General features: G+C 43.3%; 51 protein-coding genes and 1 other RNA gene (1 of these 52 only partly in view). 25 read left to right on the top strand and 27 right to left on the bottom strand.

The window, feature by feature from the left end:
* The first annotated feature begins 280 nt into the window (after nt 1–280).
* Entirely contained in the window at nt 281–517 is a 237-nt protein-coding gene (gene sra, locus ABLA76_RS06015; RefSeq protein WP_072059792.1) for a stationary-phase-induced ribosome-associated protein, read from the top strand.
* A 136-nt stretch (nt 518–653) separates the two neighbouring features.
* On the opposite strand, the gene cysS is transcribed toward sra, so the two are convergent.
* Entirely contained in the window at nt 654–2,036 is a 1,383-nt protein-coding gene (gene cysS, locus ABLA76_RS06010; protein WP_348987241.1) for a cysteine--tRNA ligase, read from the bottom strand.
* A gap of 270 nt (nt 2,037–2,306) precedes the next feature.
* Between cysS and ppiB the strand changes: the two genes are divergently transcribed.
* The 5 genes from ppiB to ABLA76_RS05985 all read left to right on the top strand — a co-directional run bounded on the left by ppiB (nt 2,307) and on the right by ABLA76_RS05985 (nt 7,108).
* Nucleotides 2,307–2,801, top strand: coding sequence for a peptidylprolyl isomerase B (gene ppiB / locus ABLA76_RS06005; RefSeq protein ID WP_348987240.1), 495 nt, complete (start codon nt 2,307–2,309; stop codon nt 2,799–2,801).
* A 24-nt stretch (nt 2,802–2,825) separates the two neighbouring features.
* Entirely contained in the window at nt 2,826–3,548 is a 723-nt protein-coding gene (locus ABLA76_RS06000) for a UDP-2,3-diacylglucosamine diphosphatase (protein WP_047770617.1), read from the top strand.
* Between the two features lie 177 nt (nt 3,549–3,725).
* Entirely contained in the window at nt 3,726–4,250 is a 525-nt protein-coding gene (purE, locus tag ABLA76_RS05995) for a 5-(carboxyamino)imidazole ribonucleotide mutase (protein WP_348987260.1), read from the top strand.
* Nucleotides 4,247–5,320 carry a 5-(carboxyamino)imidazole ribonucleotide synthase gene (gene purK, locus ABLA76_RS05990; RefSeq protein WP_348987239.1) on the top strand — a complete coding sequence of 358 codons (1,074 nt, stop codon included), beginning with the start codon at nt 4,247–4,249 and terminating at the stop codon, nt 5,318–5,320. The genes purE and purK overlap by 4 nt, the downstream gene beginning before the upstream one ends.
* A gap of 510 nt (nt 5,321–5,830) precedes the next feature.
* Nucleotides 5,831–7,108 carry an MFS transporter gene (locus ABLA76_RS05985; protein ID WP_047766765.1) on the top strand — a complete coding sequence of 426 codons (1,278 nt, stop codon included), beginning with the start codon at nt 5,831–5,833 and terminating at the stop codon, nt 7,106–7,108.
* Between the two features lie 123 nt (nt 7,109–7,231).
* On the opposite strand, the gene ybbP is transcribed toward ABLA76_RS05985, so the two are convergent.
* Both ybbP and ybbA read right to left on the bottom strand, forming a co-directional pair.
* On the bottom strand, nt 7,232–9,664 hold the full coding sequence (gene ybbP / locus ABLA76_RS05980; protein WP_348987238.1) for a putative ABC transporter permease subunit YbbP: 2,433 nt from the start codon (nt 9,662–9,664) through the stop codon (nt 7,232–7,234).
* Nucleotides 9,661–10,347: a putative ABC transporter ATP-binding protein YbbA gene (ybbA, locus tag ABLA76_RS05975; protein WP_348987237.1), complete on the bottom strand. Its 687-nt coding sequence runs from the start codon at nt 10,345–10,347 to the stop codon at nt 9,661–9,663. The genes ybbP and ybbA overlap by 4 nt, the downstream gene beginning before the upstream one ends.
* Here ybbA and tesA point away from each other — a divergent pair.
* The 5 genes from tesA (at nt 10,318) to ABLA76_RS05950 (ending at nt 14,205) form a co-directional block, all read left to right on the top strand.
* The gene (gene tesA, locus ABLA76_RS05970) at nt 10,318–10,950 is read left to right on the top strand and encodes a multifunctional acyl-CoA thioesterase I/protease I/lysophospholipase L1 (protein ID WP_348987259.1); all 633 of its coding nucleotides are present in this window, start codon (nt 10,318–10,320) and stop codon (nt 10,948–10,950) included. The genes ybbA and tesA overlap by 30 nt on opposite strands.
* Before the next feature lie 67 nt (nt 10,951–11,017).
* Nucleotides 11,018–11,797, top strand: coding sequence for an SDR family oxidoreductase (locus tag ABLA76_RS05965; protein ID WP_348987236.1), 780 nt, complete (start codon nt 11,018–11,020; stop codon nt 11,795–11,797).
* Nucleotides 11,798–11,868: 71 nt separating this feature from the next.
* On the top strand, nt 11,869–12,747 hold the full coding sequence (locus ABLA76_RS05960; protein WP_348987235.1) for a tetratricopeptide repeat protein: 879 nt from the start codon (nt 11,869–11,871) through the stop codon (nt 12,745–12,747).
* Nucleotides 12,748–12,795: 48 nt separating this feature from the next.
* Nucleotides 12,796–13,725, top strand: coding sequence for an SPFH domain-containing protein (locus tag ABLA76_RS05955; protein WP_285809866.1), 930 nt, complete (start codon nt 12,796–12,798; stop codon nt 13,723–13,725).
* Nucleotides 13,726–13,743: 18 nt separating this feature from the next.
* Nucleotides 13,744–14,205, top strand: a complete 462-nt coding sequence (locus ABLA76_RS05950; RefSeq protein ID WP_348987234.1) for an NfeD family protein — start codon at nt 13,744–13,746, stop codon at nt 14,203–14,205.
* On the opposite strand, the gene cueR is transcribed toward ABLA76_RS05950, so the two are convergent.
* A complete protein-coding gene (gene cueR, locus ABLA76_RS05945) occupies nt 14,196–14,600 on the bottom strand; it encodes a Cu(I)-responsive transcriptional regulator (RefSeq protein ID WP_348987233.1) in 405 nt (134 codons plus the stop codon). The two genes, ABLA76_RS05950 and cueR, sit on opposite strands and share 10 nt — an antisense overlap.
* Before the next feature lie 79 nt (nt 14,601–14,679).
* Between cueR and copA the strand changes: the two genes are divergently transcribed.
* The 3 genes from copA (at nt 14,680) to ybaK (ending at nt 18,933) form a co-directional block, all read left to right on the top strand.
* Complete coding sequence (gene copA, locus ABLA76_RS05940; RefSeq protein ID WP_348987232.1) at nt 14,680–17,427, top strand: copper-exporting P-type ATPase CopA; 2,748 nt, start codon at nt 14,680–14,682, stop codon at nt 17,425–17,427.
* A 141-nt stretch (nt 17,428–17,568) separates the two neighbouring features.
* A complete protein-coding gene (locus ABLA76_RS05935) occupies nt 17,569–18,381 on the top strand; it encodes a TraB/GumN family protein (RefSeq protein ID WP_348987231.1) in 813 nt (270 codons plus the stop codon).
* Between the two features lie 75 nt (nt 18,382–18,456).
* On the top strand, nt 18,457–18,933 hold the full coding sequence (ybaK, locus tag ABLA76_RS05930; RefSeq protein ID WP_348987230.1) for a Cys-tRNA(Pro)/Cys-tRNA(Cys) deacylase YbaK: 477 nt from the start codon (nt 18,457–18,459) through the stop codon (nt 18,931–18,933).
* 366 nt (nt 18,934–19,299) lie between these two features.
* Here ybaK and ushA read toward each other — a convergent pair whose 3' ends face one another.
* On the bottom strand, nt 19,300–20,967 hold the full coding sequence (gene ushA / locus ABLA76_RS05925) for a bifunctional UDP-sugar hydrolase/5'-nucleotidase UshA (protein ID WP_348987229.1): 1,668 nt from the start codon (nt 20,965–20,967) through the stop codon (nt 19,300–19,302).
* A gap of 240 nt (nt 20,968–21,207) precedes the next feature.
* Between ushA and ABLA76_RS05920 the strand changes: the two genes are divergently transcribed.
* Together ABLA76_RS05920 and ybaL are read left to right on the top strand one after the other, a co-directional pair.
* Nucleotides 21,208–22,425: an MFS transporter gene (locus tag ABLA76_RS05920; protein WP_348987228.1), complete on the top strand. Its 1,218-nt coding sequence runs from the start codon at nt 21,208–21,210 to the stop codon at nt 22,423–22,425.
* A gap of 238 nt (nt 22,426–22,663) precedes the next feature.
* Nucleotides 22,664–24,376 (top strand): YbaL family putative K(+) efflux transporter, encoded by a 1,713-nt coding sequence (ybaL, locus tag ABLA76_RS05915; protein WP_348987227.1) that lies wholly within the window; start codon nt 22,664–22,666, stop codon nt 24,374–24,376.
* A 78-nt stretch (nt 24,377–24,454) separates the two neighbouring features.
* On the opposite strand, the gene ABLA76_RS05910 is transcribed toward ybaL, so the two are convergent.
* From ABLA76_RS05910 to apt, 9 genes are all read right to left on the bottom strand, one after another.
* Complete coding sequence (locus ABLA76_RS05910) at nt 24,455–25,765, bottom strand: inosine/guanosine kinase (RefSeq protein ID WP_348987226.1); 1,311 nt, start codon at nt 25,763–25,765, stop codon at nt 24,455–24,457.
* 172 nt (nt 25,766–25,937) lie between these two features.
* Nucleotides 25,938–27,050, bottom strand: coding sequence for an LPS O-antigen length regulator Wzz(fepE) (gene wzz(fepE) / locus ABLA76_RS05905; protein WP_348987225.1), 1,113 nt, complete (start codon nt 27,048–27,050; stop codon nt 25,938–25,940).
* A 164-nt stretch (nt 27,051–27,214) separates the two neighbouring features.
* The gene (gene hemH, locus ABLA76_RS05900; protein WP_348987224.1) at nt 27,215–28,180 is read right to left on the bottom strand and encodes a ferrochelatase; all 966 of its coding nucleotides are present in this window, start codon (nt 28,178–28,180) and stop codon (nt 27,215–27,217) included.
* A 263-nt stretch (nt 28,181–28,443) separates the two neighbouring features.
* Nucleotides 28,444–29,091: an adenylate kinase gene (adk, locus tag ABLA76_RS05895; RefSeq protein WP_348987223.1), complete on the bottom strand. Its 648-nt coding sequence runs from the start codon at nt 29,089–29,091 to the stop codon at nt 28,444–28,446.
* Between the two features lie 172 nt (nt 29,092–29,263).
* The gene (gene htpG, locus ABLA76_RS05890) at nt 29,264–31,153 is read right to left on the bottom strand and encodes a molecular chaperone HtpG (protein WP_348987258.1); all 1,890 of its coding nucleotides are present in this window, start codon (nt 31,151–31,153) and stop codon (nt 29,264–29,266) included.
* Between the two features lie 200 nt (nt 31,154–31,353).
* Nucleotides 31,354–31,962 (bottom strand): recombination mediator RecR, encoded by a 609-nt coding sequence (gene recR / locus ABLA76_RS05885; protein ID WP_348987222.1) that lies wholly within the window; start codon nt 31,960–31,962, stop codon nt 31,354–31,356.
* Nucleotides 31,962–32,291, bottom strand: coding sequence for a YbaB/EbfC family nucleoid-associated protein (locus tag ABLA76_RS05880; protein WP_348987221.1), 330 nt, complete (start codon nt 32,289–32,291; stop codon nt 31,962–31,964). Before ABLA76_RS05880 ends, recR begins: the two co-directional genes overlap by 1 nt.
* Nucleotides 32,292–32,338: 47 nt before the next feature.
* Nucleotides 32,339–34,312, bottom strand: coding sequence for a DNA polymerase III subunit gamma/tau (gene dnaX / locus ABLA76_RS05875; RefSeq protein WP_348987220.1), 1,974 nt, complete (start codon nt 34,310–34,312; stop codon nt 32,339–32,341).
* Between the two features lie 98 nt (nt 34,313–34,410).
* Nucleotides 34,411–34,962: an adenine phosphoribosyltransferase gene (gene apt / locus ABLA76_RS05870; RefSeq protein ID WP_047766786.1), complete on the bottom strand. Its 552-nt coding sequence runs from the start codon at nt 34,960–34,962 to the stop codon at nt 34,411–34,413.
* Nucleotides 34,963–35,123: 161 nt separating this feature from the next.
* On the opposite strand from apt, the gene ABLA76_RS05865 reads away from it, so the two are divergent.
* Entirely contained in the window at nt 35,124–35,666 is a 543-nt protein-coding gene (locus ABLA76_RS05865; RefSeq protein WP_047766787.1) for a primosomal replication protein, read from the top strand.
* Nucleotides 35,667–35,686: 20 nt separating this feature from the next.
* Nucleotides 35,687–35,851: a pleiotropic regulatory protein RsmS gene (gene rsmS, locus ABLA76_RS05860; RefSeq protein WP_072059730.1), complete on the top strand. Its 165-nt coding sequence runs from the start codon at nt 35,687–35,689 to the stop codon at nt 35,849–35,851.
* Between the two features lie 114 nt (nt 35,852–35,965).
* Here rsmS and ABLA76_RS05855 read toward each other — a convergent pair whose 3' ends face one another.
* Both ABLA76_RS05855 and acrR read right to left on the bottom strand, forming a co-directional pair.
* Nucleotides 35,966–36,133 carry a hypothetical protein gene (locus ABLA76_RS05855; RefSeq protein WP_348987219.1) on the bottom strand — a complete coding sequence of 56 codons (168 nt, stop codon included), beginning with the start codon at nt 36,131–36,133 and terminating at the stop codon, nt 35,966–35,968.
* Entirely contained in the window at nt 36,130–36,780 is a 651-nt protein-coding gene (acrR, locus tag ABLA76_RS05850) for a multidrug efflux transporter transcriptional repressor AcrR (protein ID WP_348987218.1), read from the bottom strand. Before acrR ends, ABLA76_RS05855 begins: the two co-directional genes overlap by 4 nt.
* 142 nt (nt 36,781–36,922) lie before the next feature.
* Between acrR and ABLA76_RS05845 the strand changes: the two genes are divergently transcribed.
* From ABLA76_RS05845 to ABLA76_RS05830, 4 genes are all read left to right on the top strand, one after another.
* Complete coding sequence (locus ABLA76_RS05845) at nt 36,923–38,122, top strand: efflux RND transporter periplasmic adaptor subunit (protein WP_047766789.1); 1,200 nt, start codon at nt 36,923–36,925, stop codon at nt 38,120–38,122.
* 14 nt (nt 38,123–38,136) lie between these two features.
* The gene (locus tag ABLA76_RS05840; protein WP_348987217.1) at nt 38,137–41,286 is read left to right on the top strand and encodes an efflux RND transporter permease subunit; all 3,150 of its coding nucleotides are present in this window, start codon (nt 38,137–38,139) and stop codon (nt 41,284–41,286) included.
* A 636-nt stretch (nt 41,287–41,922) separates the two neighbouring features.
* Nucleotides 41,923–42,291: an Hha toxicity modulator TomB gene (gene tomB / locus ABLA76_RS05835; protein ID WP_047766792.1), complete on the top strand. Its 369-nt coding sequence runs from the start codon at nt 41,923–41,925 to the stop codon at nt 42,289–42,291.
* Between the two features lie 47 nt (nt 42,292–42,338).
* Nucleotides 42,339–42,542 (top strand): HHA domain-containing protein, encoded by a 204-nt coding sequence (locus ABLA76_RS05830; RefSeq protein ID WP_047766794.1) that lies wholly within the window; start codon nt 42,339–42,341, stop codon nt 42,540–42,542.
* Between the two features lie 89 nt (nt 42,543–42,631).
* Here the strand turns inward: ABLA76_RS05830 and ffs are convergent.
* An RNA gene (ffs, locus tag ABLA76_RS05825) (signal recognition particle sRNA small type) lies at nt 42,632–42,728 on the bottom strand.
* 543 nt (nt 42,729–43,271) lie between these two features.
* Here ffs and tesB point away from each other — a divergent pair.
* On the top strand, nt 43,272–44,126 hold the full coding sequence (gene tesB / locus ABLA76_RS05820; protein WP_348987216.1) for an acyl-CoA thioesterase II: 855 nt from the start codon (nt 43,272–43,274) through the stop codon (nt 44,124–44,126).
* 74 nt (nt 44,127–44,200) lie between these two features.
* Here the strand turns inward: tesB and amtB are convergent, their stop codons facing one another.
* From amtB to ABLA76_RS05795, 5 genes are all read right to left on the bottom strand, one after another.
* Nucleotides 44,201–45,481 carry an ammonium transporter AmtB gene (gene amtB, locus ABLA76_RS05815; RefSeq protein WP_348987215.1) on the bottom strand — a complete coding sequence of 427 codons (1,281 nt, stop codon included), beginning with the start codon at nt 45,479–45,481 and terminating at the stop codon, nt 44,201–44,203.
* A gap of 14 nt (nt 45,482–45,495) precedes the next feature.
* Nucleotides 45,496–45,834: a P-II family nitrogen regulator gene (gene glnK / locus ABLA76_RS05810; RefSeq protein WP_047766799.1), complete on the bottom strand. Its 339-nt coding sequence runs from the start codon at nt 45,832–45,834 to the stop codon at nt 45,496–45,498.
* Nucleotides 45,835–46,002: 168 nt separating this feature from the next.
* Entirely contained in the window at nt 46,003–47,772 is a 1,770-nt protein-coding gene (locus ABLA76_RS05805; RefSeq protein ID WP_348987214.1) for a SmdB family multidrug efflux ABC transporter permease/ATP-binding protein, read from the bottom strand.
* On the bottom strand, nt 47,765–49,513 hold the full coding sequence (locus ABLA76_RS05800) for a SmdA family multidrug ABC transporter permease/ATP-binding protein (protein ID WP_348987213.1): 1,749 nt from the start codon (nt 49,511–49,513) through the stop codon (nt 47,765–47,767). Before ABLA76_RS05800 ends, ABLA76_RS05805 begins: the two co-directional genes overlap by 8 nt.
* A 56-nt stretch (nt 49,514–49,569) precedes the next feature.
* Nucleotides 49,570–50,043 carry an Lrp/AsnC family transcriptional regulator gene (locus ABLA76_RS05795; protein ID WP_348987212.1) on the bottom strand — a complete coding sequence of 158 codons (474 nt, stop codon included), beginning with the start codon at nt 50,041–50,043 and terminating at the stop codon, nt 49,570–49,572.
* A 122-nt stretch (nt 50,044–50,165) separates the two neighbouring features.
* Between ABLA76_RS05795 and ABLA76_RS05790 the strand changes: the two genes are divergently transcribed.
* The gene (locus ABLA76_RS05790; RefSeq protein ID WP_348987211.1) at nt 50,166–51,218 is read left to right on the top strand and encodes a PLP-dependent cysteine synthase family protein; all 1,053 of its coding nucleotides are present in this window, start codon (nt 50,166–50,168) and stop codon (nt 51,216–51,218) included.
* A 32-nt stretch (nt 51,219–51,250) separates the two neighbouring features.
* Nucleotides 51,251–51,949 carry a 7-cyano-7-deazaguanine synthase QueC gene (gene queC / locus ABLA76_RS05785; protein WP_348987210.1) on the top strand — a complete coding sequence of 233 codons (699 nt, stop codon included), beginning with the start codon at nt 51,251–51,253 and terminating at the stop codon, nt 51,947–51,949.
* A gap of 71 nt (nt 51,950–52,020) precedes the next feature.
* Here the strand turns inward: queC and ABLA76_RS05780 are convergent, their stop codons facing one another.
* The 5 genes from ABLA76_RS05780 to lon form a co-directional block, all read right to left on the bottom strand.
* Complete coding sequence (locus ABLA76_RS05780) at nt 52,021–52,428, bottom strand: YbgC/FadM family acyl-CoA thioesterase (RefSeq protein WP_047766808.1); 408 nt, start codon at nt 52,426–52,428, stop codon at nt 52,021–52,023.
* 149 nt (nt 52,429–52,577) lie between these two features.
* Nucleotides 52,578–52,970 (bottom strand): ComEA family DNA-binding protein, encoded by a 393-nt coding sequence (locus tag ABLA76_RS05775; RefSeq protein WP_348987257.1) that lies wholly within the window; start codon nt 52,968–52,970, stop codon nt 52,578–52,580.
* A gap of 148 nt (nt 52,971–53,118) precedes the next feature.
* Nucleotides 53,119–54,999 carry a peptidylprolyl isomerase gene (ppiD, locus tag ABLA76_RS05770; protein WP_348987209.1) on the bottom strand — a complete coding sequence of 627 codons (1,881 nt, stop codon included), beginning with the start codon at nt 54,997–54,999 and terminating at the stop codon, nt 53,119–53,121.
* Nucleotides 55,000–55,173: 174 nt separating this feature from the next.
* Entirely contained in the window at nt 55,174–55,458 is a 285-nt protein-coding gene (hupB, locus tag ABLA76_RS05765; RefSeq protein WP_285811832.1) for a nucleoid-associated protein HU-beta, read from the bottom strand.
* 234 nt (nt 55,459–55,692) lie between these two features.
* Nucleotides 55,693–57,671 carry the 3' portion of an endopeptidase La gene (lon, locus tag ABLA76_RS05760; protein ID WP_348987208.1) on the bottom strand. 376 nt of this gene lie beyond the right edge of the window, so 1,979 of the gene's 2,355 nt are visible here — the last part of the coding sequence; its start codon lies off the right edge, out of view; it ends in the stop codon at nt 55,693–55,695.

The following is a 57,671-nucleotide window of genomic DNA, read 5'->3' as shown; positions in this document are numbered from 1 at the left end:
CCTCGCGTCGTCTTGCGGATTGCAACTTGAAGTTTATCGAGTATAAATAGAAATTAATTATTTTATATAAACCAGTATAAGGTGATATATAAATATTAAATAATATGATGTCAATCATAACACCAATATTATTGGTGGATATTGTTTTTGCTGATTACAGATTTATCTGTTTTTATTCGCAAAATATGTGACGCTGACGATATATTGACAAACAATCATATCAATCTTCTAATAAGTCGCTATACTGAGAAGCTTATGTACAACTGAAACGGAGTTAATTATGTTAAGTAATAGAGCTGCAAGAAGGTTGTTAGGTTTGCCTTATAAATTAAGTAATTCTAAACGTAGAGTAAAAATTTCTCTTCTTCATCCTGCTTCCCGTGATGACACCCATCAAATACCAGAGCCTCTGAGTCATTCTTCTTTCGTTGCCATGAAACGGGATGCGGTTTCTGGAAAAATCACGTATCACGCTGGAAATGCTTTCTATCCTGAGCACTTAAGTAGTCATCAATAAATCTGTCGGTTTTTATTCCGCTCATTTATACCACTAAGTACTACAACTAAAAAAATCTCGCTATCAAAGCGCAAAGACATGAAAGACTGAACCGCCCATTTAAGGGCGGTTCTGGTGTTCGATAAAGCAAAATCGATTATTTACGACGCCATGTTGTTCCTTGCGGGCCATCTTCCAGCTCAATTCCCATTTCATTTAACTGGTTGCGCGCCGCATCCGCCAATGCCCACTCTTTATTTTTACGGGCATCGTTACGCTGTTTGATGAGTGCTTCGATGCGGGCAACATCGTCGTCCGCCTGTGTTCCGCCTTGCAAAAAGTGTTCTGGATCTTGTTCCAAAAGACCAAGAATCCCGGCCAATTTACGTAACCTTGCCGCCAGACCATTAGCCGCAACCATGTCTTCTGCCTTCAGACGATTAAGCTCACGCGCCATATCAAACAAGGCTGAATACGCTTCTGGTGTATTGAAATCATCGTCCATTGCTTCAACGAAACGGACTTCAAATGTTTCTCCACCCGCAGGTTGAACGGATTTATCTGTACCACGCAGGGAAGTATACAAACGTTCAAGGGAAGTGCGCGCCTGTTTCAGGTTCTCTTCCGTATAATTCAACTGGCTGCGATAATGACCGGATAATAAGAAATAACGTACGGTTTCAGCATCGTAATAGGCCAATACATCACGGATGGTAAAGAAGTTATTCAACGATTTGGACATCTTCTCTTTATCCACCATGACCATGCCTGAATGCATCCAATAATTGACGTAAGGACCATCATGGGCACAAGTTGATTGGGCAATTTCATTTTCATGGTGCGGGAACATCAAATCAGAACCGCCACCGTGGATATCAAAGTGATGACCCAGTGTCTTGCCGTTCATGGCGGAACATTCAATATGCCAGCCTGGACGGCCAGCCCCCCACGGAGATTCCCAACTCGGCTCACCCGGTTTGGACATTTTCCATAATACAAAATCCATTGGGTTACGTTTTACATCTGCCACTTCAACACGGGCGCCAGCCTGCAATTGTTCCAAATCCTGGCGGGAAAGCAGGCCATAATTAGGGTTGGTGTCGATGGAGAACATAACGTCACCATTAGCGGCAACATAAGCGTGCTCACGTTTAATCAGCGCTTCCGTGATTGCAATGATCTCTGGGATATGTTGCGTTGCACGAGGTTCTAAATCCGGGCGCAGGATATTCAATGCATCAAAATCGCTGTGCATTTCTGCCAACATACGTGCGGTCAAATCGTCACAACTTTCATTGTTTTCGATGGCGCGTTTAATAATTTTATCATCCACGTCAGTGACGTTACGGACATAGGTCAGATCATATCCCAGATAACGCAGGTAACGAGAAATCACATCAAATGCCACAAATGTTCGGCCATGACCAATATGACACAAGTCATAAATGGTGATGCCACACACGTACATGCCCACTTTCCCTTCGTGAATCGGCCTAAATTCTTCTTTTTGACGGCTGAGAGTATTGAAAATTTTTAGCATCAGTGGGTTTCCGTAAAAATTATGTACGTGTAATAAAATCAAATAAATTGACTGATTATAGGCTTCTTTATCAGCAAGATAAATAAATGAGAATAGAGAGAAGCCAGATCAGACATTTCACCTTGATATGCAATGCTTTGCAAGCGTCATAAACCGTCTTGTTCTGATACTTTCCCTGAGTACTGACTCAAAATCTGAGATATGATATAACAGCGGTTGTTCAAAACCCCCTATATAGGGTCAATCAAAACTATTACTAGGATTTTTATTATGGTGACTTTCCACACCAATTTTGGCGATATCGTAATCAAAACATTCGCTGATAAAGCACCTGTAACCGTTGAAAACTTCTTGAGTTATTGCTCGGAAGGTTTTTATGATAACACTATTTTTCACCGTGTTATCAATGGCTTCATGATTCAAGGTGGTGGCTTTGAACCTGGCATGACGCAGAAAACAGCTAAAGCGCCTGTCAAGAACGAAGCCAACAATGGCCTGAAAAACAGCCGTGGCACCCTCGCTATGGCACGCACCAATGATCCACACTCTGCAACTGCCCAGTTCTTCATTAACGTTGTCGATAACGATTTCCTGAACTTCCGTTCAGAGCGCCCGGATGGATGGGGTTATTGCGTATTTGCCGAAGTGGTTGAAGGCATGGATGTAGTTGATAAGATCAAAGGTGTTTCTACTGGCCGCAGCGGTATGCACCAAGATGTACCACATGAAGATGTGATCATTGAACGTGTCACTGTCAGCGAATAATTACCGTTAGAGAATCATCGCTACATGAGTACACTGTTTATTGCAGACTTGCATCTCAGTGAACAAGAACCGGCAATTACTGCCGGTTTTCTGCGTTTTTTACGTGAAGATGCAATCCACGCTGAAAGTCTTTATATTCTCGGTGATTTTTTTGATTACTGGATTGGTGATGATGATCCCAACCCATTGCATACTAAAATCGCCCAGGCCCTTAATGAACTGAAACAACAAGGTATTCCCTGTTATTTCATTCATGGCAATCGTGATTTCTTGCTCGGCTCCCGTTTTGCCAGAGAGAGCGGCTTGATTCTGCTTCCACAGGAAAAAGTACTGGAGTTGCACGGTAAACGTATTCTGATTTTGCATGGCGATACGCTATGCACCGATGATATCAACTATCAGCAGTATCGTAAGCGAGTACATACTCCGTGGATACAACGGCTATTCCTGCTTCTTCCTTTATTTATCCGTTTGAAAATTGCCGCCAAAATGCGAGCAGGTAGCCAATATGCCAACAGCCAAAAATCTTCATCTATTATGGATGTCAATCAAGAGGCTGTTACCGAACATTTTAAAAAATATCAAACAGATTGGATCATTCACGGTCATACTCACCGACCAGCAATACACGATATTCAGATTGGCGATAAGACCATGCATCGCGGTGTATTAGGAGCATGGCATGAGCAAGGTTCGATGTTCAAAGTTACAGAAACGGCTATTGAGTTAATATCCTTCGCCTTCTAAGCGCCTTGCTTATTTTGTAAAAATCGATAAATCAAACGACGCAAACGTTTTCCTCATGCTATTAGCATGATATGATCCGCCGTCTGAAATTTCATCTTTGTTCTGGTAGACACCCAATACAGGAGCATCTGATTTATGACGTCCAGCTCTGATCCCACAATAGCTATTACCCCAACAATGACTTCTCCAACAGAAATAGAACCCCAAAACCACGCCAAAATCGCCATTGTCATGGGTTCTAAAAGCGACTGGGCAACCATGCAACATGCAGCCGATATCCTGACCGAACTGGCTATTCCTTTTCGTGTTGAAATTGTTTCGGCACACCGAACGCCAGATAAGCTTTTTCGTTTCGCAGAACAAGCGAAAGAAAATGGTTTTGATGTGATTATCGCGGGTGCTGGTGGAGCAGCACATTTACCGGGGATGTTGGCAGCTAAAACCTTAGTGCCTGTGCTTGGGGTACCGGTACAAAGCGCGGCGCTTAACGGTATTGATAGCCTGTATTCTATCGTCCAAATGCCAAAGGGCATTCCGGTTGGTACACTGGCTATCGGTAAGGCAGGAGCCGCAAATGCCGCATTGTTGGCGGCTCAGGTGCTGGCGTTGCATGACAATGCGCTGTTTCAACGTTTATCAGATTGGCGCAGTGAACAAACTCAGGCTGTTCTGGATAACCCAGATCCACGGGAGGATGCATGAAGCCTGTTTGTGTATTGGGAAATGGTCAGTTAGGCAGAATGCTACGTCAGGCCGGTGAACCGTTGGGGATCGCTGTTTATCCTGTTGGGTTGGATGCCGAACCGGAGGCAGTGCCTTACCAAAGCAGCGTGATCACCGCAGAAATTGAGCGTTGGCCCGAAACTGCCTTAACCCGCGAGCTGGCTCATCATCAGGCGTTTATCAATCGTGAGATTTTTCCGCAACTGGCGGATCGTTTGCCACAAAAACAGCTCATGGATACGTTGGGTTTATCAACCGCGCCGTGGCAACGGCTTTCCTCTCCCGAACAATGGTCACAATTCTTTGCGGAGTTAGGGGATTTTATCATTGTCAAGCGACGGACTGGGGGCTATGACGGACGCGGCCAATGGCGTATCCGGCCGGGTGATGAAACAACGCTTCCACCTGAAATTTACGGTGAATGTATTGTGGAACAGGGTATTCCGTTTTCGGGGGAAGTTTCGCTGGTGGGAGCCCGTAATGCCAAAGGTGAATCAGTATTCTATACCTTGACTCACAATTTGCATCAGGAAGGTATTTTGCGTACCAGTGTTGCTTTACCTGATAATAGCGCCGATAAGCCATTTCAACAGCAAGCAGAGCAGATGCTATCTACCATCATGAATCACCTGAACTATGTTGGTGTTATGGCGATGGAGTGTTTTATTGTTGGCGATAATTTGCTGATCAATGAATTGGCTCCACGCGTTCACAATAGCGGTCACTGGACACAAAACGGCGCTTCTATCAGCCAGTTTGAACTTCACCTGCGGGCGATCTTGAATCTTCCTATACCACAGCCTGAAATCTTTGCACCATCCGTCATGATCAATCTGATCGGCACAGAGGTGAATCCCGCATGGCTGAGTTTGCCGCTGGTTCGTTTACATTGGTATGAAAAAGAAGTTCGTCCTGCACGTAAAGTAGGCCACTTAAATGTGACCCATGCTGATAAGGGAACATTGAAAACAACGTTGCAAACATTAGCCTCCCTATTGCCAACAGAATACCAAAGCAGCCTTAAATGGGCACAAGATAAATTCAGTTGATCAATTGCCAACTAAAGAAAGTGGTAGTGATTAAAATAAGCTACCACTTCCCGATTTGGTTAACGTTTATTGCTAATAATCAGTGTGCTAAATCCATTTGATAATACGCTCTCTTTACCTTGCACAAGGCCTAATCTCTTCTATTAGAGATCCCGCCAGCTTTCCAGTTGCAGCTTTGTTGGCTACGCTCGGTCACATCGTTATCTATTCTGCCGGAGATTCGTTCTCTTGCTGTCTCGCTGCATCTTTAAATCCATAGGTGATAACCCTGAAATGCTCGATTTCAAACCCGAATTGCATTATGACTTAGGCAAAGAATTAGGCTCTCAAGCCGGTCATTTGTGGACTAGGATTGTCGTGAATTCCGTCAAAAATAAGTACAAAATCAGAGATACGTCGGGTTTTCACACCAATCAATTTAGCTATGGTGTGTTTATTCGATACAGCTTTTTCTCATAAACACATAAAATAGTGCCGCTTTTAATCGTTTATATCCTTGATGGAGTCACAATGTCCATTCAACACGACAAATTCGGACGTACTTATCAGTGGTTTTTGCTGATACTTTTAGGCATGGTCTATTTTCTATCCACAGCAACAACCTTTACGTCATTGGGTGTTGTCCTGCCGAGTATGATTTATGAACTGGGCTGGAGTTGGACAAATGCAGGATTAGGATTCACACTGCTTGGCCTGACTTGCGGGTTATCCAGTTTTCTGCCAACGGTATTTATTCGTAAAATTGGCGTTCGTTTTACCCTGTTTATCGGCCTGCTGATTTTTCTGGCGGGTTTCTACAACCTTTATCATACATACGCTATTTCATCCTATTTTATCGGTACGGCTTTAATGGGGATCGGTTTTACTTTTCTGGCAACCGTGCCGGGCACTTATGTGATTTCACGGCTATATGAGAAACAATCCCTTGCTTTTGGTTTCTACTTCACAATAGGTGGACTGGGTGGGGTCATAGGCCCGTGGATCTACTTTATGGCGACCCGTATTTGGGGAACATGGCGGATGCATTGGATGATTTCCGCTATTATCCTCTCCATTTTCGTCATTCTGACGATTATTATTCTTCAGGAAGGTAAACGGGAAATCGCTCACGCCAAGGCCGTAAACCAGAAACATAACAATCAGGAAACTTCCAGCATTTATCGCACTAAACAACGTTGGACTGCACACCAAGCCCTACGGACATGGCAATTCTATGTGATTGCGGCAACTTACACCGCATTTTTATGGTGTGGCATTACCGTCAACAGTTTTGCAGTTGCCCATATTATCGAAAATGGTTTCAGCGAAGCTATTGCCGCCGGGTTACTGAGCACAATGGCTTTTATCAATGCATTTTCCCGATTAGCCGGCGGTGCCGTTGGGGAATGGGTAGAGCCGAAAAAATTACTGATTATCAGCCTGTCCGTTATTATATTTGGCTTGATTGCACTGAGTATCGCCTCATCATGGCCGTTTTTGGTTGCGTTCACCGTGTGTGTCGGGATGGGATATGGCATGACCTTCCTTGCTTCCAGTGTATTGCTGGCTAACTATTTTGGTCGCAAGCCTTATCTGGAACTGTTTTCTATCATGAACCTGATATCCACCCTGGCTTGTCTGGCACCTTTTTTTGCCGGTGCCATCAAAGATTATTCAGGCAGTTTTACCTCTGCATTCCTGATTATTGCCATTCCCGTATTTGTTGTTCTTGTCGTAACATTAATGATGAAACCACCTGCTCATAAAATGAGAAAATACACGGTTGAAGGCACCAAATTTACTGAATAAGGTAAAAATGAACTGAAATAACGTACAAACAAGGAAATTAAGAGAAGAATTTGCCTGATAATATCCGGTCAGATTGCTGATAAACCTCGTTGGTTCAAACGAGGTTTATCAAAGATGTGGGGATTATTCAGGCAAGCGCCGATATTGCCCTTGCTTCCTTAATAGCCTAACCCCCAACCAGCCACCGCATAGTGAAAGCAGTAAGCTACTGATGATGGGAAGCAGAAACCACATCTGCCATTGTGGCTGCCACGGGAAATCAAAGACCTGAGTCTGTAACAACCAAAGTGCAATTTCTGCACCCAATGCTGCCGCTAAACCGGCCATAAAACCTAGCAGAGCAAATTCACTCCATAATGTATGACGCAAAAGTTTTTTGCTCGCCCCTAATGTGCGGTATACCACCAATTCAAGTTGTCGCTGGTTCATACCAACCTGAATTTGTGCCAATAACAGCAATCCGCCACAGATCATCACCAAAACAACCATAACTTCTAATGCCTTGCTAACTTGCTGCAAAATGCCTTGTGCTTGTTTGAGTATCGAACCAATATCCAACACGCTGATGGTTGGGAAATGGCGGTTAATTTCCGTTAACAGCTTTCCCTCTCCTTCATAATGAAAGCTGGTTAACCACATTCCGGGCTGATTTTCCAACGTCTCTTTGGCGAAAATAAAAATGAAGTTCGGGTTTATGCTCTCCCAATCCACCTTGCGAATACTGCTTACTGTGGCATGAAACGTTCGGGTATCTCCGGTGAATGTGAGCCTATCTCCCAGGTTAATTTGCAACCGTTCAGCAACACTTTGCTCCATAGAAACTTCGTTCGGTTTTGGCGGCCATGTTCCCGCAATCAGGGTATTAAACGGCGGCAGTTCTGCTTTCCATGTTAAGTTCAGTTCGCGCCGCACGGTAGTACTATTAGGCTGTTTTTTATCCGCCCATGCCAGCGCAGATTGTCCGTTCACTTCCGTCAAACGTGCCAATACCACGGGATAAAAATCGGTCGGTTTCACCTGATATTTAGCCAATAAGTCATTAACCTGAGCCGTTTGTGGTTGGGTCATGTTAAGCAGGAAATAATTAGGGCTATCCGGCGGTAATTGCTGTTGCCATTGGTTCAATAAATCTCCCCTTGCCATAATCAGCAAAGCCAACAACATGAATGACAGAGAAAATGCCGCCAATTGGGTCATGGTCTGAAATGGCCGACACAGTAACCGATTAACCGCCAGACGCAGGCTTAACTGACGGAACGTCACACGGCGCAGTAGCCATAATCCCCCCCACCCCAATAACGCCAAAGACAACGCGACAATCGGTACTCCCGCTAACAGCGACCATAACAACGGCTGGGTGCCTGCCAGTAATACCAATCCTCCCGTTATGATGAATACCACCGCAGGCAAATAATAACGTAATGGCCAGATGGATGCCGTTACGTCACTTCTCAATACCCGTGAAGGCTGAGTAGCCATAAGTTGACGATAAGGACGGACACCCACCAACACGGCCATGCCAAACAGGGCGGCTATCGCCCATACCCACGGCCACATTCCCGCAGCCGGTAACATCTTAGGTAACATTCCTGCCAAAATTCGAATCAATGCAGACTCAAAAGCCAAACCTAAAATGGAGCCTACCACGATGGCGGCCAGTAATATCACTAACCATTGTCCAATGATCCATTGGCGCAACGCCCAACGCCCTGCCCCTAATGTTTTCAGGATGGCTATCAGGTTATGCCGGCTACGGCAGTAATGCGCCATAGAAACGGCCATCGCAGCAACAGCAAGGAGTAATGTCAACAACGCTGACAGCAATAAAAATTGCTGGGCACGCTCAATGGATTGTGCCATAACACCATTATCTTGTTGCAAGGTCAGCCAGCGTTGATCGGCTTTTAGTTGTGGTTCAACGAATTGCTGGAATGATTGGATGGCGGCAGGAGAACCCGCAAACATATAACGGTAAGTCAGGCGGCTCCCGGGTTGAATCGCCCCTGTTAACTGAGCATCATCGATATTGATTAAAATTCGGGGAGAAATCTGGAAGGGATTGAAACCGCTGTCAGGTTCTTGCAGCAATTCGCCGCTAATCTTCAATGTGGTATCTCCCACATCAATATTATCCCCGACTTTAACGCCCAATAGTGCCAACAATCGTGGGACTACCAGCACTGAACCTTTTTCTGGCTTTAACCCATGCGGATGGGTTTCCAGTTCGCCATACAGAGGATAACGCTCATCTGCGGCTTTCACCTGAGCCAGTTGCGGAATATCTCCCGCATATGTCATGGTCGAAAATGAGATTTGGCGACTTAATGTCAATCCCTGTTCTTGTGCCTTTTGCAACCAGGTTTCATCAACGGGATACGAAGCCCTTAAGACAAGATCACCCGCCAGAAAATCACGGCTTTGATAATGCACACTTTGATCAATACGATCACTAATACGCCCTAATGCCAGTACACAAGCCACTGCCAACGTCAGAGATAACCAGACAATCAGGAGAGAAGGTGTGCGCCATTCACGCCAAAACCAACGCCAGATCATGCTTCCTCCCGTAATTTTCCATCTACCAGACGTAAACGACGCTGGCAACGCGTTGCAAGTTGGCTGTCGTGCGTCACTAATATCAAAGTAGTGGCGTAATCATGATTAAGGGAAAACAGCAAATCGACGATGCGCTCTCCTGTCTGGCGATCAAGGTTACCTGTTGGTTCATCGGCAAACAGGATTTTGGGACGAGTACAGAATGCCCGTGCCAACGCCACCCGCTGTTGTTCTCCCCCCGAAAGTTGGGCTGGCATGTGTTTCAGGCGTTTTCCTAACCCTAACTGTTCGAGTAGTTCAATGGCTTGTTCACGACTTTGGGTTTCCGATTCACCACGCAATAGTGCCGGAAGCTGGACATTCTCCAGTGCATTCAGGGTGGGGATCAACATAAATGACTGAAAAACAAAGCCTACATTTTCTGCCCTTAACTGTGCGCGCTGCTCTTCATTCATGCGACTAATATTTTGCCCCAATAGATGAACTTCTCCCCCGCTACCATCATCCAATCCGGCAATAATACCCAGAAGTGTTGATTTACCTGATCCTGACTCACCAATTAATGCAATTGTCTGTGCTGGCTCGACAACCAACTCAATACCTTGCAATATATTAATTACCTGTTCCCCTTGACCGACATGTTTAGTGAGATGATGAACTTCAAGAATACTTTCTACAGCCATGTATTTTTCCTTTTATTGTTGGTGCTATGCAGTGCCAGAGCAGCGGCGGCAGATACCCTGCTTATATTAGGTGATAGCCTCAGTGCGGGATATCGTTTACCCGTTGAGCAATCATGGCCTGCACTGATGGCAAAACAGTGGCAACAAGCCGGCAAAAAAACCGTCATTATTAACGGCAGTATTAGTGGCAATACTGTCGCGCAAGGGCTTGAGCGTTTGCCTGAGTTATTAAAACAGCACAATCCAAAATGGGTTTTGATAGCGCTTGGTGCTAATGATGGACTGCGTGGTTTTCCCATTCAAAACATAGAACAGGATTTGCAACAGAGCATTCATTTGATCAAACAAACCGGCGCACAACCGTTATTAATGCAAGTCCGAATTTCACCTAATTATGGAAAGCGATATACCGAATCCTTTGCCAAAATTTATCCCACACTGGCTGAACGCAACCAAATTCCTCTGCTGCCATTTTTCATGGAACACGTTGCTATCAAACCAGAATGGATGCAAGATGACGGGCTACATCCCAATCAAGCGGCACAACCCTTTATTGCTGATTGGATGTCCAACACATTATCGACATACATCAACTCTCCTTAAGTAAAAAATATTTCTTAATAGTAAATCATTTATTTCCATAAATTGATGCAGGTAAACAAGTAAAGTTATGCAAAAAGCCATTTTTATTACTGGGTGTTCTAGCGGGATTGGGTTAATCGCGGCCAAAACCCTCCACCAACGTGGTTACCGCGTACTCGCAGCTTGCCGCAAACCCTCTGATTTGGCCCATATGCGTGAATTGGGGTTCGAACCCATCGAATTGGATTTAGATGATAAAGAAAGCGTAGAGTGCGCCGCCAGGAAAGTAATCGAATTAACCAACGGTCGTCTGTTCGGGCTATTCAATAACGGGGGATTTGGTGTTTACGGTCCATTGGAAAGTATCTCCCGCGAACAGATGGAAAAACAGTTTTCCACCAATTTCTTTGGCGCCCACCAACTGACGTGCCTGTTATTGCCCGCTATACGCGCTTACGGCGCAGGACGGATTGTTCAGACCAGTTCTGTAATGGGATTGATTTCGACACCAGGCCGTGGCGCATATGCTGCCAGTAAATATGCTCTTGAAGCCTGGTCGGATGCCTTACGGGGCGAATTGGCTGAAACCGACATTAAAGTCAGCCTGATAGAACCTGGCCCAATTCATACCCGTTTTACGCACAATATCAACCAAACACAGCAGGGTCATCCGGTTGAGAATCCAGGCCTTGCTCGTCGTTTTACGTTGATGCCTGAGGATGTCGTCTCTAAACTGATTCATGCGCTGGAAAGCGCCAACCCGAAATTACGCTATTCGGTTACGTTATTGACTCATGCAGTAAAAATGATGCGCCGTCTACTCCCTGAGCGATGGCTCGATAGAATCTTGCGCTGGCAAAGTAAATAGACATTGAAAAACAGACAAACAAGTCTTATTTATTCATGTAATCACCTTACAACGACTCAGAGAAAAATCCCATGGAACCAACCGTGAATACAAACAATAATACTGCCCATATCATTAATATTGATGAATCGAATATTACCCAGGTTGTTCAGCACTCTCTCACCCAGCTTGTCGTATTCTACTTCTGGTCTCCACAGGACCTACATTGCCATGAATTAGAAACCACGCTTGATAAAATAGCCCATGAATATGCCGGGCAATTTGCCCTGGCTAAAGTTAATTGCGACCAACTTTTCCATATCGCTGCACAATTTGGTGTGCGTAGCTTACCTACCGTACTGTTCGTAAAAGAAGCTCGCCCTGTTCAGGGTTTTGAAGGTATTCAGACAGATGAAGCCATCAGAAAGATTTTTGCCACTTTCCTCCCTCAAATGGCAAAATCACCATTAGAGCAAGTTGACGAACTACTTGCAGAAGGTAAAGAGCAGGAGGCACTGCTTTTACTCAAAGAAATCCATCAGGAAAATCCGCAAGATACAGAGATTACCTTATTGCTAGCCCAAGTGAACCTTTCACTCAATCATCTTGAAGAGGCCCAAAAAATACTGGATACCGTGCCATCAGAAGCCCAAGATGAACACTATAATGAGTTACTTGAGTACCTTAAGTCCCAACAAGAGGCGGCTGATTCCCCTGAGATTCGACAACTACAACAAGCGTTGGCAATGCAATCAGAGAATGCAGAATTAGCCGTACAACTGGCGGCCAAATTACACGACGTTGGCCGTAATGAAGAGGCTCTGGAATTACTACTTAGTTTTCTGAAAAAGGATCTTTCTGCTGCCGAGGGTGCAGTGAAAAAGACGATGATGGATATTCTTTCTGCACTGAGCACCGGAGATACTCTGGCATCTAAATATCGTCGTCATGTATACTCTTTACTCCATTAAGTAAAGAAAATTTATATATTCCATAATTAGCTAAGTAAGGGAATTGTTATGGATCTACTCTCTTTTGGTGCTGTACCGATTTTAATCGTTATTGCGGTTGCTATCGTCTTTACCTGTGTCAAAACCGTTCCACAAGGCTATCAGTGGACTGTTGAGCGCTTTGGACGTTATACCCGTACATTAACACCAGGCCTGCACATTATCATGCCATTTGTTGATCGTATCGGCCGTAGAATCAATATGATGGAACAGGTTCTGGATATCCCATCGCAGGAAGTTATTTCTCGTGATAATGCCAATGTCACTATTGATGCCGTCTGCTTTATTCAGGTCGTCGATCCTGTACGTGCTGCCTATGAAGTCAGCAATCTGGAACTGTCCATCATCAACCTGACCATGACGAACTTCCGTACCGTGCTGGGTTCAATGGAACTGGATGAAATGCTGTCCCAACGCGATTCCATCAACAGCCGATTGCTGGCAATCGTCGATGAAGCGACTAACCCGTGGGGTGTCAAAATCACGCGGATTGAGATCCGCGATGTGCGTCCACCTAAGGAGTTGATCTCCGCGATGAACGCCCAAATGAAAGCAGAACGTACCAAACGTGCAGATATTCTTGAGGCGGAAGGTATTCGTCAGGCCGCCATTTTGAAAGCGGAAGGGGAAAAACAGTCGCAAATCCTGAAAGCAGAGGGTGAACGCCAGTCAGCCTTCCTGCAAGCGGAAGCTCGTGAACGAGCCGCCGAAGCAGAAGCGCGTGCAACCAAAATGGTTTCTGACGCTATTGCTAATGGTGATATGCAGGCAATTAACTACTTTGTTGCCCAAAAATATACCGATGCCCTCACCAACATTGGTGCCTCAAATAACAGCAAAGTGATTATGATGCCACTGGAAGCCAGCAATTTAATGGGCGCCATTGGTGGTATTGCCGAATTAATTTCCGAAAGCAAGAAGAGCAAACAGGATAAATAGCCATACAGGATAATTGTTATGATTGAACAGATCGCCGCTCAACCAGCCTGGTTCTGGCTCTGTTTTGGTGGCCTGCTTCTGATTGCGGAATTACTGGGAACGGGGGGATATCTGTTGTGGACAGGAACCGCAGCCGTGGTTGTTGCCCTGATCACATGGATTTTCCCTAATATGGACTGGGAATGGCAAGGTACTCTGTTTGCTGTCTTAACCTTGCTTTCTGCTATTGCCTGGCGTAGCTGGCTACGCCATCGCCCCCGCCAGGCCAGTGATAAGGCACTCAATCAGAAGAACCACCAATTGATTGGCATGCGAACCCGTTTAATCACGGGTACCGAAAACGGTTTTGGGCGAGTCAAACTGGCCGATGGCAGTTGGCGCGTTCACTGTGACCGAGAACTTCCGGCCAATAGCGAAATTGAAGTCATCGCCGTTGACGGGATCACATTAAAAGTGAAACCGGTTTCCCATCATCCGTGATGCTGACAGCAGCCAGATAAATGCTCAATGATGGGACAATCCGCCCCATCATTTCCCGGGCATTCAGCCACCAATACCAGTAATTTTTCCTTTATCTTTTGCAATTCCACCACCGTTTTTTCTATTTCCGCCACTTTTTGCAGGGTCGCCATTTTTACATCGGCACTGTGACGGTGAGGATTGCGCAATAATCGCAGCAATTCGCGACACTCCTCCAGCGTAAATCCGACCTCTTTCGCTTGACGCAAAAGCATCAGTTCGTCAATGTGCCTTTTCTGGTAATGACGATAGCCATTATCTCCCCGCCCCGGTGCAGTAATGAGATCTTTTTCTTCATAAAACCGAATCGCTTTGCGGGTTAAACCGGTCTTACGGGCAATTTCACTGATATTCATTATTTCCCCTTGACCTTCCCCTTGCAGGAAGGTTTAGCCTTAATGATAAGTATATCACTCTGTATCAGGAGATAGTGTTATGTCCACAACCACCATTCTCGCACTTCAAGGCCTGACTTGTATGCATTGTGTCGGCCGGGTCAAAAAAGCGTTGGAAAAAATACCCGGCGTTGAGCTGACGGATGTGAACCTCAATTATGCCAAAGTTATCAGTCATGTTTCACCTGATGAATTGATTGCCGCCATTGTTGCCGAAGATTATCAAGCCACTGTTGCCAGCCGACCCGATGTTGTATTGCGCCTGTCAGGTTTAAGCTGCATGAAATGTGCAAATAAGACACAAAAGGCATTGGAAGCAGTAGAAGGTGTTATCGCCACAGAAGTTGATACCCAAACCGCAAAAATCTATGGTAAAGCAGAGAACAGTGCCTTAATTCATGCAGTCGAACAAGCCGGATATCACGCTGAATTAGCCACGGAAGCCGGTGGCCCAAAAACTGAGCCACTGGCAATACATGTGCCACAGACTCCGGAGTCTTTGGCAGCGGCAATATCTTCGACTCCGGTAGAAACCGTTTCTGTTGAGCACAGCAACAAAAATGATGTGAGTGGTGATGACAGCATTCAGCTCCTGCTGGATGGCATGAGCTGTGCAAGCTGTGTCAGCAAAATACAACAAGCCCTGCAATCCGTTGATGGCGTGGAACATGCCAGAGTCAATCTCGCGGAAAGAAGCGCATTGGTCACAGGCCATGCATCACCAAATGCCTTAGTTGAAGCCGTCATCAAGGCCGGTTATGGTGCGGAAATCATTCAGGATGAAACAGAACGCCGTGAACGCCAGCAACAAGTCGCGCAAGCTCATATGCGCCGCTTTCGCTGGCAATCGGCCCTTGCGTTAGTGGTTGGGGTGCCTGTCATGGTGTGGGGTATGATAGGCGACAACATGATACTCACACCAGCAAACCACGCCATTTGGCTAACGATTGGTTTGATAACGCTGGTTGTAATGATATTTGCAGGCGGACATTTTTATCGTAACGCGTGGCAAAGTCTAAAAAATGGCAGTGCGACAATGGATACCCTCGTAGCTCTGGGTACTGGCGTAGCGTGGCTTTATTCAATGAGCGTCAATTTGTGGCCAGAAATTTTCCCTCACCAAGCCCGCCATCTTTATTATGAAGCCAGTGCCATGATTATTGGTTTGGTCAATCTCGGCCATGCCTTGGAACAACGTGCCCGCCAACGCTCTTCCAAGGCTCTTGAGCGATTATTGGATCTCACTCCACCAACAGCGCGGGTAGTTACCTGTGAAGGTGAAAAAACAGTGCCACTGGCTGATGTAATGCCCAATATGATACTGCGCCTGACAACAGGAGATCGCGTTCCGGTTGATGGTGAAATTACTCAGGGTACAGTTTGGCTGGATGAAGCCATGCTGACCGGTGAGCCTATCCCTCAGCAGAAAACAACTGGCGATACCATCCATGCCGGTACTGTCGTTCAAGATGGTACGGTCCTGTTTAAAGCCAATGCGGTTGGTAGCCAGACAACCCTGTCACGCATTATTAAACTTGTTCGTCAGGCACAAAGCAGCAAACCTGAAATCGGCCAATTGGCCGATAAAATATCCGCAATATTCGTGCCTGTTGTTGTTGCTATTGCCCTGATTGCCGGCACGATTTGGTATTTTATCGGCCCTGCCCCACAAATCATGTACGCGCTGGTCATCATGACAACCGTTTTGATTATCGCCTGTCCCTGCGCGCTTGGGCTGGCAACCCCCATGTCCATCATCTCAGGGGTAGGACGGGCAGCCGAATTAGGTGTATTGGTGCGTGATGCTGATGCCCTGCAACATGCCAGCCAACTGGATACGATTGTCTTCGACAAAACGGGCACCTTAACTGAAGGTATGCCGCAAGTCACAGAGATCCACACCTTTAATGGTTTTACCGAAGAGCAAGTATTACTGTGGGCCGGTGCATTAGAAAATGGCTCAAGTCACCCTCTGGCAAAAGCTATTTTATTGCAAGTTGAGGGGCAAAAATTACCCGAAGTACGAGCATTCCGTACCTTGGCAGGCTTGGGTGTTAAAGGGGAAACCAGCGATATTACTCTGTTATTGGGTAACCCAAAATTGCTTGAGCAGCATCAGATTGAAACCACAGAATTAAAGCCATTAGTTGCAGCACAAGCAGAAAAAGGCATCACACCTGTTATTCTGTCAGCCAATGGCAAAATCGCTGCCCTGTTTTCTATTCGTGATCCCTTACGGCAGGACACTGTTTCTGCCCTGCAACGTTTACATCACCAAGGCTATCGTTTGGTTATGTTAACAGGAGATAATCCTGCCACAGCAAATGCTATCGCCCAAGAAGCGGGTATTGACCAGGTGATTGCTGGTGTTTTACCTGATGGCAAAGCCGCAGTCATTCAGTCACTGCAATCAGAAGGCAGGAAAGTGGCGATGGTCGGCGATGGCATAAATGACGCCCCTGCATTAGCGCAAGCGGATGTCGGCATCGCCATGGGAAGCGGTAGTGATATCGCCATCGAAACCGCAACAATTACCCTGATGCGCCATAGTTTGCACGGGGTTGCCGATGCAGTTGAATTATCCCGTGGTACATTGCGTAATATGAAACAAAACCTATTTGGTGCCTTTGTCTACAATACATTGGGTATTCCAATCGCAGCCGGTATTTTATTCCCTTTCACTGGCACCTTACTAAACCCTGTCGTTGCAGGTGCGGCCATGGCATTATCTTCTATTACTGTTGTTAGTAATGCCAATCGCTTATTGCGCTTCAAGCCTAAATCCTGACCTAATATTCAGGAAATTTTATTTTTCCCATGAAAAGCTAAACCTATTTCGTTTAGCTTTTCATCCCGCACTTTTCCCTCTTTCTTGTTGGTGATTAACAGGTTAGCATACCGCCCAATGCCAGCTATTGGAGTATGCAATATGGGAAAATTAATGACCTATTTCAGTAAAATATTGGGATTCAATTCCCAACGGCATTACCCTTACCCGGCTTTTGACATCAATTTAAATAATAATAAACAATTACATATTGTTGGCAGCATTCATATGGGTACTAAAAACATGTCCCCACTTTCTGAGGTATTGCTGGAACAGTTAGAGCAAGCGGATGCGCTGATTGTCGAGGCAGATATCACGCAGGCCAATTCCCCTTTCAAGGAAACATTTCCTGAACAGCCCGAACTATCACAACGTTTATCTCCCGAACATTTTGCCTGTTTGCAACACTATTGCCGAGAAATTCAACATCCTGTCACGTTGCTGGATCCATTGCCATCGTGGCAAGTCGCATTGATATTACAGGCTGCCCAAGCCCAATATTTGGGGTTACAACCTCAATATGGTATCGATTGCCAATTACTGAACAGTGCAAAAGCACTCAATAAACCCATTATCGAATTGGAAGGGACTGATGCACAAGTTAACCTTCTCACCAACTTACCAAACGGTGGGATTTCACTATTGGAAGATACCATTACCCATTGGCATACTAATGCCCGCGCTTTACAGACTATGATTAGCTGGTGGATGAATTACAAACCGGAGAAACAGAATCAGGTAATACCCATGACATTCTGCGAAGAGATTTATCAAACCCTAATGGCTGAACGCAACCATCAGTGGAGTGAGCGATTACATGGTTTACCCGCAGGAAAATATCTGGTTGCAGTAGGGGCCTTACACCTCCACGGCGAGAACAACTTACGACAGATGCTGGCAAAACCACAAACATAGCAACTTCATCTGTTTCATTCTGAAAACTAATTATTACGGATAAGCAGTTATAAACTGATCGTTATAGGAAAAAATATGACCCCCGCTGTTATCTTGCTGGAAAAACAAAAAATTAATTTCAAACTTCATCCTTATGACCACGATGTCAATGAACATAATTTTGGTGATGAAGTGGTGAAAAAACTCGGTTTAGATGCTAATCAGGCTTTTAAAACACTGTTGGTCGCATTGAATGGTGATCCTAAAAATCTTGCTGTCGCCGTGACACCGGTCTCTGGACAACTCGATTTGAAAAAAGTGGCTAAAGTTTTCAGGGCCAAAAAGGCAGAGATGGCCGATCCTCAACTGGCACAAAAAGTAACAGGTTATTTAGTCGGTGGCATTAGCCCGTTGGGACAGAAAAAACGTCTACCTACCGTGATTGACAGCCAGGCGCAAACCTTGCCAACCCTATTTATCTCTGGTGGTAAACGTGGTTTAGATATTGAATTGTCCCCCATAGACTTATGCCAATTACTTAATTGTTCATTTGCTGATATTGCTAAAATTTGAAAATTTATTGCCATTCTCGCTGAATTTTTTCGAGCTGGCGTTGTTTTCTCCAAAACAGGGACTTGTGATAAACAATAATGTCGATACACGTTCCTCACAGTGCAAAAATCATTAATTACGCTGCTATTTAATAATTAAATTATTATTCAATTTCAACCGTTCCTATTATAGATTATGCATAACACGCCTTATTGATAATAAGCCAAAGACCATCTGTCTTGCAGATGGTCTTTTTATACAAAGAACTAACAGCAATCTATACTCGATAAACTTCAAGTTGCAATCCACCAGACGACGCGAGGCCTTATATTTCCCCGCTGCGCGGGGAAATATAACACGCATCTTGAAGTTGGATTGGTATATTGATCAGTTGTTATTATTTATATCAATTTCACCTTTCGGTTCATAATCAGAAGCTTTTAATGGAGAATGTTTTTCAATATATCCTTTCAATACTTCAGCATCGACAAACCCTGTATCAACATAACCAGGCAAATTATCAATCCGTGGATAACCATCTCCGCCAATCGCATTAAAGTTCAACGTTGCCATGCGGTAAGTTTTATTTGGATCTAATGGCTTACCACCGATTTTTACCTCACTGATATTCTTACCGTCCTTCACGAAACTCACATTATAGAACTGACCATAAGCGCCAGAATCCTTTTCCATATTGGCAACAGCCGTCAAATAGGACAAAACTTCGCTACCTTTGAAGTCCACATAAACCAGTTGGTTAGCAAATGGATGAACTTTCATGACATCCTTGTAAGTAATATCCCCTGCTTCAATCGAGTCACGAATTCCACCACCGCTCATCACTGCGAAATCAGCGCTTGTTCGTTCCATCTGAGCAGCTAATACAAGGTGGGCCATATTCGTTTGCACGAAACGTACCTTACTGCGATCACCTTCTAATTTGTTATCTACTGAGCCTATTTTCACATTCAGGATCTGGCTGCCCTTGTCTTCATAAGGTGTCAGCAACTTAAGCATTTCAGGATTTTGCTTAATTTCATGGGCATAGTAAACACGCTCCGTACTGCCATCTTCTTTTGTTACTTTTTTCTTTAAGTTAATAGGGATCAATTGATAATGAACCAACTTAAATTCACCATTACGGAATTGAAAATCAGCCCGACCTACATATTTCCCCCATTCGTGAGCCTGAACAATCCATGTGCCATTTTGGTGATCGGGAGAACAAGGTGTACCCGGAACATAATCTACTTGTTTATCGTTTTTATTCTCCGCAGACATACACACCGGATCTTGTGAATGCCCTCCCACAATCATATTCAAATAACCCGCAGGTAAACTACGTGCCATTTCAACATCTCCCGGCGCATTCGTGCCATGATGACCATCGTCATAGTGTCCCATGTGGGTTGCCGCAATAATCACGTCCGGCTTTTCACTCTTTTTCAGCTTTTCAATAACTTTTTTGGCTTCTTCGGCTGGAACACGGAATTCAACATCTGGAAAATTAGCCGGATTACCGATTTTCGCGGTGTCATCGGTTGTCAGGCCAAGAACCGCTATTTTCACGCCTTGCTTATCAAAAATAACATATGGCTTAAACAGGCGCTTGCCTGTGCTGGTTTGGTAAATATTGGCAGAGAGAAAGGGGAAGTTTGCCCATTTTTGTTGCTGAAACAATACATTTAAGGGTTTATCAAATTCATGGTTCCCCAATGCCATTGCATCGTATCCCACCAGATTCATGCCCTTAAAATCGGGTTCCGCATCTTGCATATCTGATTCCGGGACACCGGTGTTAATGTCACCACCTGACAATAACAATACGCTGCCTCCTTTCTTGGCAACTTCCTGACGAATGGAATCTACCACCGTTTTTTGAGCCGCCAAACCATACTCACCATAATCGTTATGCCAGAAATGACCATGATGGTCGTTAGTGTGCAAGATGGTAATGTCATAGGTTTTATCTTTTTCCCAGGCGTTTGCAATTAACGGTGCCAGTGACAGCGAAACTGCAAGGGCACAAATTGACGCTTTAAACGATAATTTCATGGGGTATCTCCATGTATTTTAAAACTTTATTAGTTATATGATGGTGGTGATCTATCCCTTTCAAACCGCAGCTTAAAAGATTTCACCTTTTTGATATTGCGGTCAAATTATATAGGTATCAATAAAAAGTTTGTTAATTATCTAAGATGTATTATGGTGTAAAAATTAGACAACAACTCAACAAACCTAAAAATTCACCCTACAAATTTTGTTGATAATGACAGCGATAAGCGAATAAATATGAGTGAAAAAAGTCAAAAAAAACCTTTTCCAACTGCACCAACAAAAACACATCGGACAGTTTTTTCAATTCTCGGTGCTATCAGCTTATCCCATATGCTGAATGATATGATTCAATCGTTAATTCTGGCTATTTATCCACTGCTGCAATCTGAATTTACTCTCAGTTTTGTTCAGGTCGGAATGATAACTCTGACCTATCAGGTAACCGCATCCTTATTGCAGCCTCTTATCGGTTTGTATACTGATAAACATCCGCAACCCTATTCACTGCCTATCGGTATGGGATTTACCTTATCTGGTTTGCTTCTATTAGCTTATGCGGAAAGTTTTCCAATGATATTAATGGCTGCCGCATTGGTCGGTACGGGGTCATCCGTTTTTCATCCAGAATCGTCACGAGTCGCACGCATGGCTTCAGGTGGACGTCATGGACTGGCCCAATCTTTATTTCAAGTAGGGGGAAATTTAGGCAGTTCATTGGGACCACTGTTAGCTGCTATTTTTATTGCACCTTACGGCAAGGGAAACATCAGTTGGTTTTCTCTGGCAGCACTGCTGGCTATCGTGATCCTCTTGCAAGTCAGTCAGTGGTATAAGATGCAGCATCGGGTTATTTTCCCCCTGTCTTCTCGTACTCATTCCCTGCCAACGCTGCCTAGAAAAACCATTATAAATTCTTTTGCCATTCTTCTATTACTGGTTTTCTCCAAGTACTTTTACCTAACCAGTATCAGTAACTACTATACCTTTTATCTGATGCAGAAATTTGGCTTATCCGTACAAAATGCCCAGATCCATCTATTTATCTTTTTATTTGCCGTCGCGGCAGGTACTCTGATCGGAGGACCCGTTGGGGATAGGATAGGCCGGAAATATGTCATTTGGGGTTCAATTCTTGGCGTTGCACCTTTTACCCTGCTGTTACCTTATACTTCTTTGTTCTGGACAAGCATATTAACGGTCATTATTGGCATAATATTAGCCTCTGCATTTTCTGCAATTTTAGTCTATGCCCAAGAACTCATCCCCGGTAAAACAGGTATGATAGCAGGTTTGTTCTTTGGTCTGGCATTTGGAATGGGTGGCATTGGAGCTGCCGTACTTGGCTATGTCGCAGATAAGACCAGCATAGAATTGGTTTACAAAATTTGTGCTTTTCTACCCCTTCTTGGTATTTTTACACTGTTATTGCCAAATATAGAAAAGAACTCTTGAAAAACCAAGTAAAATCCTGAGTAAGCATCATAATTGTTACGCTATTTTTCTTTGTAAACAAGCGTAACTAATGGCAATATCTACATTAAATTACATTAAAATGGCATTTAAGTAGATTTTTCTTACCTTTACCATTCAATATGTTTTTTTGTAATCTTATCTTTAATTATTTATAAAATATATTATTACCTCACCTAACCATACAATTTATTATACTCGCTACCCAGAAGGAGCCTTGATGGAGCATTCGACACCTCTTATCACGACCATTGTTGGCGGTTTTGTTCTTGCCTATCTGCTTGGCATGCTTGCGCAACGTTTAAAAATTTCACCTCTGGTAGGATACCTTATAGCTGGTGTGCTAGCGGGTCCCTTTACCCCTGGTTTTGTTGCCGATACCTCTTTAGCTCCAGAACTTTCAGAAATTGGCGTGATCTTATTGATGTTTGGTGTCGGTCTACATTTTTCACTTAAAGATTTGTTAGCCGTCAAATCCATCGCTATTCCTGGTGCTATCGCCCAAATTGCCGTTGCAACCTTATTGGGTACCGGATTATCAATGCTGCTCGGTTGGGGGTTACTCAGCGGCATTGTATTTGGTCTCTGCCTGTCTACCGCCAGTACAGTGGTATTGCTCAGGGCATTAGAAGAACGACAGCTCGTTGATAGTCAGAGAGGGCAAATTGCCATCGGTTGGTTAATTGTTGAAGATCTGGCGATGGTACTGACATTAGTCTTACTTCCTGCGGCAGCAGGAATTATGGACAGCCACAACGCCAATATTGGCCAATTGTTATTGAAGATATTCCTTACCGTTGGCAAAGTCATTGCCTTTATTTTGTTGATGATCTTCGTCGGCCGCCGTGTCATTCCCTGGTTACTGGCAAAAACGGCTGCTACAGGCTCGCGTGAATTATTCACGCTGGCTGTACTTGCCATTGCATTAGGGGTTGCTTACGGTGCGGTAACACTATTTGATGCTTCATTTGCCCTCGGTGCATTCTTCGCTGGCATGGTATTGAATGAGTCAGAATTGAGCCACCGGGCTGCGCAGGATACTTTACCGTTAAGGGATGCTTTCGCAGTTCTTTTCTTTGTTTCTGTTGGCATGCTGTTTGACCCTATGGTCTTACTCCAACAGCCTCTGGCGATTATAGGAACCCTTGCTATTATTATCATTGGCAAGTCATTAGCTGCCATGCTATTGGTCAAAATGTTTGGCCACTCACGACGTACAGCCCTGACCATCTCTGCCAGCCTCGCCCAAATTGGTGAATTTGCCTTTATTCTCGCCGGGCTTGCTGTCACGCTGGGATTCCTGGATGGCGAAGCCCGTAACCTTGTACTGGCTGGTGCCATTATTTCAATCATGTTGAATCCTGTTCTGTTCAGTTTACTGGATCGTTATCTGGAAAAAACAGAAACCATTGAAGAACAATTACTCGAAGAAACGCTGGAAGAGGAAACTCAAATCCCTGTCGATATTTGTGGTCACGCCATTGTGGTGGGTTATGGCCGGGTAGGTCGTCAACTTTGCCAGCGTTTACAAGAAAAAGACTTCCCAGTTGTGGTTATTGAAGATACACGTACCCGATTTGAAGAGTTAGGTGGAGTGGGTATCAGTGCCATAATGGGTAATGCCGTCAATAAAGAGATCATGGCCTTGGCACGGCTTGATTGTGCTTATATGTTATTCCTGACAATCCCCAATGGTTATGAAGCGGGTGAAATTGTTGCGAATGCCAGAGAAATCAGGCCCGATATTAATATCATTGTCCGCGCCCATTATGATGATGAAGTCACTTACATTACGGAGCGTGGCACTAGTCACATTATCATTGGTGAACATGAAATAGCACGGGCAATGGCTGAATCGCTACCCGAATATGAAGAGGGTTGTCCAATGGAGCCACCATCACTACATTCGTCAGCGACGCCATCATCAACATAACCTGCGAGCCACGAAATATCCCCATACGTGGGGATATTTCCATAAAAACAGTGAAGACAATCTCTCAGATCAGCAAAATCAACGCTCCCAGTAAGATTCTTCCAGACTATCTTCTTTCTCCGGTAACCCTCTGGTTAAACGCGGAGAATGCTGTCTTAAAACCTGATAACTGACTCTGTTAGCATATTTACATACCTGAGCCAAAGAAGAATAGGTTAAATAAGAGTGCGCATGTTTACTGGAATTCGGTACATTCATGCGATGGTAGCTGTTGGCCGTGATATCATGCAGTAATGCAGATAATGCACCATCCCCAGCACCATTAGTATTCATGATTTTTTCAGGTCCCCCCATATAAGGCTCAATATGGGAATAAACCCTCATTGGGTTTTGGCAATCCACCTTACGCATCACCCGGCTGAATTCATAACGGTTAAATTCTGCAATCGCACCAGGCAGCAAAGGATGCAATGTTTGGCGCTTGTGTTCTTCCTCCGTATAACCCGCCATATATAATCCAGCAGGTCCTGCGGTACATAACACCAAATCCACCCAGTTTAACGCCATGTCAGCCGCTAGTAGCGGATCACTGAAACCTGTTAATTCACACGCTTCCTCTTCATTCATTGCCACAACAGAAACATTTTCAGCCAGAAAATCGCGCCACCATTGTGGATCATCCGCAATGACGTATTTTGTTCCTAACGTCAATACAACAGGTACGTTATGCTTCTTCGCATATTCAATGGCTTTCATTGTGGCTTCTGGCATTGGCTCACCTGATTTACAACGCACCAAATATGCAGTGATCACCAAAGCTGACGCTTCCGCAATAATATGTTCAGGGATCCTCTCTGGATGAAGCTGATTCATTAACCCCGGACTGATGGCAAACGTTCTTTCACCATTTTCCGTCACTAAGGTAAAACAGCGGCCAATTGGGCCATCAACCCCCTGGAGGTGATTCAAATCCATACGGCTGGATGTATTACAAAGATAACAATACGCATAACTTCCTATTTGGATGTTATTACACATCGCACCAAGCAGGACGGATTTATCATCAGCCAGCACAGAATAGTTATGCAAGGTATTACCGATGGTGCCGCCTGCAAATTCGTGGCTGATAAGATCCTTGTCTGTCAGTTCTTTGTAGAGAGCCTCAGCTACATCATCTTCAATGACTAACGAATGTCCTTTGCTTAGGTTATAACGCTGGATAAAATCCTCATCAACTTTGGCTTCAATATCAACCAGTGTCTGGTCAATACCAACAATGTAGGCTTGATTATTTTCGGTATCCATCATCTCTTTGATGGGTTGGAGCAGAGGATCTCTTAAACTGACAGGAAAATAGTGTTTAGATTTACGTTTACCGGGGAATTTCATAATTAATTGTTGCGGTAGAGCTAAAATATGCGGCATGTTAGCATAATACGGTGCGCCACAATACCAGAGCAAAACAAAAAAATAGGGCGACAACAAATGAAAACAGCCAATGTTATTACAACATTGGCTGTCAAAACGTTAGCTATCAGAGCATTATCTATAATAGATAATATTAAGCTTCTTGTTTCTGGCGACTACGTACCATGTGGCGCAACAGAACAGACATGATGGATAAAATAAATCCGATAAAGCCAGCGCCAATCAGAATCAGCAAACGCTTAGGTGAATCTTTTGAAGTTGGCTCATAAGGTTCCTGCATAAACTTGAATGGCACAAAATCAACGGTATTCACATTCACTTTTTCCAGATTTTTGATATACAACTGACGGTTACGCAGGTCTGCGTCAATTTTAGTTGGGTCAGTAATTTCTTCAGTAATCTGTAATTTACGTTGCAGTGCATCAGAACCCAGCGCAATCGAATAATCCGGATCATCCTTGATCATAGCTCCGCTATTCGATACGGGTTTTTTAATTCCCGCAGAATTAGCAAGAGAAATCGCATACTTCAGTCGCTCAATACCGACGCTGCGCATATTAGCGATACGCTCCAAATCGATAGCATAAAGCTTTTGCGAATATTCCAGTTTCCCATGAACCATATCACGCAGGTCCTCCTTCACTTGAGCACGAACCACCGAAGAGACGAATCTGATATAGCCATTTAATAGATTGTAGGCATCTTTTGCATTGCCAGCACTGAAAGAAAGTTTGGCTTCATCGATAACTTCATCGTCTTTTTCTTTCTTGGGTAAATATATCTCAATGTTTTTATTGACAATTGTCTCGATAAGCTTTCTTTTTCCCTGCTCAGAATTATCTTGATTCTTAGCCAGCAACGTCTTGAAGTAATCGGTATTAACCAAATATTCTTCACGTAATACACGTGAGTTATAATTTTCAATAAACCGCTTATACAGTGACTCTTCTGTCACTTTGGGATCTATGCTCAGAACATGTAAATCCGTTAACGCATTTTTCAATGGCTGAAACTCCTCCAGCCCCGGTTTCACTACAGCCGCTGTACTGGTCCATTTTTGTGGTAAAAATGATGCGATACCAAAACCAATAATTGCAAAGACGAAAGATACTGCAATAATCAAGTATTTTGATTGGAAGAGTACAGAGAATAGTTCAAACAAATCAATTTCATCCTCCCGCTCTGGAGGATAATAGTTTGCATGTTCTTGATAAAAATCAGGGTGTTTAATAGGTTTATTACTCATTATCTATATGTCCAATCCAAATAATTTTGCTTTTCATTGATATGCAAGCCCTTTCTCTCGCTTATCGTATTCATTGGTTAAAAAAACATATCCTTAAAATCATACGACGATCAATGTCTGCTATTCATCATGTGTGATAATGTCCCATAACCCGCAATTGCAAGTTATTTCATGACATTATTTATCAACTGTTCAAGCAAAGAAATGTGGGCGTTATTATCATTAAGTGCAGAAATATATTCAAACTTTTTCCCACCAGCCTCTAAAAAGATAACTTTATTCTGTTGCTTAATCTCTTCCAACGTTTCCAGACAATCTGCCGCAAATCCCGGACATATTACTTGAACATGTTCTACGCCCTGGCTGGGTAATGATGCCATGGTTTTATCTGTATAAGGAGATAACCACGGTAAGCAACCAAAACGCGACTGATATGTCATCATAATTTTATCTGCGGGATAATCCAGTGCCTGACTCAATAGTTCAGTTGTCGCTTGACAATCTTGCGGATAAATATCCCCCATCTTTACCAGACGTTCAGGAATACCATGATAGGAAATAATTAACCGATCAGGCTGCCCCTGTTTTTCAAAGCTCTGCTCAATGGTTTCCTTTAGTGCAGCAATATAAGCCGGATGGGTGGCATAACTACGAACAAAATGCAGGGTAGGAATTGTCCGGTACTCCCGTAATATTTTACTGATCCTGTCAAAAACTGCGGCCGAAGTTGTACTGGAATATTGAGGATAAAGTGGCAGTATAATGAGAGCCTCAATGCCCTGTTGTAACAAACTCTCTACGGCCTGAGATAAAGAAGGGGAGCCGTAAGTCATCCCCAAAGCAACCGGGATATTCGCCAACTTTTCATCCAGCAATTTCTGCTGACGACGACTATAAACTAATAAAGGGGAACCTTCTTCCATCCAAATTTCTTGGTAAAGTTTAGCAATTCGAGAAGCACGAAACGGAAGAATAAGACCATTCAAGATAGGTTTCCAAATAAATGAAGGGATATCAATGACCCTTCTGTCACTCAGAAACTTTGCCAGATAACATCTTATTGCTGCTGGTGCTGGCGCATCAGGTGTACCAAGATTCACTAACAGGACACCATACTTCTTGCTACTCATTCCTCAGAGCTCCATTAAAATGACTGACAATCTATACTCGATAAACTTCAAATTGCAATCCGCCAGATGACGCGAGGCCTTATATTTCCCCGCTGCGCGGGGAAATATAACACGCATCTTGAAGTTGGATTGGTATAGTATAAAACATGAATGATAGTTACATGTAACATTTCATGGAGTTAATTTCTCTAGGGTAACGTGCACTATAAAAAAGTCAGGCGGTATGAAGGCCGCCTGTTATAACAAACTCAAGCAAACACGAATCATTCACCCAGAATATTAGCCAGCTCTGCACTAACTTCCGCTACTTGACGAGTACCATCAAGTTTGAAGTATTTTGTGTTACCAGCCTGTGCTTCTTGCTGATAGTAAGAAACCAGAGGTGCTGTTTGTGTGTGGTACTCAACCAGACGTTTACGGACAGTATCTTCCTGATCATCTTTACGGATAGTCAGCTCTTCGCCTGTAGCATCATCTTTATTCTCCACTTTTGGTGGATTGAATTTGATGTGGTAAACACGGCCGGACGGCGTATGCACACGACGACCAATAATACGTTCAACGATGATTTCATCAGGAACATCAAATTCCAGCACATAATCAACCTTGATACCGACTGCTTTCATGGCATCTGCCTGAGGAATAGTGCGGGGGAACCCATCCAACAAGAAGCCATTATGACAATCATCTTGTTTGATGCGCTCTTTAACCAATGCAATGACCAGCTCATCAGTTACCAGCTTGCCATTATCCATCAGCTCTTTTGCTTGCAAACCCAATTCGGTGCCAGCTTTTACCGCAGCACGTAGCATGTCACCTGTCGAAATTTGGGGGACCCCATATTTCTCCATGATAAATTGTGCCTGAGTCCCCTTACCGGCGCCTGGCGCGCCCAGTAGAATAATACGCATTGCGTAAATCCCCTTGCTATTTGCTTTTCATATTTTAAAGAAAACGTACCACCATACCATTTGAATGGGGAATGGCTCAAGAAAACAGGTAAACGTTTCCGCATTAACTAAAAAAAATAAACCACGCCCCATTTTTCGTTGAAGCGTGGTTTTTATCATTATCTCAATAAGTTTAAGCTTTTTCAGCTAATAATAATTGATTTATACGACGAATAAACTGGTTTGGATCATCCAATGTGCCACGTTCAGCAAATAGTGCTTGATCCAACAGCAACTCTATCCAATCAGCAAATTGAGCATCATCATCAATCTCAGCCGATTTCTTAACCAGAAGATGTTCAGGATTCAGCTCAAAGTTATAACTGACTTCTGGCACAGCCTGGCCCGCTGCCGCAAATAGCTTCGCCATTTGGGTGCTCATCGCATTAGCATCAGTTGTTACAATAGCTGGAGTATCTGTCAGACGATGGGTAAGCTTGACTTCTTTCACGCGATCACCGAGCAGAGTCTTCACACGTTCAATGAATGGTGCCAGTTTTTTGTCTGCTTCTTCTTGCTCAGTCTTGTTTTCATCCGCCAGTTTATCGAGGGATTCATCAGCCTTGCTGACCGATTGGAATGACTTACCATCGAATTCAGTCAGGTAGCTCATCATCCATTCATCAATGCGGTCAGACAGTAACAGAACCTCAATGCCTTTCTTACGGAACAGCTCCAGGTGCGGGCTATTCTTCGCCGCCGCATAACTATCCGCAGTAATGTAATAAATCTTCTCCTGCCCTTCTGCCATACGGCCAATGTAATCTTCCAGAGAAACGATTTGCGCGGAGCTATCATTATGAGTCGAAGCAAAGCGCAGTAACTTAGCAATAGCTTCTTTGTTTGCGCCATCTTCGGCTGGACCTTCTTTCATCACCAAGCCGAACTGCTGCCAGAAGGTCTGATATTTTTCTGCGTCGTCTTTTGCCAGTTTATCCAACATTTGCAATACACGTTTAGTCAGCGCACTGCGCAGATTACGCGTGATTGAGCTATCTTGCAAAATTTCACGGGAAACATTCAATGGCAGGTCGTTGGAATCGATCAGACCACGAACAAAGCGCAGGTAATTTGGCATGAACTGTTCAGCTTCATCCATGATGAAGACACGCTGTACGTACAGTTTCAGTCCATGTTTATGTTCGCGGTTCCCCATATCCCACGGTGCCTGGGAGGGAATATAGAGCAGGCTGGTGTATTCCTGCTTACCTTCAACGCGGTTATGGCTCCAAATCAGGGAATCAGTAAAGTCATGGGAGATGTGCTTATAAAACTCTTGGTACTCTTCATCACTGATTTCAGCTTTATTACGCGTCCATAAGGCCTGGGCTTTGTTGATTTTTTCCCATGTAACGGTAATCGAGTCGTCTTCTTCGTTTTTAGTTTGGGTTTCAATTTCAACAGGCAAGGCAATATGATCAGAATATTTGCCAATGATAGAACGCAAGCGCCAGTCATTGAGGAATTCGCTTTCCCCATCTCGCAGATGCAGGATGATTTCTGTACCACGTTCGGCTTTTTCAATATCAGCAACAGTGTAGTCGCCTTCTCCCGTTGACTCCCAGAATACACCTTGTTCAGCGGGTGCCCCTGCTGCACGGGTACGTACGGTGACTTTATCCGCGACAATAAAAGCAGAATAGAAGCCTACACCAAATTGACCAATCAATTGGCTATCTTTTGCTTGATCAGAACCAATGGATTCAAGAAATGCTTTAGTACCAGATTTTGCAATCGTGCCCAGATTATCGATCACCTCATCACGGGACATACCGATACCATTATCGCTGATAGTGATAGTTTTCTGTTCTTTATCAAGAGCCAGACGAACACGCAATTCACCATTATTTTCATACAGCTCAGGGGCAGACAATGCACGGAAGCGCAATTTGTCAGCCGCATCAGATGCGTTTGAAATCAGTTCACGCAGAAAAATTTCTTTATTGGAATAGAGAGAATGGATCATCAACTGCAACAGTTGTTTGACTTCAGACTGAAATCCACGGGTTTCCTGATCTTTCATACTCATTTATTACCTCAATCTAAATCCAGTTCAGATATGTACAATCGGACGATAATCATCAAATGGGGATAGATACGGAGAGTTTCAAGTTAAGACAACAAGAAGAATATAAAATTAGTTTGATAAGCGGGTAATCAGCTATGGATGGCGGCATAATCCGCAGCACCATCCATAAAATCACCCATTAACCGGGAACAAAATCACAAGTTCGTGATTTTTTGACGGCCAGCCAGCGAATGAGACAGTGTTGTACCATCCACCATCTCAAGCTCTCCGCCCACAGGAACACCGTGAGCAATTCGGCTGGCTGTCACACCATATTGAGAGCACATTTCTGCAATATAGTTTGCCGTTGCCTCTCCTTCGACAGTTGGATTAGTTGCCAGAATGATTTCTGACAAGGTTTCAGAAGATAAACGTTCTTCTAAACGATCTAACCCAATATCCATTGGCCCGATACCATCCAGTGGCGATAAATGCCCCATCAGGACAAAATAACGTCCCGCAAACTGCCCCGTTTGTTCGATGGCATGAATATCTGCCGGGCTTTCCACTACACAAATCTGGCTATTTTGCTGACGACGGGGATTAGCGCAAATCGTGCACTGTTCCTGTTCCGTGAATGTCCGGCAATCCTGACAGTGACCAATTTCAGACATCGCTCGTGTCAGTATCTGTGCCAATCGCATTCCACCACTGCGATCTCTCTGCAATAGATGAAATGCCATCCGTTGTGCAGATTTTGGACCTACGCCGGGCAAACAGCGCAGGGCTTCCATCAGAGATTCAAGAAGAGGGCTGGTTTGCATTAGAATGGCATCTTAAACCCAGGTGGTAATTGCATTCCACTGGAAACACCGGCCATTTTTTCTTTATGGGTTTCTTCAATACGGCGAGCAGCATCATTGAATGCCGCTGCGATCAGATCTTCCAGCATATCTTTGTCATCGTCCATTAAACTTGGATCGATTTCAACCCGACGGCAGTTATGTGCGCCATTAATCGTGATTTTTACCAGACCCGCGCCAGATTCGCCTGTCACTTCCAGCTTTGCAATTTCTTCCTGCATCTGCTGCATTTTTTCTTGCATCTGCTGGGCCTGTTTCATCAAATTGCCCAAACCACCTTTACCAAACATAATTCTCTCTCTTCGCTATAGCCACAGCATAAAATACACTACGGCAGTTAAACAGGCCGGATACTGTCTTCATCCAATTCTGCATCGAATAGTTGCTGAAGTGTTTGAATCGTTTTATCCGAAATAATGGATTGACGTGCTTGTGCCAATTTTTCTTCATAAATGGCTTGTCGCCACTCCAAAGGCGTTTTTACCGCAGGATTATCATCTTCAATGATATTGAGTTCAATAGGTTTTCCATGCAATTCACTTAATGCTTCGGTCAACACTTTCTGAGCCGATGCTGAATTAAGATGGCACTGCTTTGAACGTAAATGCAGACAAAGACGATTTTCATCAATCTGTTCTTTAAATGCATTCAGCGCTACCTGTTGAACCAATTTGGGAATATGCAGCTTATCAATTTCCGCAGCCCATGGGTCCCTTTGTTTCGATTCAATGGCCAGCTTTTCTACCAATTCTGCTGTTTTCTCGTGTTCCAGTGCCGCTTTGATCGTTTTTGGTGTCGCAGTCGAACGCGGCTTCTCCTCTTCTCCAGTATTGGTTGCTCGCCAGCGATAAGCTTCTTTTTTTACCGGATTAGCCGACTCAGGCTCCCGTGTTTCAGGGATATGGGATTGAGTCTGTTGTTCTGCCACCGCCACCAGTCTCTCCAGCGCCGAACTTGCCGGTTTCGCCTTCGCAGACTCTGCCGGCTCAGGCTTTTTTGGTGGCGTATTTCCTTGACGAGTCAACGAACTTTTAGCTTGCAATAGTTTCGCTGTTGGACTGTTTGCAACGGAAGATTCACTGTCCATCAATTGTGGCACTCTCCGTTCAACACGTTCATTTTCTTCATTATTTGAAGTAAATTGATTTGAAGATAACTGGGGGGCTATTCCAATTGGCGCTACAGGGTTTTCCACAGTGGGTGGTAATGTTTCCTCAATAATGGTTTTGGGATGAAAAGCCAAGGCGCGCAATAACGCCATCTCCACCCCCATCCGTCGCTCTGGTGCATAAGGAAGCTCCTTGCGCCCCACCAGTAACGCCTGATAATAAAGCTGCAAATCAGCCGGAGAAACTGATCTTGCCAGCAAACGCAACCGCCCTTCGGTTGAAGAAGGCTCACTTTCAGGTTGCTGAGGCAACAGCTGGAGCATGGCAATCCGATGCAACAGCGACAATGTTTCAACCAGTAGATGTTCCCAATCTACACCACGGGTTGCCACTTGTTCCACCAGTGCCATCATTTGCTGACCATCTGCACGCACCAACGATTCAATCATCGCTAACGGTTGGTCATCATCCAGCGTTCCCAACATCTGGCTGACGATATCCGATGTCAGCTTCCCTCCACCAAGAGCAATGGCTTGATCTGTTAAACTCAAGGCATCACGCATACTGCCATCTGCTGCACGGGCAAGTAGCTGACGGGCACGAGCATCGCTTTCTATTTGCTCTGCACCAAGGATATGTTCCAACTGGCTACTCATTTGATCCACGTCGAGTGCTTTCAAATGGAATTGCAGGCAGCGTGAAAGAATAGTCACTGGCAATTTCTGTGGATCTGTTGTTGCCAAAAGGAATTTCACATGTTCTGGTGGCTCTTCCAGTGTCTTCAACAATGCATTGAAACTATGGCGAGAAAGCATGTGAACTTCATCAATAAGGTAAACTTTGAAACGACCTCTGGCAGGCGCATATTGGACGTTGTCCAACAACTCGCGGGTATCTTCTACTTTTGTTCGGGAAGCAGCATCGATCTCAATCAGATCAACAAACCGCCCCTGTTCAATTTCAAGACAGTTGGTACACTGACCACACGGAGCCTTGGTTATACCCGTTTCGCAATTCAGTCCTTTTGCCAACAGACGTGCAATAGTGGTCTTTCCCACGCCACGAGTGCCGGAAAAAAGATAAGCGTGATGAAGGCGTTGGTGTTCGAGACCATTCGCCAATGCAGTCAGCACATGTTGCTGACCGATCACATCAGAAAATATTTGTGGGCGCCACTTACGGGCAAGTACCTGATAGCTCATGAATACCGAGGAAATTGAACATGACTGTCTAACATGCTAGCACAGCCTCACCGTTGACGGCGAGGCTGATGTATCAATAATGCAAAAAAACAGAATAATCAGTGACCGGGGAATTCAACGAGGGTGTAGCTGTCAACGCCTTGTTTTTTCAAACGTTCAACACCACCTAAATCCGGCAATCCAATAACGAATGCCGCTTCAGAAACTTGACCACCTAAACGACGAATCAAACGTACCGTCGCCTCAATGGTGCCCCCCGTTGCCAGCAAATCATCAATAACCAGCACGTTATCCTCTTCCTGAATGCCGCTTTTATGGATTTCTAATGTATCTGTACCATATTCCAGATCGTAAGTTTCGCTCAATGTTTCACGCGGTAATTTACCTTTTTTGCGAACAGGAACGAAACCCACCCCCAGACGCAGGGCAACAGGTGCTCCGAATAAGAAACCACGTGCTTCAGTACCAACAATTTTCGTGATGCCTGTATTTTGATAACGAGCTACCAATAAATCGATTGTGGCTTGATAGGCCGCTGGATTATCGAGCAATGTAGTAATGTCACGAAAAAGTATCCCCGCCTTTGGATAATCAGGGATGGTTTCGATACTATCTTTAATTAATTGCAGTTGTTGTGCGTTAGCGGTCATAATTGATGCCAGCCAGGTTTAAAAAGAAAACGGTAAAATCTATTCAAACTGCCGAAAAAAAGCAACTGCCAAGCAAGCCGCTGCTTATATTTTGTTGACTTAAGTCAAGCTCCACACCTGAGTACTTTAACAGACAGATTATTAATGATAATGAGATGCTAATGGGCATACAAAATTTATTAAGTGTACTTGCAAAACAAGTCAGTACTCTGGAAAAAGAGCTAGCTTTACTGCCTGATATCCCTTTTTCCACTGCCCGTTTTGATCAAGTGTTATTTCACCACCGCAGCAATAAACTCGGTGGATATATGCAAGAAATCAGGCAAAATCTGGAACAATTGAAAGCCTGTATAAGCGATTATCGGATTGAACAAGTGAAGTTCCTTGCCGAGCGTTTAGTAACACAAATCGAGGCACTTAAGCGCGAGATATCCACCCAAGCGCTGCGAAAACAGGAAGATAAATTTGAGCGCCGATCACAAAAACAGGATCTTTATCAACGTCTGGCAGAACATCAAGATTATGAACGTCGTTTAATGGCAATGATTGATGACAGGGAATTACAGTTAAATAAACAAACTACACTTGCCAATAAGTACAAACTGCAAAAAGAAATTGCCGCCTTGGCGGGTAGGCTCGCCCGCTGCCGTCAAGCATTAATGCGAATCGAGAAGTCGATAGAAAAGCAAGAGCATTCAGATTAATCACAAAGGAAGCTGTAGCTATGGCTCTGGAACAAGCACCACCTGAAATACAACTCGCAGTAGATCTTATTTATCTGCTTGAATGTAACGAAATTTCTCCTGCTATCGCACTGGCAGCACTAGAAATCGTCAAACACGATCTTCAAGGGAAATTGAAAAAACAGGCCCGGCAATCTGAGGAATAAGCCTAACTCATGCTTGCTCTTCATTTATCTGGCTATTGGCTCCCATCATTCAATGGCTGCTGTACTTCCTGCAATCGCTGCATGTGACGGAATAGCACATTTTTTCTGAGTAGATCACAATCCAGTCTCAGTTGATTCTATTTTGCCAAAGAAAGAGTGCGCTTTTTCCAAATCAGCTATCGATACCTTTCCTTCAACTGTATACGCCTTACGCTCCGTCAGGATCTTAAGCTGATTTTGAATATCATTACGGGCTGGAACACCGTTGCTGGATTCCTTCAAGCTTCGTTTTCTTCAATGTTCCGCAAATGGTGGCTGTATTTAAGTGTATCAATGAAACTATCCACTAAATGAGCAGATTGCTCTTGAAGATTAAAACTGCCCGGTGAGAATGACCAGTTCTCAAATATCCCTGTCATCAATGCTCTCAACATGATGGCAGAACGTCTGAAATCAAGATCATAGGGTAGCTCTCCAGATTGAATACAAGCAAATAACATTTTTTCAATCTTCTGGTAATCAGAAATACACATTTCCCTAATATTCTCTACTAATGGAGATATTTCTCCAACGAATTCACATTTATGGAAAAAAATTTCCATTAATTGTCGAATCTGAGAATCATCAATCATCATTTTTAACATGGCAATTAATAAATATCTCAACGCAATAAGTGGATTATCAGGATATTTTGATTGATACTCTTTCTCTAGTTCGTCTATTTTATGCTCTGGCATTCTACAAACAACAGAAAGTAGATCTGTTTTATTTTTAAAGTGCCAGTAAATTGCTCCGCGCGTTACAGCAGCAGCAGTTGCGATATCGGATAGCGAGGTAGCAGAGACACCACGCTCAGAAAAGAGCTTTATCGCAGCATCTATAATTTGCTGACGAGTTTGATTTGCTTGCTGTTTAGTTTTTCGTGCCATTTTAGTGCCATAAACTTTGTTTTTGACGGAGGCTGATTTACATACATTCATGTATGTTTGTACTATAGCACCCATTAACCAACGAAGTAATGATTTCACTTGTTAGATTAGCGAATCAACATTGAAAAATTGAGGTTTACTTATGCGAAAAAACAGGGGAGTTTTGCCTCTGGCCACATTACTGATCATTTCAGGCAGTTTCATTCTTTCAGGATGTAATGACAATAAAAATACACAGCAAGGGGCTGCTGGCCAGCATGTTCCTGAAGTGGGTATCGTAACGCTGAAGGCGGAACCTCTAACGGTCATCACAGAATTACCCGGCCGAACCTCGGCTTATCGTGTTGCCGAGGTCCGGCCCCAAGTCGGCGGCATCATACTGAAACGTAACTATAAAGAAGGAAGTGATGTGGTTGCTGGTGAGTCGTTATACCAAATAGATCCCGCAACTTATCAAGCAGAATACAGTAAAGCCAACGCAAGTTTAGCCAGAGCGCAAGCCAACGAGAATGTTTCCCGCTTGACCGTTGAACGCTATCAATCCTTGCTAGGCACACAGTACGTGAGTAAGCAGGAATTTGATAAAGCAAATTCAGAATATGCGCAGGCAAAAGCAGATGTTCAGTCCTCTCAGGCTGCATTGGAAAATGCCAGAATCAACCTGGCATACACCAAGGTAACCTCCCCTATTTCTGGGCGTGCGGGTAAGTCCACCATCACAGAAGGAGCACTGGTTTCAGCAGGTCAGCCAACAGCTCTAACGATTGTTCAGCAGTTAGATCCTATCTATGTTGATATCACTCAATCCAGTGACGACTATTTGCGGTTCAAAAATGAAATTGCAAAAGGAACCGTTCAAAAAGAGAGCAAAAAGACCAAAATCCATCTAATCACTGACACCGGCCAAGAATACAGTCAAGAAGGTTACCTTGAGTTTTCTGACGTGACGGTTGACGAAACAACAGGCTCTATCACTATGCGAGCTGTGTTCCCAAACCCGAATGAAGAATTACTGCCAGGTATGTTTGTTCGCACTAAGTTAGAAGAAGGTGTACGCAAAAATGCGGTTTTGGTTCCTCAGCAAGCTGTTACCAGAACACCTCGTGGTCAAGCAACCACACTGATTGTCGATAAAGATGACAAAGTAGAATTGCGCAATATCAATGCGACTCAGGCAATTGGTAACAAGTGGTTGGTGGCAGAAGGTCTGAAAGCTGGAGATAGAGTAATCGTCACGGGATTGCAGAAAATAGCGCCGGGAATAACGGTCAAGCCAACGGAAACAGATTTGAATGCTAGTCCTACGGCTAATCAAGCTGAGTCCGCAAAAAAGCCTCAATAAGGAGTCGGTGATTCATGCCTAAGTTTTTTATCGAACGGCCAATATTTGCATGGGTAATCGCGATTATCACCATGCTATCTGGCTTGCTGGCAATCATGAAATTACCCGTGGAGCAATATCCTGACATTGCCCCACCAGCCATTTCCATTTCAGCCGTTTATCCTGGAGCTGATGCAGCAACAGTACAAAATACTGTAACACAGGTTATTGAACAGAATATGAATGGCATCGATAATCTCGTGTACATGTCTTCCAGCAGCGATTCTGCGGGGCACATGAATATCATGCTGAGCTTTGAAGCAGGCACAGATCCAGATATCGCGCAAGTTCAGGTTCAAAATAAACTGCAATTGGCAATGCCGCTATTGCCTCAAGAAGTTCAGCAACAAGGTGTTAGTGTTGATAAAACCACCAGTTCGTTTTTGATGGTAGCCGGTTTCATCTCTCAAGATGGTTCCATGACCCAAGATGATATCGCTGACTATATCGGGGGCAGTGTCAAAGATAACTTGAGCCGTGTTACTGGTGTGGGCGAAACAATGCTTTTCGGTACGCAGTATGCTATGCGTATCTGGCTCAACCCTGACAAATTGCTCAACTATAAAATCACCACTCAAGATGTTATCAGTGCAATCAAGGCGCAGAATAATCAGGTTGCGGCCGGGCAATTAGGAGGAACACCACCGGTTCCAGGTCAGCGTTTAAATGCTTCGATCATCGCCCAAACTCGTCTGAATTCGGCAGAAGAATTTGGCAACATTTTGCTGCGCATGAATCCCGATGGTTCACAAATTCGTTTGCATGATGTCTCTACTATTCAATTAGGCGCGGAAAATTACAGTATCATTGGTCGCTTTAATGGCAAACCGGCAGCAGGCATTGGTATCAAACTGGCAACTGATGCCAACGCTTTAGATACTTCCAAAGCCGTTAAAGAAGCACTGGCTGAGATGCAACCTTTCTTCCCACATGGATTAACTATTGTCTATCCGTATGACACCACGCCATTTGTTAAAATTTCTATTTTCGAAGTGGTGAAAACATTGGCAGAAGCCATTCTGTTAGTGTTTATCGTCATGTACCTGTTCCTGCAAAACTTCCGAGCTACCTTTATCCCAACGATTGCGGTTCCGGTTGTACTGCTTGGTACATTTGCCATTCTTTCTGCGTTTGGCTATTCCATCAATACGTTAACCATGTTCGCTATGGTACTTGCCATAGGCCTGCTCGTGGATGATGCCATTGTTGTAGTGGAAAACGTCGAACGAATCATGCAGGAAGAGGGGCTATCACCGAAAGAAGCCACCAAAAAATCAATGGGGCAGATCCAAGGCGCTCTGGTCGGTATCGCACTGGTGCTTTCCGCTGTATTTGTACCAATGGCCTTCTTCGGAGGTTCAACAGGCGCGATTTACCGCCAATTCTCAATCACGATCGTTTCAGCAATGATATTGTCTGTGCTGGTGGCATTAATCCTGACCCCGGCATTGTGTGCCACGATGCTCAAGCCTGTTGCCAAAGGCGGCCATGGAACTCACACAGGATTCTTTGGTTGGTTTAACCGTCTGTTTGAACAGAGTACACATCATTATACTGATAGTATCGGTCGGATGTTACGTGGCACCGGTCGCTATTTGGTGATCTATGTCATGTTGATCGCTGGCATGGCCTGGATATTTAAGAGTCTGCCATCCTCCTTCTTGCCAGAAGAAGATCAGGGGGTTTTACTGGCAATGGTCCAATTACCACCTGGCTCAACTCAGGAACAGACACAAAAGGTATTGAATGAAATCAATGACTACTTCTATACCAAAGAGAAAGATGTTGTTAAATCTGTGTTTACAGTTAATGGTTTTGGTTTTAGTGGTCAGGGGCAAAATATGGGTCTGGCCTTTATCAGCTTAAAAGATTGGGAATTACGTAAAGACCCGAAAGATAAAGTTCCGGCCATTGTTGCCAGAGCAAATGCGAATTTTGCTCAAATCAAGGAAGGTCTTGTCTTTGCGTTCAATATTCCTTCAATTGTAGAGTTAGGTTCTGCCAGCGGATTTGACTTCCAGTTGATTGATAAAGGAAATCTGGGGCATGCAGCACTGACAGAAGCACGCAACCAATTACTTGGTATGGCTGTACAACACCCAGATATGCTGACAAGTGTCCGCCCCAATGGTCAAGATGACACACAACAATATCGCCTTTATATCGATAAGGAAAAAGCAGAAGCCTTGGCTGTATCCACAACAAATATCAACTCAACCCTGAGCACGATGTTTGGCGGTGCTTACATCAATGACTTTATCGACCGCGGTCGAGTCAAAAAAGTCTATATTCAAGCTGATTCTCCTTATCGTATGTTACCAAGCGATATCAGCAAGTTGTATGTTCGTAACTATCATGGAGAAATGGTGCCGTTTTCTGCGTTCATAGATGCATCAAAAGAGCCTTGGATTTATGGTTCACCACGTCTGGAACGCTACAACGGTCTTCCTTCTATGGAAATTGTGGGCGAAGCAGCGCCGGGCCAAAGTACTGGTGACGCAATGGCACTTATGGAGCAACTGGCAGCACAATTACCACCAGGAATTGGCTATGACTGGACCGGAATGTCTTATCAAGAACGTTTATCCGGTAACCAGGCTCCTGCACTGTATGCGCTGTCATTGATTGTCGTATTCCTTTGCCTGGCAGCATTATATGAAAGCTGGTCTGTTCCGTTCTCGGTCATGCTAGTCGTCCCTCTGGGGGTTATCGGTGCATTACTGGCAACATCAATACGTGGACTGGATAACGACGTTTACTTTAAGGTTGGATTATTGACGACCATCGGGTTGTCTGCGAAAAACGCCATCCTTATCGTCGAGTTCGCCAAGGATTTAATAGAAAAAGAAGGCAAGGGATTAATAGAAGCAACTCTTGAAGCAGCCAGAATGCGCTTACGCCCAATCCTGATGACTTCTTTAGCCTTTATGCTTGGCGTTATGCCTCTGGTATTGAGCAATGGCGCAGGTTCAGGTGCACAAAATGCTGTAGGAACGGGAGTATTGGGTGGAATGATCGCAGCGACATCGTTAGCAATTTATTTCGTTCCTGTATTTTTCGTTGTCATTAAGCGGCGGTTTACGAAAAAAAATGAGGAGTTTGAACACATTTCACCCCCTCACTAAATTCAGTTATGTTAAAAAGGCCACTTATGTGGCCTTTTTAACGAGTAAACATGCCTTCAAACAGCAAATTACAGGATGACAATATCTGCGTTAAAATTCATTCATAGTCTAATTAAAATAAATACTTATGAATGAATGAGGAGTTTAAAAAGACAACATCTTCTGTTTTTTATAAAAAACAGAAGATGAGCGGGTAACTTTCCTTGTTTTTCCTTGATTACACCTTTAATGGTAAAAAGTGTTCCATCTCGATGGTGACATATGTAATAATGACGCTATATTGGTTTTGAAAGTCTCAATACAATCGCCTATAATGATTGTTGTGCTATTGCTACAGCATCTACTGTATTAGTATAATTTAATATATTTCGCAGCATATGTGGATATGATTATCCTTCATAGCAGAATGCTGGTGCTTGCCAGAAACGGGGCTTTGCCAGAATTTAGTGTTTTTGTCATAACTAAACGTAAATGAGCTATTGTTAAAAAAACAGTTGGCAGATAGGTAAAATAGAACATTAACATTAATAAATAATAATCATGTTTTGATAAGCTCTATTCTAAAAGAATGACTATAATAATTAGCATGTATAAGCCTTAGTTCAAATAAGCTATGCATCGTTTACGGGGGTGACTATGGATGAATATTCACCAAGAAGACATGATATTGCTGAATTAAAATACTTATGCGAAAATTTAATTCATGAGGCTTTTTCCGTCCTGAATCGCACTGATAATCATTGGATTCACGACCTGACCTCCGAGAAAAGTTTAAAACTAAACGAATTGATTGAACACATTGCAGCTTTTGTTTGGAGCTTTAAAATTAAATACTCAGACAACCACACTCTGAGCACCTTAATTGATGACTATCTAGATGAAACATATAATTTATTTGGAAGTGATAAGATAAGCTTTCTTGAGCTTACAAAATGGCAAAAAACAAACGAACACTTAACTAACGTTTTGTTACATGATTTGAACGCTTCTTTAAGTAGAATCTGATAAATATATTACTAACTATTTTTTATACCAAATAAGATAAGGCGATTATGACTAAAACTGACTATCTGATGCGTTTAAGAAAATGCACTTCTATTGAAACACTGGAACGTGTAATTGAAAAAAATAAATACGAGCTTTCGGAAGATGAACTTGAATTGTTCTACTCTGCGGCTGATCACCGTTTGGCTGAACTTACCATGAATAAACTCTATGATAAAATCCCATCATCTGTTTGGAAATTTGTCCGCTAAACTGTAATGTTCAGATAGAAAGTGACTTGAGCCGGTAGCTATTATCGGCTGACAGTATAATCTTATGATGAGCTTGGAATTGGTGAGGGCTCTGCCAGCTACATCCCGGCACACGCATCCCTTGCTATGGCTGCTTCTTTCCAGACCTGACCAAGTTAACAAGTTAGCGTTGCGGGAGAACCAACAGAGCCCCCATTGAAGTTAGCTTCAAATTTCGAAGCGGTGGTCATTATCTTTCAAACATGATGAAATAGCAAGGCAACTTCATTTGAATGCTGCTTTATTGCTCGTAACGTTGTAAAAAGCATCAAAAAATTAATAATCCTACTAAACAGAATACCTTTAGCATTTTTTCAAGCTATAACTCACAGTAGATGAATAGCAAACAGGTGCAACAATAGATATATTTAATAACACTAATGAATCATTGCCATGTCATATAAAAACCACATAATTTCACAACTTTAACCTAAGTTAAATAACAATTTCCCTATCCTTAGCATTTAAAATAAAAATAACCATACAAATCAAAAGATAAATCTACAAAGCAATACATTCGCATTATTTGATAAGCATTAATGAAATTAGCAGTGATAATTCACATCTAAAATAAAAACTCAAGGATAATTTCATTCACAACTTAATCCATTTATTTTCAAATAAATAAAAACTTATTATCCATAATCTTTCATTTATAATTTTCAAATACGCTAAAAGTAAAGGCATGTTATGAGTCAAGCATTACAAAACTTAATTAACTTGATACATTTAGAAAAAATAGAAGAAGGAATTTACCGAGGACAAAGTCAAGACTTAGGATTTCCTCAAGTTTTCGGTGGGCAAGTCATAGGCCAGGCGCTATATGCAGCAAAACAAACCGTCGCGGATGATAGAATGATCCACTCCTTTCATAGCTATTTTTTACGTCCAGGTGATAGCCATAAGCCCATTGTTTATGATATTGAAATATTGCGTGATGGAAAAAGTTTCAGTGCCCGCCGCGTCAGCGCAATACAAAATGGTCATCCTATCTTCTACATGACCGCGTCCTTTCAAGGACATGAAGCAAGTTTTGAACATCAAAATACTATGCCCCTGGTCCCTTTTCCCGAAGAGTTAGATCCCCAAGAAGACATTGTAAAAAAAATGGCTAACTCACCCCCGACAAAATTAAAAAAAGTTTTTTCCATGCCACCCTTGGAGATGAAATTCGTTCCTCTTCAAAGTCTACCTAATCATTCATCCCAAATCCCTGTGCGTTATGTTTGGTTCCGTAGCAATGGAAAAATGCCGGAAGATCCATTCATTCACCATTGTTTGCTGGGCTATGCATCAGATTTCAATTTTCTGCCTACGGCACTACAGCCCCATGACGTAAAATTTATGGCGGAAAATATGCAAATAGCCACGATTGATCACTCAATGTGGTATCACCGCCCTTTCAATATGGATGACTGGTTACTTTATTCAATCGAAAGTCCATCAGCATCAGGGGCGCGTGGTTTTGTCCGTGGGCATATCTATAACCGCACAGGGGTGCTTATCGCTTCTGCGGTTCAGGAGGGAGTCATCCGTAAGCTATGATGAATTGAATCAATAGCCGTATGCCGTAATCAACTTTTCTGTTACTACGGCATACCTATTGCAAATAAAAGTGCTCAGTTATAAGCGCTTTCACCATGTGAAGTAATATCAAGTCCTTCTCTTTCTGACTCGATACTAATACGTAATCCAACCAATTTATCAGCGATCTTAAATGAAATATAAGCCGCTATGGATGACCAAACTATACAGACCAATATACTAATAACCTGAATACCGAGCTGCCTTAGCATTGTCATTCCTTCAGCAAACCCTGTTCCACCTAAAGCCGGGGCAGTAAAAACAGCGGTCAATACACAACCAACAATGCCACATACTCCATGTACCCCAAACACATCACAAACATCATCAACACGTAACCACTTCTTCAGTATGACTACCCCCCACAAGCCTGCAATACCGGCAATCAATCCCATCACCAATGCACCACCGATACCCACTGTTGCAGCGGCAGGCGTAATGACCACTAACCCCGAAATACATCCAGAACAAGCCCCCAGAAGCGAAGGTTTCTGGCGAAATAGCCACTCACAGAAAACCCATGTCAACACGGCTCCCGCCGTTGCCGCCACCGTATTCACTAGAGCCAGCGCCGAAGTGGCATTGACTTCACCAGTCGATCCCACGTTAAAGCCAAACCATCCAATATAAAGGATCGCTGTTCCAATAAAAGCCATTGGTAGGTTATGAGGTTTAAATGCTTCCCGCCCAAAGCCTGAGCGCTTCCCAAGTAAATAAGCACCAACCAAACCTGCTGCTGCCGCATTAATATGAACGACAGTCCCGCCAGCAAAATCCAAGGCTCCATCCTGAGCCAGCCAGCCGCCACCCCATACCATATGCGCCATAGGGATATAAGATGCGGTCAGCCATAACACACTAAAAATCAGCAATGCTGAAAACCGAATTCTTTCACATAACGCTCCTACCACCAAAGCAACAGTAATACAGGCAAATGCACCTTGGAAAACAACATGAATTAACTGATAAAAATTACCAGTTAGATCAGTTATGGATATATTTTTTAACATAACCTGACCAAAACCACCCCAAAAAGCGTTGCCTGTCTCAAAGGTCATGCTATATCCATAAATAATCCAAAGCACACAAACCAATGAAAAACTGACAATCACCTGTGACATGAGTGACAACACATTTTTGCTGCGTAGTAATCCCCCATAAAACAGGGCAATGCCGGGTATTGTCATAAAAAGTACCAGTATCGTATTTATTAACATAAATACAGTGTCTGCTTTATTAAAATGACTTTCCGCAGCAATAGCAAACGAAGGAAAACTGGCCGCCATACACGCTATGGATAAAAATTTATTCTTCATTTTTCCCTCCTCATTTACAGTGCTGCATCATTCGTTTCACCCGTCCTGATCCTGACGGCATGCTGCAATTCAAAGAGAAAGATTTTTCCATCCCCCATTTTTCCGGTGAAAGCAGTCTGTTGAACAACATGGATAATTTCTTCAACTCGTTCGTCATTGGTAGCAATATCAATCTTAACTTTGGGCAAAAAATTAACGTTGTATTCAGCACCTCGATAAAGTTCGGAATGACCTTTTTGACGCCCAAATCCCTTTACTTCTGTTATAGTCATACCCTGTATACCTATATCAGCAAGTGCTTCCCGCACTTCCTCCAGCTTAAATGGCTTGATGATGATGGTAATAAGTTTCATATTTCCCCCGTTTTTCGCTACGTTTGTACAAGGGAATATCTGCAAGGGATATGCCAAAAGTTAAAAATGATGAGTAATCAGTTTGTTATCGAAAAACATCGCTAAAGAGCGGATAAAAAAGGGAACAGAAAATGCATCTGCTCCCTATACGCAGCCTAAATATGCACACTAAACGTGCACTGATTCATTCAACGTCTCGCCAACTTGCTGGAGTTGGTACATTTGATAATAGCGTCCACGCTTTTCCAGTAACTGTTGATGCTGACCTTGCTCAACAATTGCACCACGATGCAGCACTAATATGGAATCAGCCTCAGTAATGGTTGAAAGACGATGAGCAATTACCACCAATGTCGTCTGTTTGCGGATCATGCTCAGCGCTTTCTGTACTGATTGTTCTGTCCCAGAATCAATATTTGCGGTTGCCTCATCCAAAATAAGGATCTGTGGCGTTTGCACTAAAACTCGAGCCATTGCTAAAAGCTGTTTTTGGCCTGCTGAAAGTGTATTCCCTTGTTCTCCCAAAACGAAATTCAAACCATCTGGTAAATGACGAACAAAGTCAGCTAATTGAACTAATTCTAGTACTTCCCATATTTTCTCTTCGCTGATATCCCGCCCTAGCGTGATATTGTTGAGGAATGACGCGGCCAAAACAACAGGATCTTGCTGCACCATTGCCACCCCATTACGCAACACGGCGTGAGAAAGCGAAGATATAGAGCGCCTGTCAAGATAGATCTCACCGTCTTGCCACGGATAGTACCCCATAATCAAATTAGCTAGAGTGCTTTTTCCACTCCCTGTATGCCCAACCAAGGCCACAAACCCATGTGAAGGAACATGCAGATTAATATCGCTTAAGACAAGTTTGTCACCGCGATAAGCAAAGTTTAAATTTTCAATATCAATTCTGCCACTTTCTAACGCCCGTAAATCGTTGCCATATTGCTGTTGTGGACTATCCATCAATTCGAAAACACGTTCTCCTGAAACCACCGCTTGCTGCAATACCGATTGCTGTGAAGTCAACTCAATCAGTGGCTCATTTAATCGCCCAAGATAGTTAATAAAAGCATACAGTACACCAACGCCGATAACCTCAGTGCCTTTGATACCAAACACTAAGAGCAGACCACACAATATTACGGCAGAAAAGAAACTCACTAATGGCCTTAATAAGATGCCATCTAGTCGTAAAGCCTGCATACGAGCCTGATAATGTGCCCGGTTGGTTGCTAACATTTTCTCGCCAAAACGAGCTTGCTGACGAAACTGCTGAATCACACTCATGCCATTAATGGCTTCATTGAAACCATCATTAATGTCAGCCAGATAACCGCGAACCCGCCTAACTATTGGGGTACTAAGACGCTGATAGATCACCATGACAAGCAAGACTGCCGGAAATATTACGATTGCAACACATGCCATACGCCAATTTAAAACAAACATGGCTATCAGCATGGCACCAATTAGTGCAGTACAGCGAAATACCATTGGAATCACATTAACAAACAGATCCTTAATGACCTCAGTATCATTTGTTACGCGGGATATCAGTTGTCCAACGGGTTGATTATCAAAAGCACTTAATGGCTGACGTAATGCTGAATCCATCACATCAGTACGAAGCTTCTGCACCACTCCCACAGATGCCTGATTAAAAAATAATGTTTGATAATAGTGTAAAGCCGCAGCAATAAGCTGCAAAATCAAGAAGATTGCGGCAAGCCCACCGACAATATCGAGCGGTAAATTTCCCGTTGCCACCATATTGTCGATAAAATAACTCACAAGCAGGGGTCCGCTTACCTCTGCCAATGCAGCAATCCACAACATCAATACAGCAATTAGCATCGGTTTACGGTAATTTTTGCCGTAAGAAAGTAAGCGCTTTAATGACGGCCATAGCTTACCTATATGAGTTTTAGTCATTTTCTCCACCCAATTCAGCTTCGAGTTGTTGGTAATGGTACATATCGGAATACCAACCTGATTGGGTGATAAGCTGTTTATGCTGGCCGTGTTGTACCACTGAGCCATGTTGCATAACCAAAATATTATCGGCTTCCGTTAATGCTGACAGCCGATGCGCACTGATAATAACAGTGCGCTGTTGCCGCCATTGGCTAAGATTTTTCATAATCTGGTGTTCCGTGTGACCATCAACGGCTGACAGAGCATCATCAAGGATTAAAATCTCTGTCTCTAACAGCAAAGCCCTGGCAATGGATATACGCTGTTTTTGCCCCCCGGAAAGCATCACACCGCGTTCTCCCACTTCCGTTTGATAACCTTGGGGCAATCGCAAAATATCATCATGTACACTTGCTAAACGAGCGACTTCTTCTATTTGCTCTTGGGTTGCATCGGGTCGTCCCAACGCAATATTACCTGCAACGGTATCCGAAAACAGGAAAGGAGTTTGGTTGACAATAGCCAATCGTGAACGCCACTCTTCTATTCGAAGCGCAGAGATATTTTTTGACTGGAAAAGAATGGCTCCATCGGTGACATCAAACTGCCGTTGTAACAAAGCCAATAAAGTACTCTTCCCTGCACCAGTTGATCCACAAAGCCCTAATAACTGACCAGGCTCTAGTTGAAAATGGATATTTTCCAAAACAGGTTTATTACTTTGGGGATAGGTAAATTTGTTGATATTTGCCCACAAGCTCCCCCGCTCTGAAGACAAAGACAACACACCATCTTCGGTTACCAGGGGTTCCTGCAACAAACTGCGGATACGTGTATAAGCAGCACTTCCTCTCTCAACAATGTTGAACATCCATGCCAATGCCAACATAGGCCAGATCATCAATCCCAGATACATGACAAAACTGGTCAATTCACCAAGGGTCATGGAACCCTTCACCACCATCCAACTCCCTCCACCGACAGCCAAGAGGTTTGCAACAGTAATAGCAATGAAAATGGTGGGATCAAAACGCGCATCTACACGCGCAACATGCATATTCTTACGCCCAGCATCAATAGCAACTTCTTCAAACTGGTTAGATTGAAGTTTTTCCAATCCAAACGCTTTTATCATACGGATACTAGTCAAACTTTCCTGCGCATGGTTATTCAGTACAGAAAATGCGCCTTGCGCAGATTTAAAACGATGATGAAGCTGATTACCATAATGCTTAATCGCCAAGGCCATAACAGGCATCGGCACTAGTGATAACAATGTTAATTGCCAACTGATCTCCACGCTCATTACAATTAGGACAGAACACCCCATAACTAAAGCATCAACCAAAGTAAGGACTCCCTCACCTGCGGCAAAAACAACTCTGTCAACATCATTGGTTGCACGTGCCATGAGATCACCTGTTCTATGACGCAGATAAAATTCAGGATTCTGACTACTCAGACGCTTGTAGAAGTCACCTCTCAGCTTAACAGCCAGCCGATAAGAAGCACCGAACAACCATACACGCCAAACATATCGCAGACCATAAATTGCCAAAGCAATGAACAGCATTAACCCCAGCAACATTAATAGCTGACGGAAGGTCATTGTTTTTGAGCTAATGCCATCAACGATAATCCCAACTAAGTGGGGAGGAATGAGTTGCAGCACCGCAATCAAAACGAGGAAAATAACAGCACCCAGATAACGCCGCCATTCACGAATAAAATACCAGCTTAATTGTGAAAATAATCTCACACACCTATTCCCAAGGTAAAAATAAAAGAGTTAGCACCTACCGACCAAAGGGATCTTTATGATGTTACTGAATCTGGTATTGGCAGCGCCGTTGTATATTTGATCTTTTCCATGGCAAAGTTAGAAGTAACATCAATCAAACCAGAAACCCCATTTACCATACGTTTGTAGAAATGATCATAACTCTTCATATCAACAACTTCTATATGCATCAGGTAATCATATTCACCAGCCATGCGATAAAATGTTAAGACTTCTGGCATCTCTTTTATAAAGGAGACAAACTGTTCATACCACTCACTGCTGTGTTGCTGAGTTTTAATCATCACTATCACTGTCAAACCCAGACCGAGTTTTCCCCCATTTAACAAGGCAACCCTGCCAACAATATAACCTTCATCTTCAAGTCGTTTAAGACGCTTCCAGCAAGGTGTCGAAGTCAAATTAACGGCTTCAGCCAGCGCATTCAAGGATAGACTACAATCCTGTTGGAGCAGTGCCAGTAGCTTACGGTCTATTTTATCTAACATATCTAAATCCTATAGAAATATTTCCCAAATATAACGGATATTCTCAGAAAAATAATAATCTATTTCTCCAAATGTAAGGGTAATCTATATACCACTACGGTATTATTATTTAGGGTCAATTTATGTCGTCTTTATGGGCTACAAATGCCATAAAAGCTATCCAAGCTGATTATCAACGCAGCGCTGATACACATCTTATTCGTCTTAACTTCCCAATATTTCCGGGTATTTACCTCTATCTCAAAGATGAAAGCACTCATCCCACGGGTAGCCTCAAACATCGACTTGCACGTTCCCTATTCCTTTACGCACTTACTAATGGTTGGATCCAGGAAGGAACGCCTATTATTGAAGCTTCATCTGGAAGTACTGCTGTTTCGGAAGCTTATTTTGCCCGCTTGCTTGGTTTACCATTTATTGCTGTTATGCCTTTCTGTACTGCTAAACGCAAAATTCAAGAGATTGAGTTCTATGGCGGTAAATGCCATTTTGTAGAGCATTCCGCCTTGATTTATCAAGAATCAGAGCGCCTAGCAAAAGAGCTTAGTGGCCATTATATGGATCAGTTTACCTATGCCGAGCGAGCAACTGACTGGCGAGGAAACAATAATATTGCAGAAAGTATTTTCCGCCAGATGCAACTAGAGCCTTTTCCTGAACCAACTTACATCGTTATGAGTGCAGGAACGGGTGGCACATCTGCGACACTTGGTCGTTATATCCGCTATCAGGGATATAACACTAAACTCATTGTTGTCGATCCAGAGAACTCCGTCTTCTACGATTGCTACCATCAGAACCGCCGTGATATTTACGGAAGTACTGGCAGTAAAATAGAAGGAATTGGCCGCCCACGCGTAGAACCTTCTTTTATTCCTACCGTTATCGATGACATGATCCAAGTTCCCGATCTTGCCACAATTGCTACCATTTATTGGCTTGAAAAATTAATTGGCAGAAAAACGGGAGCATCAACAGGAACTAACGTCTGGGGAGCTTTACAACTCGCCAAGCAAATGCACGATAACAACCAACAAGGGGCAATTGTGACATTACTCTGTGATAGTGGGGAGCGCTATCTTGATACTTATTACAACCCAGAGTGGGTGCGTAATAATATCGGTGATATCACACAGTATCTAACACAACTACCCAAGTTAAACGGTTATGAGTAACATATCTCCTTCAATTTACAGAGGTAGATATCATGAAACGAGCCGTTGTTGTATTCAGTGGTGGACAGGATTCCAGCACTTGTTTAATTCAGGCACTCCACCAATATGACGAAGTTCACTGTGTCACCTTTGATTATGGACAGCGTCATCATGCTGAAATTGATGTCGCTTGTCGTATAAGCAAAGAATTGGGCGCTGCTGCCCATAAAGTCCTTGATGTGACTTTATTGAACGAGCTCGCCATCAGTAGCCTGACAAGAGACAATATTCCCGTACCCGATTTCAGTGAAAGTGAAAAAAGTGGCCTCCCAAGTACTTTTGTGCCTGGCCGTAATATATTATTTTTAACTCTGGCGGCAATTTATGCTTATCAGGTTGAAGCTGAAGTCGTTATTACTGGCGTTTGTGAAACCGATTTTTCGGGCTACCCAGATTGCCGTGATGAATTTGTTAAAGCACTCAATAAAGCAGTCAGCCTTGGTATCGCTCGTGATATTCGTTTCGAAGCCCCTCTAATGTGGTTAAACAAAGCGGAAACTTGGGCATTGGCAGATTATTATCAAAAATTGGATTTTGTTCGCAATAAAACCCTTACGTGCTATAACGGTATTCAGGGTAATGGATGCGGTGAATGCGCTGCCTGCCATCTCAGGGCTGAGGGATTAAAGCATTATTTAAGCAATGCCCAAGCCACGATATTAGATATGAAAGCCAAAACCCATCTCAGTTAATCGAAACGATCTCATTAACGTGATCTGTGAGAGGTTCGTGGAACCTCTCATTCCACATTTTTATTTTATCGTTATTCGGCATTGTTTTTATAGGCTTCCATCCTTTCTCGTAATTCACCTTCTAAAACTAACGCTTTTTGCGTTTTCAAATCAATACAAGCAAATGTAGTTAAAGCATCTGCAATAATTTGATTATCACCCCGGCGTATAATTTCCTGAAAAAATGTACCACTTTTGTTACGTAACTCCCGCATCGAAGATTTCACTTCCAGCTCATCTGTCATCACGGCGGGATGGCGATAATTAATATTGATATTCACCACAACAAAACCAATATTCTTACGATTTAACCATTCCAGCGTGTCATCTTCAGTAAGTAAATCCCAGCGAGCTGCTTCCATAAATTCCAAATAACGAGCATTGTTCACATGCTGGAAAAGATCAATATGGTAACCCCTGACTTTGATAATTGTGCTCATTGCTATTTTTTCCTTACACTCATCCGACCAGACAAAATGTAACAATAGCAAACCAATTTAATTACAATGGCATTTAATCAATTATTCTTGATCGATATCACAGCCCTCTTGAACAAATTACTGATGAATGCACAAGAGGGCCTTAATACTTAGTAAGTTAATTTATCTCGATTTTTCTCTATGAAAATCGGACCAATACCTTGTACTTCTTGCAATTGTTCTATTGCTGTAAAAGGGCCATATTTTTCACGATATTCAACAATTGCCTGTGCTTTTTTAGCGCCTACCCCATTGAGTTCTTTCGCTAACTCTTCAGCATTCGCAGTATTAATATTAACAACACCTTTTTCTTGTATCTGCTGGCCTGGGACTTGCTCTTTCCCCTCTTTCACCTTACTGTTTTCAACGGTAGTTTTATGTTGGCCAACAGGTTGTTTCACCAACTTATCAGTAGATTCATTAACGGTAGCTGCATGAGACAACGGCATACTGATACACAATGCCACCATGAGTGAGTTAAATACTATCCTTAAATATTTCATATAAATCTCTCCATGTTTTATTGGTGAAAGAAAGATTGCCACAACAATATTTCCGGGCAACAGGCAAGGTTCATATATGCGAAAGGCCACGAAAGTGGCCTTTTTCAATTACTATTTTGCAAAAGCAGATGCGAGTAACTTCGCAATTTTATTCCAGTTGACCGATCTTAATATCCGCACCATCACGTAAATTCATGATTAGTGACTCGAGCGTGATATTACCGATCTGATACTGATAACCCACCATATACTGTTTAAGCAGATCATCTGTGACAAATCCCGGAACAACTTTATCCAACTGGATAAGTACAGCGTTACCCAGTTCATCTTGAGCTAATCCATATACAGGCTTACCCGCTTTAGGATGAGGTAAAGTGAATGCCACATCGGTAGCCTGATTGGTTTGTGGCAAATGTTTTATCACGGTAGGCTGCTCGAACTGAATTCCTGCGGTTTTCAATACTTGCTCACCTTTACCTTCTTTCAGGGCGGCAAGGAGTTTTTCACTTTCAATCTGAAGTTGTTTTTCTGCTTTCTGACGTTTTACCAATTCAGTAACTTCAGGTTTGGCCTGTTCAAACGACTGGACTGTTTCAGGCCTAACATTGTCAACACGCAGAATAAAAGCTCTATCGCCTTCAACCGAAATAACATCAGAGTTAATTCCTGTCGCACCTTTATCATCAATCAAATTGCCAGAGAAAACAGCCTGAACAACTTGGTTGAAATTAATATCAGTGGGAACATGATCGCGATCAAACCAGTCCGTGGTCACAGCTTGATAACCCGCCGCTTTCTCTGCTGCTACCAAAGACTCATTATCATTCGCTGCGGCATCACTCACTTTCCGCTGTAATGCATAAAAAGCATCAACGGCTTTTTCCTGCTTAACAATTTTTTCTATTTCCGAACGCACATCCGCCAACGGTTTGACTTCCTGAGATTTAATATCATCTAAACGAAAAATGGCATATCCATTAGATAATTTGACCACATCTGAAAGCTGCCCTTTCTGTGTCAAATTCGCTGACTTAATCTCATTAGGCAGAGAACGTTCTTCCATCCAGCCTAAATCACCACCTTTTTGAGCAGAAAATTTGTCAGTCGATTTTTCTGACGCCAATTGACTAAAATCAGCTCCTTTTTTTAACTCATCCAAAACCGATTTAGCGACAGAGTCTGAATCCAGTTGAATAAAGCTATACTTCTTCTGTTCAGGTTTAGTGTATTTTGCCAGGTTATTTTTATAAAATTTTTCGATATCAGCATCTGATACAGTGACATCTTTCAGTTCATCGGCAGCATCCATTTTGATATAACTGACTTTCACTTTTTCCGGCACAGTAAAATGCTTACTATTGGCGTCATAGTATTTTTTCAGTTCTTCATCGGTAACTGTTTGTTTCTCCTCAATTGATTTTAATTCAAGAGTCGCAAAACGTACTGTCCTTTCTTGCAAAAGTAATGCTGCTTCCTGTTTTACTTCGGTCGGTAACGCAATTTCCGCGCCTATAACAGCTTGCCTCAATTGACGATTAATCAATTCCTGACGAACCTGTTCCGCGAAATTGTCAGGGCTGATGTTTGAATGAGCAAGCCAGTTTAAATACTCCTGATATTTGTTGTTATCAAACTGGCCGTCAGTCTGGAGAAACGGTAGGTTACGTATCTCCTGTGCAACCTGATTGTCGCTTGCTGATAAACCCAGCTTTCGGGCATACTGTTCAATCAAAGTGGCATTGATAAGTCTCTCCAATGATTGGCGCCGAAGCTGCTGTAGCATCTGTTCATCGCTTAACAAAGTTGAGAATTCATCTCCCAGCTTCTCCTGCTGAACATTTTTTTCTTGCAAAAATGCCTGCTCTAGCTGAGCACGACTAATGGTTTGGCCATTCACTTTGGCTGCATAATTACCACTTTCGCTTGATAGGTAACCAGTTACCCCCGTCACCAGGAAAGTCAGGATAATTAGAGCCAACACAATTTTGAGCACAGGACCGTTCGCCGCCGTGCGTAGGTTGTCCATCATAAAGACGTAAAACTCCGCTTTAGTGAAAAAGAAACTGTCATATTACGACAATTCAAACGCTAAGAGAAAAAAAGCGCACCAATCAATTGATGCGCTTATATTCTAGCCTATCAACACGGCCTAGTCAGTTGAAGTTTATTGCAATAACAAAAACCAGAGCCTGTTTCCTGCTCATTAGCCATTAACAGCGTCTTTTAATCCCTTTCCAGCTCGGAAAGCAGGTACTTTTGCTGCTGCGATCTTGATTTCCTTGCCTGTCTGAGGGTTGCGGCCTGTACGCGCAGCACGCTCACGTACAATAAACGTACCGAACCCCACTAAAGCGACATCATCACCGTTTTTCAATGCACCAGATACGGAAGAAATGAATGCATCTACTACACGTCCAGCTGCTGCCTTAGAAATATTGGCATCAGCAGCAATTTTGTCGATCAGTTGTGACTTATTCACTCTTATCATCCCCATTTTAGTATTACTCTCGTAACGGAAACCGATTTACAACAGATAACACGACAGTTATACCGTCATATCAATCCTTTTCCAGTATTAGCAAGAAATCATGGAACAGCAAAATTTTTAATCAGATAATTAGACTAATCTAACTTAATGACACAAAAAAAGGCTGGCAAGCCTGAATGTTCTCACCAACCTGAATTTTATACACAGTTCTTGAGTTAGCTCACTATTTTTGTACTATTTTAGTGATACAACTTCTGCGCCAAATGTGGGTTCCTGCAAAGCGATAGATAACACATCTTCTATACGTTTAACGGGGTGGATCTCCAGATCTTGGATCACATTCTGTGGGATCTCTTCCAGATCTCGTTTATTGTCATCTGGGATCAAAACCGTTTTAATTCCCCCTCGATGTGCTGCCAGCAGTTTCTCTTTCAAGCCCCCGATTGGCAGTACTAAACCACGCAGCGTAATTTCCCCTGTCATGGCGACGTCAGCACGAACTGGATTACCCGTCAGGCAAGAGACCAACGCTGTACACATTGCAATCCCCGCACTGGGACCATCTTTTGGGGTCGCTCCTTCCGGTACATGAACATGAATATCACGTTTCTCATGGAAATCAGAGCTGATACCCAACTTATCAGCACGAGCACGAACGACTGTCAATGCCGCCTGGATGGATTCCTGCATCACTTCACCCAATGAACCGGTATAAGTCAATTTACCTTTACCTGGTACACTGGCTGTTTCAATCGTCAGCAAATCACCACCAACTTCTGTCCATGCCAGGCCAGTTACCTGACCAACTCGATTTTCTGTATCAGCACGACCATAATCCACTTTTTGCACACCCAGATAATCTTTCAAGTTATCCGCATTAATTTCGATGTGCTTAAGTTTCTTATCCATCAGTAATGCTTTAACTGCTTTACGACACAATTTAGAGATTTCACGTTCTAAACTACGAACACCAGCCTCACGAGTGTAGTAACGGATAATGCCAATAATTGCACCATCATCGATAGTCAATTCGTCTTTCTTCAGAGCGTTACGCTCGATCTGTTTTGGCAGCAGATGACGTTTGGCAATATTCAGTTTTTCATCTTCGGTATAGCCCGATAGACGAATGACCTCCATACGATCCAGCAATGGAGCAGGAATATTCATGGAGTTAGAGGTTGCCACGAACATAACATCGGAGAGATCGTAATCAACTTCAAGGTAGTGATCGTTAAATGCTACGTTTTGTTCAGGATCAAGTACTTCTAACAATGCTGAAGCTGGGTCGCCACGCATGTCGGATGACATTTTATCGATTTCATCTAGCAAGAACAGTGGATTTTTAACCCCTACCTTGGACATTTTCTGGATTAATTTGCCCGGCATTGAGCCAATATAAGTACGACGATGTCCACGGATCTCCGCTTCATCACGTACCCCCCCCAATGCCATACGCACATATTTACGCCCAGTTGCGCGTGCGATAGAACGGCCCAATGAGGTTTTTCCCACACCAGGTGGCCCTACCAAACAAAGTATTGGCCCCTTCAGCTTGCTAACGCGGCTCTGTACCGCAAGATATTCAAGAATACGCTCTTTGACACGCTCCAAACCATAATGGTCTGTATCCAGTACTTCCTGAGCTTTTATTAAATCTTTTTTTACCTTGCTACGTGAAACCCAAGGAACTTGCACCATCCAGTCAATGTAACTACGAACAACCGTGGCTTCAGCCGACATCGGAGACATCATTTTTAATTTCTGCAATTCAGCTTCGGCTTTTTCGCGAGCCTCTTTCGGCATTTTCGCGTCTTCAATCTTACGTTTCAGCGTCTCATATTCATCAGGCACATCATCCATCTCACCCAACTCTTTCTGAATAGCTTTCATTTGCTCATTCAGGTAGTACTCGCGCTGGCTTTTTTCCATCTGTTTTTTAACGCGATTACGGATACGTTTTTCTACCTGTAACAGATCGATTTCTGATTCCATCATTGCTATCAGATATTCAATACGCTCAACAACATTAGACATTTCTAAAACTGTCTGCTTATCGTTGATTTTCAAAGGCATATGTGCTGCGATGGTATCTGCTAATTTTGCCGCATCTTCAATACTGTGCAACGAAGTTAATACTTCTGGTGGGATCTTTTTATTCAGTTTGACGTAACCTTCAAACTGGTTAATAACCGTTCTTACCAGAACTTCTTGCT

Origin of the sequence: Xenorhabdus sp. SGI240 (genome assembly GCF_040081915.1) — a bacterium.
In the GTDB taxonomy this organism is placed as follows: Bacteria; Pseudomonadota; Gammaproteobacteria; order Enterobacterales; family Enterobacteriaceae; genus Xenorhabdus; species Xenorhabdus bakwenae.
The sequence above is the reverse complement of the archived record's forward strand: the minus strand, read 5'-3'. Positions and strand labels throughout refer to the sequence as shown.

Excerpts from the sequence above, each read along its gene's own strand:
- tesB (WP_348987216.1), top strand. The coding sequence starts at position 43,272 with ATGAGTCAAGCATTACAAAACTTAATTAACTTGATACATTTAGAAAAA.
- acrR (WP_348987218.1), bottom strand. The coding sequence starts at position 36,780 with ATGGCACGAAAAACTAAACAGCAAGCAAATCAAACTCGTCAGCAAATT.
- hemH (WP_348987224.1), bottom strand. The coding sequence starts at position 28,180 with ATGAGTAGCAAGAAGTATGGTGTCCTGTTAGTGAATCTTGGTACACCT.
- ppiB (WP_348987240.1), top strand. The coding sequence starts at position 2,307 with ATGGTGACTTTCCACACCAATTTTGGCGATATCGTAATCAAAACATTC.
- ABLA76_RS05950 (WP_348987234.1), top strand. The coding sequence starts at position 13,744 with ATGATTGAACAGATCGCCGCTCAACCAGCCTGGTTCTGGCTCTGTTTT.
- ABLA76_RS05830 (WP_047766794.1), top strand. The coding sequence starts at position 42,339 with ATGACTAAAACTGACTATCTGATGCGTTTAAGAAAATGCACTTCTATT.
- ybbA (WP_348987237.1), bottom strand. The coding sequence starts at position 10,347 with ATGGCTGTAGAAAGTATTCTTGAAGTTCATCATCTCACTAAACATGTC.
- ABLA76_RS05780 (WP_047766808.1), bottom strand. The coding sequence starts at position 52,428 with ATGAGCACAATTATCAAAGTCAGGGGTTACCATATTGATCTTTTCCAG.
- tesA (WP_348987259.1), top strand. The coding sequence starts at position 10,318 with ATGAACTTCAAGAATACTTTCTACAGCCATGTATTTTTCCTTTTATTG.
- queC (WP_348987210.1), top strand. The coding sequence starts at position 51,251 with ATGAAACGAGCCGTTGTTGTATTCAGTGGTGGACAGGATTCCAGCACT.
- ABLA76_RS05790 (WP_348987211.1), top strand. The coding sequence starts at position 50,166 with ATGTCGTCTTTATGGGCTACAAATGCCATAAAAGCTATCCAAGCTGAT.
- ABLA76_RS05955 (WP_285809866.1), top strand. The coding sequence starts at position 12,796 with ATGGATCTACTCTCTTTTGGTGCTGTACCGATTTTAATCGTTATTGCG.
- ABLA76_RS06000 (WP_047770617.1), top strand. The coding sequence starts at position 2,826 with ATGAGTACACTGTTTATTGCAGACTTGCATCTCAGTGAACAAGAACCG.
- ybaL (WP_348987227.1), top strand. The coding sequence starts at position 22,664 with ATGGAGCATTCGACACCTCTTATCACGACCATTGTTGGCGGTTTTGTT.
- adk (WP_348987223.1), bottom strand. The coding sequence starts at position 29,091 with ATGCGTATTATTCTACTGGGCGCGCCAGGCGCCGGTAAGGGGACTCAG.
- ybbP (WP_348987238.1), bottom strand. The coding sequence starts at position 9,664 with ATGATCTGGCGTTGGTTTTGGCGTGAATGGCGCACACCTTCTCTCCTG.
- ABLA76_RS05920 (WP_348987228.1), top strand. The coding sequence starts at position 21,208 with ATGAGTGAAAAAAGTCAAAAAAAACCTTTTCCAACTGCACCAACAAAA.
- cueR (WP_348987233.1), bottom strand. The coding sequence starts at position 14,600 with ATGAATATCAGTGAAATTGCCCGTAAGACCGGTTTAACCCGCAAAGCG.
- ABLA76_RS05985 (WP_047766765.1), top strand. The coding sequence starts at position 5,831 with ATGTCCATTCAACACGACAAATTCGGACGTACTTATCAGTGGTTTTTG.
- ABLA76_RS05805 (WP_348987214.1), bottom strand. The coding sequence starts at position 47,772 with ATGACTAAAACTCATATAGGTAAGCTATGGCCGTCATTAAAGCGCTTA.
- ABLA76_RS05845 (WP_047766789.1), top strand. The coding sequence starts at position 36,923 with ATGCGAAAAAACAGGGGAGTTTTGCCTCTGGCCACATTACTGATCATT.
- apt (WP_047766786.1), bottom strand. The coding sequence starts at position 34,962 with ATGACCGCTAACGCACAACAACTGCAATTAATTAAAGATAGTATCGAA.
- purE (WP_348987260.1), top strand. The coding sequence starts at position 3,726 with ATGACTTCTCCAACAGAAATAGAACCCCAAAACCACGCCAAAATCGCC.
- copA (WP_348987232.1), top strand. The coding sequence starts at position 14,680 with ATGTCCACAACCACCATTCTCGCACTTCAAGGCCTGACTTGTATGCAT.
- purK (WP_348987239.1), top strand. The coding sequence starts at position 4,247 with ATGAAGCCTGTTTGTGTATTGGGAAATGGTCAGTTAGGCAGAATGCTA.
- ABLA76_RS05840 (WP_348987217.1), top strand. The coding sequence starts at position 38,137 with ATGCCTAAGTTTTTTATCGAACGGCCAATATTTGCATGGGTAATCGCG.
- ABLA76_RS05880 (WP_348987221.1), bottom strand. The coding sequence starts at position 32,291 with ATGTTTGGTAAAGGTGGTTTGGGCAATTTGATGAAACAGGCCCAGCAG.
- recR (WP_348987222.1), bottom strand. The coding sequence starts at position 31,962 with ATGCAAACCAGCCCTCTTCTTGAATCTCTGATGGAAGCCCTGCGCTGT.
- ppiD (WP_348987209.1), bottom strand. The coding sequence starts at position 54,999 with ATGATGGACAACCTACGCACGGCGGCGAACGGTCCTGTGCTCAAAATT.
- htpG (WP_348987258.1), bottom strand. The coding sequence starts at position 31,153 with ATGAAAGATCAGGAAACCCGTGGATTTCAGTCTGAAGTCAAACAACTG.
- tomB (WP_047766792.1), top strand. The coding sequence starts at position 41,923 with ATGGATGAATATTCACCAAGAAGACATGATATTGCTGAATTAAAATAC.
- glnK (WP_047766799.1), bottom strand. The coding sequence starts at position 45,834 with ATGAAACTTATTACCATCATCATCAAGCCATTTAAGCTGGAGGAAGTG.
- cysS (WP_348987241.1), bottom strand. The coding sequence starts at position 2,036 with ATGCTAAAAATTTTCAATACTCTCAGCCGTCAAAAAGAAGAATTTAGG.
- ABLA76_RS05865 (WP_047766787.1), top strand. The coding sequence starts at position 35,124 with ATGGGCATACAAAATTTATTAAGTGTACTTGCAAAACAAGTCAGTACT.
- ABLA76_RS05775 (WP_348987257.1), bottom strand. The coding sequence starts at position 52,970 with ATGAAATATTTAAGGATAGTATTTAACTCACTCATGGTGGCATTGTGT.
- sra (WP_072059792.1), top strand. The coding sequence starts at position 281 with ATGTTAAGTAATAGAGCTGCAAGAAGGTTGTTAGGTTTGCCTTATAAA.
- dnaX (WP_348987220.1), bottom strand. The coding sequence starts at position 34,312 with ATGAGCTATCAGGTACTTGCCCGTAAGTGGCGCCCACAAATATTTTCT.
- ABLA76_RS05960 (WP_348987235.1), top strand. The coding sequence starts at position 11,869 with ATGGAACCAACCGTGAATACAAACAATAATACTGCCCATATCATTAAT.
- amtB (WP_348987215.1), bottom strand. The coding sequence starts at position 45,481 with ATGAAGAATAAATTTTTATCCATAGCGTGTATGGCGGCCAGTTTTCCT.
- ABLA76_RS05795 (WP_348987212.1), bottom strand. The coding sequence starts at position 50,043 with ATGTTAGATAAAATAGACCGTAAGCTACTGGCACTGCTCCAACAGGAT.
- ushA (WP_348987229.1), bottom strand. The coding sequence starts at position 20,967 with ATGAAATTATCGTTTAAAGCGTCAATTTGTGCCCTTGCAGTTTCGCTG.
- rsmS (WP_072059730.1), top strand. The coding sequence starts at position 35,687 with ATGGCTCTGGAACAAGCACCACCTGAAATACAACTCGCAGTAGATCTT.
- ABLA76_RS05965 (WP_348987236.1), top strand. The coding sequence starts at position 11,018 with ATGCAAAAAGCCATTTTTATTACTGGGTGTTCTAGCGGGATTGGGTTA.
- ybaK (WP_348987230.1), top strand. The coding sequence starts at position 18,457 with ATGACCCCCGCTGTTATCTTGCTGGAAAAACAAAAAATTAATTTCAAA.
- ABLA76_RS05935 (WP_348987231.1), top strand. The coding sequence starts at position 17,569 with ATGGGAAAATTAATGACCTATTTCAGTAAAATATTGGGATTCAATTCC.
- ABLA76_RS05910 (WP_348987226.1), bottom strand. The coding sequence starts at position 25,765 with ATGAAATTCCCCGGTAAACGTAAATCTAAACACTATTTTCCTGTCAGT.
- hupB (WP_285811832.1), bottom strand. The coding sequence starts at position 55,458 with ATGATAAGAGTGAATAAGTCACAACTGATCGACAAAATTGCTGCTGAT.